Origin of the sequence: Aeromonas sp. INTO2, assembly GCF_049860605.1 — a bacterium.
GTDB classification, from domain to species: domain Bacteria; phylum Pseudomonadota; class Gammaproteobacteria; order Enterobacterales; family Aeromonadaceae; genus Aeromonas; species Aeromonas caviae.
The window spans coordinates 4300001-4345000 of record NZ_CP187588.1 but is presented as its reverse complement, the minus strand read 5'-3'; the positions used below and the strand labels follow the sequence as shown (position 1 = coordinate 4345000).

Below are 45000 nucleotides of genomic sequence, written 5' to 3'. Positions count from 1 at the left end.
TGTCCTTGCCCTCGGCGAAGGCGGTCAGCAACCCCTTGTCACCGGAGAGGTGGGCCATGATGCGCAGCTCGATCTGGGAGTAGTCCGCCGCCACCAGCTTGTAACCGGCGCACGGGATGAAGGCCTGCCGGATGCGGCGCCCCTGTTCGTTGCGTACCGGAATGTTCTGCAGGTTGGGATCGGTGGACGAGAGCCGACCGGTCGCCGCCACCGCCTGGTGATAGGAGGTATGCACCCGCCCGGTCTGCGGCTTGATCATCAACGGCAGCTTGTCGGTGTAGGTGGACTTGAGCTTGGCCAGGCCACGGTGCTCCATCAGCAGTTGCGGCAGCTCATAGGTCTCCGCCAGCTCGGCCAGCACCTCTTCCGCAGTGGATGGCGCGCCCTTGGGGGTCTTTTTGATGATCGGCAGCCCCAGCTTGGTGAAGAGGATTTCACCCAGCTGCTTGGGCGAGGAGAGATTGAACTCCTGCCCGGCCAGCTCGTGGGCCTGCTTCTCCAGCTCTGCCAGACGCACTTCGATCTCCTGGCTCTGCTGATGCAGCAGCTTGGGCTCGATGGTGGTACCGAGTCGCTCCATCCGCGCCAGCACCGGCAGCAGCGGCAATTCGATCTCGCTGAATACCTTGGCAAGGCCCGGCTCGGCAGAGAGCTTGCCCCACAGCGCCTGATGCAGACGCAGGGTGATGTCGGCATCTTCCGCCGCGTAAGGAGCAGCCTGCTCCAGTTCGATCTGGTTGAAGGTGAGCTGCTTGACCCCCTTGCCAGCAATGTCCTCGAACGAGATGGTCTCGACGTTCAGATATCTGCGAGCCAGGGAATCCATGTCGTGGCGGCTGGCGGTAGAGTTGAGCACATAGGACTCGAGCATGGTGTCGTAGGCGATACCCTGCAGCTCGATGCCGTGATTGAGCAGCACGTTGCGATCGTACTTGAGGTTCTGCCCTACCTTGAGACGGGTCGGATCTTCCAGCAGCGGTTTGAGCTTGCCGAGTACCACGGCCTCGGTCAGCTGCACCGGCGCCCCCAGATAGTCGTGGCCGAAGGGCACATAAGCCGCCTTGCCCGGTTCGATGGCAAAGGAGACGCCAACGACCCGCGCCTCCATATAGTCGAGACTGGTGGTCTCGGTGTCGAAGGCAAACAGCGGCGCCGCCTGCAACCGTGCCAACCACTCATCGAATTCGGCCTCATCCAGGATGCAGCGATAGTCGGTTTCGATGGCGGCTGCCGGGGCGGCGCCTTCCTCATCACCTGCGGCTTCGCTCTCCTCGCCACCAGACTCCAGTTCTTTGATCAGGTTGCGCAGCTCATACTCGCGATAGACCGCCAGCAGGGCCTCTTTGTCGATGGGGCCAAGCTGCAGCTCTTCCAGACTCTGCTCCAGCGCCACGTCGGTCTTGATGGTGGCCAGCACATAGGAAAGGCGCACCTGCTCTTCCTGCTCGCGGAACTTGTCGGCAAACGCCTTGGAGCCGCGGAAGCCGAGCGCCGCCACCTTGTCGAGGTTGGCGGCAATCTCGTCGATGCTGCCTATCCCCTGCAACAGGGCCAGTGCGGTCTTCTCGCCGACACCGGTCATGCCGGGAATGTTGTCCACCTTGTCCCCCATCAGCGCCAGGTAATCGATGATGAGCTCGGGCGGTACGCCGAACTTCTCGATCACCCCTTCCCGATCGGTCTTCACATCCTTCATGGTGTCGATCAGGGTGACATGGTCGGAGACCAGCTGCGCCATGTCCTTGTCGCCGGTGCTGATGAGCACAGGCAGCTGTTTCTCGGTCGCCTGACGGGCCAGGGTGCCGATCACGTCGTCGGCCTCCACCCCTTCGACCATCAGGAAGGGAAAGCCCATCGCCTTGATCATCTGGTGGATAGGGGCGACCTGGCTGCGCAGATCGTCCGGCATGCTGGCGCGTGTTGCCTTGTATTCGGGATAGATGTCGTCACGGAAGGTCTTGCCCTTGGCGTCGAACACCACGGCCACGTGGCAATCGGGGTACTGCTTGCGAAGGCTGCGCATCATGTTGGCCATGACACGGACGGCGCCGCTAGGCAAGCCGGTCGAGGTGCGCAGATCGGCCTGCTGCGAGGCAAAGAAGGCGCGGTAAAGATATGAAGAGCCGTCGACCAGAATAAGAGGATTGCTAGAGGCCATGAAAATCGTCCTGCCAAGAATAAACAGCCGCTAGGATGCCACAGGGCCCGCACCACACCAAGGGGACTCCCACCATCACCCCGGCGCACCGGTGGGGCACATTGCTGTGGATAACTCTGTGCTCAAAAATAGCACCATTGCATCACGGCCGTGACAAAGCTGTGAATTAAAACAAAAAATATCTTTTAAAACATTAAGTTGAGATCATGAAAACTCAATATGACGCACGCATCATGATCTCGATCAATGTGGAAAAAAATTCAAGGGGGGTACTGAGGCAGGATCCAAAACGAAACAATCCTAGCACAGGGAGATGACTTGACCAGCGGAGGTCGAACGATAACCATACAAAAGTACAACAATCTACCCTGGCTCACATTTTCAACAACGAGGAGTCTGTCATGAAAAAAGTGGCCGTGATCTTGAGTGGTTGTGGCGTGTTTGACGGCGCCGAAATCCACGAGGCCGTCATCAGCCTGCTGGCGCTGGCTCGTCAGGGAGCATCCGTTCAATGCTTCGCCCCCAATGTCCCTCAGCTTCATGTCATCAATCACCTGACCGGCGAGGTCAGCGAGGGAGAGAGCCGCAACGTGCTAGTCGAGGCGGCCCGCATCTGCCGCGGCCAGATCAGGGATGTGGCTGAACTGGATGCAGCCGACTTCGACGCCCTGCTGGTGCCGGGCGGCTTCGGCGCCGCCAAGAACCTGTGTGACTTCGCCATCAAGGGCGCAGAGTGCCGCATCCAGCCGGATGTGCTGAAGGCCTGCCAGAGCTTTGCCAGAGCAGGCAAATCGGCCGCCTACATCTGCATCGCACCGGCCATGATCCCGCTCATCTATGGCGCCGGTACCCTGGCCACCATTGGCAACGACGAGGGCGCCGCCAACGCCATCGAAGCCATGGGTGGCAGTCATCTCGACTGCCCGGTGCGCGAATTCGTGGTGGATCAGGAGCGCAAGGTCATCTCCACTCCTGCCTACATGCTGGCCAACAATATTGTGGAGGCGGCGGACGGCATCGAGAAGACCGTCAAACAGCTGCTGGCACTCTGATTGCCCGGCAGACCAAAACAAGCGGGCCGCTCAAGGAGCGGCCCGCTTTCATTCCGGTCAGTCTAGACGGGATCAGATGGCATCGCCCATCTGGTCCATCTTGCCCAGCAGGGCACGCAGGCGCTCTTGCCAGGCAACGTGCTCGTTGCGCAGTTGGTGGTTTTCGTCTTGCAGCTTGCTGTTCTGCTCTTTCAGCTCGTCCAGCTCCATCTTCAGCAAGGAGATGTTGTCGACGGCGGATTGTACTTTGGATTCGAGTTGCTCAAGGACTTCTAGTGACATATGCATACCTGTATGTTCAATTGCGATGCCCCACAGAGGGCGATTCAAGCGCGTGGAGCCAGCATACCCTGATGCGCTCGGCACAAACAAGCCAGCACGTTGCAAAATGCGCCCTGCGGCCTGGTATTGCTTAAATATGCGTCGGTTTTTCTCGCAGGCAGCAGGAACCTCGATCCCGGGCGTCCGCCGTGGCATAACCCGCCCTCCTGCCGATGCCGTCATCAGCCATGCAAGGCGATGAAGCCCCCCATCATCAGACAGGCCACGGCGTACATCAGCAGGCCGTAGAGCAGGTTCCAGCGCAGCAGCAGCCCGGCACTCAGGTTGTAGCGGGACGCCAGCGCCAGATTGGAGCCGGAGAGCGGGCTCGTCCCGGTCGCCAGCCCCCACCCCATGAGGAAGCACATGCCAAGCAGGCTGGGATCCGGTGCCAGCGGCCAGAGCAGCGGCGCCACCCCCGAGATGCTGATGAGAGGATGCACGCCCACTATGGCCACCAAGAAGATCAGCAGCAGGGTCAGGCAGGCTTCCAGCCAGCCGAAGTGGTTGAACAGCGGCAGGCCGTGGCCACTGCCAAAGTCCAGTACTGACAGCGCGCTGTTGATGCCAGCCGCCAGCAGGCCGGCCCCCAGAAACAGCACAAGCTGGCCACCGATGGCCGGGAAGCGCTCCACCACCTGGCGCTTGAGAGCAGCCCCTCGCCCCGCTTGCGGCATGAACAGCAAGGCCAGCAAGGGCGCCACCAGGGCGATCACCGCCAGAATGCTGAGTCCGGGCCAGAAACGGTGGATCACCAGCACCAGCAGTGCCAGGGTCACCGGTAGCCCCAGGGTCTGGAGCCGCAGCGGATAACCTTCAAAGGTCTCCACGCCGAGCCGCTCTACCTGCCAGGCTGTCAGCCCCATGGCCAGCAAGGCCGCCAGTATGCCAAAAGGCAGTATGCTGCCCAGTTGCAGACCCGGTGCATAGGTGAGGGCCACCGCCATGGCGACGAAGAAGGGGGACCAAAACGCAGCCGCACAGAAGATCCGGCTCAGCACCATGACCTGACGCCGCTCCAGCGTCCCGTTGCGCTCCAGCCGATCGCCGATGATGAAGAGCACCGAAAGATTGATGACGGCCCCCAGCAGATTGAGGCTGGCCATGGTGCTCCACAGCCCCTTGCGACCGGACCAGGAGGCGGTGCCGGTCAAGAGGCCGGAGGTAGCCAGATTGAGGGTGCTCACTGCGGCAAACATGGTCAGCATGTTGATGTTCGGCAAGAGCCAGTCACCTGTGCTGAGGCTGGCCCCCCGCCACCAGGAAAAGAGCAGCAGCAGGAGCGCCGCGCCGTAGAGGGCCAGCGCCTGGCGCCGTGCGGCACCCACCAGCCAGGGCCAGGTGAGCAGGGAGGCGGCCCAGGCCGCGATGGCGGCGGGCCAGGGGGAGAAGTCCAGATAAAGGTGCAGCAGGTTGAGCAGCCACATCCCCAGGATCAGAAAGCCTGACCAGCGCTTGACCATACAACGGCCTCGGTCAGGGGATCAGAGGCACTGATCCATGTCCAGGGAAGGTTTGTCGCACTCGGGGCGGCCCACAATCCTGGCGGGCACGCCAGCGACCGTGGTGTGAGGCGGCACCGGGTTGATCACCACGCTGCCGGCACCGATCTTGGCACCGACGCCCACCTCGATGTTGCCGAGCACCTTGGCCCCCGCCCCTATCATCACCCCTTCCCGGATTTTGGGGTGACGATCGCCACTCTCCTTGCCGGTCCCCCCCAGAGTCACACTCTGAAGGATGGAGACGTCGTTCTCGATGACGGCGGTTTCCCCGACCACGATACCGGTGGCATGGTCAAACATGATGCCCTTGCCGATGCGGGCGGCCGGGTGTACATCCACGCCGAACACCACGGAGATCTGGTTTTGCAGATAGAGCGCCAGGGCACGGCGTCCCTGACGCCACAGCCAGTTGGCCACCCGATACCCCTGAAGAGCATGGAATCCCTTGAGGTAGAGCAGCGGGGTGGAGAAGAGGTCGACCGCCGGGTCGCGATCCTGCACCGCGCAGATGTCGGCGGCCACTGCGGCCAGCAGCTCGGGCTCGCTGCGCAGGGCCAGCTCGATCACTTCCCGCAAGGCGATGGCAGGCATGGTGGTGCTGTCGAGCTTGTTGGCGAGCTGGAAGCTCAGCGCCGAGCGCAAATCCCGGTGATTGAGAATGGTGGAATGAAAGAAGCTGGCCAGCATGGGCTCCTGGGCCGCCATGCTCTGCGCTTCCTGCTGAATTTTTTGCCAGGTTCTGGCAACCAGATCATCCATGTTGCAGCCTACTGTTGTTCAGGGTGAGTGCTTTGTCGTTCTTTTGTCAGCACCGAGATGGGGTCCATGTGAATGATCACATCCATCCGCTCGAAGGCCTGGCGGACGGCCAGTTCAGCCTCGTCGGCTATCTGATGGGCCCTGACCAGAGGCAGTTGATCATCGAGTTCCAGATGCAACTGCACGAAACGGGTCGGCCCGGATTGGCGGGTACGCAGGTCATGTACGCCATGCACCCCCTCTACGGCGCAGCAGAGGGCCATTATTCTCGCTTGTTCCTCCTCTGGCAACTGACGATCGAGCAGGGCCTGCACCGATTCGTAGCCGATATGGACAGCCCCCCACACCAGGAACAGACCGATCAGAATGGCAAACAGGCCGTCGGCCCAGTACCACCCCTGCCCCGCCAGCACCAGTGCCACCAGCACGCCGCCATTGAGCAGCAGGTCGGAACGGTAGTGCAACATGTCGGCCTTGATGGCCACACTGTTGGTCTTGCGGATGACAAAGCCCTGGAAGCTCACCAGCAGCAGGGTCAGCACGATGGAGCCGACGCTGACCCAGATCCCCGCCTCCAGGCGCACCACGGGCACCTGATTCAGCATCGACGAGATGCCGTGCATCACCAGCAGCAGGGCGGACCCCGAGATGAAGGCCGACTGCACCAGACCCGCCAGGGACTCCGCCTTGCCGTGGCCGAAGCGATGCTCTTCGTCGGCAGGGGCCAGTGCATAACGGATGGCCAGCAGATTGATGAGAGAGGCACTGATGTCCATGAAGGAATCGGTCAGGGATGCCAGCAGGCTGGATGAATCCGTCATCAGCCAGGCGATCAGTTTGCCCAGGATGAGCAGGGTGGCGGTGGTCACTGCGGCCATGCTGGCCAGGGTAACCCAGCGGGAATAGTGTTGGTGGCTCAAAACCGGCTTTCCTCCGACGCGTAAAAACTTATTATACCCTGACCCGGACGTCAGTTTGGCGTGCAAAATCAACAGAGTGACTCCCAGATGAACAAAATACTCCTGGTCGACGACGATCTCGAACTGACCCAGCTGCTCACCGAAATCCTGACCCTGGAGGGGTTTGAGGTCACCGTCGCCGAGGATGGGGAAGAGGGATTGCAGCGACTGGCAGAACAGGCATTCGACCTGGTGCTGCTGGACGTCATGATGCCCAGACTCAACGGCTTCGCCATGCTGACCCGGCTGCGCAAGACCCACGACACCCCGGTGTTGATGCTGACCGCCCGTGGCGACAGCCAGGATCGGGTCAACGGGCTGGAGGCCGGTGCCGACGACTATCTCGCCAAGCCGTTCGACGACAGGGAGCTGCTGGCCCGGGTGCGCGCCATCCTGCGTCGAACCCAGAGCCAGGCTCCCCAGCGCGGAGCCCCGGACGAGCTGAGATTCATGGATCTGGTGCTGCAACCCGGCCTGCAACAGGCTCGCTGCGACGATCAGTTGCTGGAGCTCACCGCCACCGAGTTCGGCCTGCTGGAGTGCCTGCTGCGCAATCCGGGCCAGATCGTCAGCAAAGGCCTGCTCTCCGAGCAGGTGCTGGGCAAGAAGCTCGAACCCTTCGATCGGGCCATCGACATGCACCTGAGCAACCTGCGCAAGAAGCTGCCGGAGCGGGCTGACGGCCAGCCCCGCTTCAAGACGGTGCGGGGACGAGGCTACCTGTGGCTGGAGCAGGCATGAAATCGGCCCGCACCTTCAACGGCCTTTCCACCCAGATCTTCCTCTGGTTCTGGTTCATCCTGCTACTGGTCGTGGCCGCGGTGGTGATCCTCCCCACCCTGGACCCCCGCAACATCATCCCGCTGCCGGCCCACGAGATCACCCGTCTCAACAACAACCTGGCGGCGCTGCAACGGGGCGCGGATCCCGAGCAGGATTTCGATCTGGCCAAGGCCATCGATGCCGCGGGCCTCTTGCCGGTGGACAACATCTATCTACGCGATGCCAAGGGGCAGATGCAGTCCAGCACCCGGCTGAGCAAGTTCGTGATCCGTTTCATGCTCGACTCGGACAACCCGGCCAAGCCCATGCTGGGCAGCGAACACCAGCGCGCCATCGCCGGCCCCTTCCAGATGGTCCATCACGGCCAGACCTATCACGTCTATTTCGGTCTGAACGTCGAAAACTCCTACCTGTTCCTCTTCATCCAGATCCTGGATCACCCCATCCAGATCCTGGGCATCGCCATGCTGGTCAGCACCCCGCTCTGTCTGTTGCTCGCCTGGCGCCTGACCCGCCCCATACTGCAGTTGCAGCAGTCGGTCTCCCAACTCGCCCAGGGCAACCTGGAAATACAGATCCCCAACCTGGGGCGGCGCGACGAGATAGGCCAGCTGGCCGAACATGTCAGTCGCATGGTCGATACCCTCAAGGACATGATCCAGAAGCAGAAGCAGCTGCTCTCCGACATCTCCCACGAGCTGCGCAGCCCCCTGACCCGCATCCAGCTCGCACAGGCGCTGATCCGCCGCAAGCAGGGGGACAGCGCCGAGCTGGCGCGCATCGAAGGGGAGATAGCCCGGCTCGACAAGCTGATAGGGGATCTGCTGGATCTGTCGCGGGTGCAGCAACATGTGGAGGCGCCAGTGACGCTGCCCCTGGCGGAGCTGCTGGAGCCCATCCTGGACGATGCCATGTTCGAGGCAAACCAGAACGGCAAACAGCTCAGGCTCCCTTCCCTGCCCGCCGAATCCCTCACCATGTGGCCGGAACTGTTGGCCCGCGCCCTGGAAAACCCGCTGCGCAACGCCCTCAAGTATGCCCGCGAGTTCATCAAGGTGGACTGGTACCGGGAGGGACGGGAATGGGTGATGACCATACGGGATGACGGCCCTGGCGTGCCGGTGGAGCAGCAGCCCCGGTTGTTCCTGCCCTTCTTTCGGGTGGACGATGCCCGCAACGCCAAGACCGGGGGCACTGGTCTCGGCCTTGCCATCGCCGCCGAGGCGATCCAACGTCATGGGGGGACCATCCGGGCCAGCAGCAATCAGCCGACCGGACTGGTCATCACCATCCGCCTGCCCATGCCCTGACCTCCCCCTTTTCATCGGCACGGGTGCTGGGTATGCTGGCGCCCGTTTCGCACCAGCCCAGGATCCTTCCATGCTCGATATCGTGCTTTACCAACCGGAAATCCCCCCCAACACCGGCAACATCATTCGCCTCTGCGCCAATACCGGCTACCGGTTGCACCTGATAGAGCCCCTGGGGTTCGAGTGGGATGACAAACGGGTCAAGCGGGCCGGGCTCGACTATCACGAGTTTGCCGACATCAAGCGCTGGCCTGACTATGAGGCGTTTCTGGCGGCCGTCGCCCCCCAACGGGTCTTTGCCTGCACCACCAAGGGACGCACCGCCCACTCGGCGGCCCGGTTTGCCCCCGGTGACGCCCTGCTGTTCGGGCCCGAGAGCCGAGGCCTGCCCATGGAGATCATCGAGAGCCTGCCATTCGAGCAGCGGCTGCGCATCCCCATGCTGCCCCAGAGCCGCAGCATGAATCTGGCCAACGCTGTCGCGGTGTTCGTCTACGAGAGCTGGCGACAGTTCGACTATTCAGGCTCGCTCTGACCGCTGACGATATTGGCAAGGTGGCCAGGATTCAGACTGACTGCGCCGTCCCCTGCCCCGCCAGCAGCCGTCCATCACGCTCCAGTCGCCAGCAGAGCCAGCCCAGCGTCAGGCCACGACCGGCCATCAGGGCACTCATGGCGGCCCACAGGGCCGCCACACCCCATCCCTGGCAGAACCACCAGATGGGAAAGAAGCCGGCAAACACCGCCACCAGCATGCTGTTGCGCATCTCCCGGGCCCGGGTGGCGCCGATAAAGACCCCGTCCAGCAGGAAGCACCAGACCGCCAGCAGCGGCATGGCCACCAGCCAGGGGAGCTGACGTTGCGCCTCGGCGATCACCGCCGGTATGTCGGTAATGTGACGGATGAGCCAGTGGCCCCCCAGGGCAAACGAGAGGGTGAATGCCAGGGCGATCAGCAGCGCCCAGCCCAGATTGAGGACGATGGCCTCCCGCAGCAGCGGCCGATCGCGCCGCCCGATGGCGCGCCCTACCATGGCTTCCACCGCATAGGCAAATCCATCCAGCCCGTAGGAAATCAGCATCAGGAAATTGAGCAGCACCGCATTGGCGGCCACCGCCACATCCCCCAGCCTGGCCCCCTGCAGAGTCATGAACACGAAGCAGAGTTGCAGGCACAGGGAGCGGATGAAAATATCCCGGTTCAGGGCGAGCAGCCGTAGCAGGGCCGGCCACTGGCGCCAACGCAGCCAGGCGTTGTGCCACACCCCGGGATCAAGTCGGCGCAGATGCCGGCTCACCAGCCAGAGCCCCACCCCGAGCGTGCTGTAATCCGCCAGCAGGGACGCTGCGGCCACCCCTTTCACCTGCCAGCCCAATCCCAGCACGAACCAGGCATCCAGCACCATGTTGACGAGATTGCCCAGGATCAGCAGCAGCATGGGACTGCGTGCATCCTGCATGCCCAGCAACCACCCCATGATGACCAGATTGCACAAGGCCGCCGGGGCACTCCAGACCCGCACCGACACATATTGACCGGCATAGGTCTGTACCTCGGAAGAGCCGCCACCGAGGGCGATGATGGCCGGCAGGAACGGCAACAACAGGAGCAACAGCGCCATGCCCAGTCCGATCGCCAAGCCCAGGGCCCGCGCCAGGGTGTCGAGCTGCCCTTCGGCATGGGCTGCACCCTGAGCCTGGGCGGTCAGCCCTGTGGTGGACATGCGCAGGAAGCCAAGCAACCAGAACAGCAGATTGATGAAGGTCGCACCGACCGAGACGCCGCCGAGAAACCAGGCCTGGCCAAGATGACCGATCACCCAGGTGTCCACCAGCCCCAGCAAGGGCGTGGTGACGTTGGAGAACACCATGGGCAGGGCCAGGGCGAAGACGGCTCTGTGGCGGCGAGGATCCTTCAGCCAGGCGGGAATCAGCATGGTGCGCGCCGGGCTCACTCGCCAGCCAGCCGCACGATGCGCGCGAAGTCGGCCACCATGGCCTGCATGTCCACGTGGGGCACCTCACCCGGCGCTACTTTGGGTCGGAAGGTGGCCACCAGCTTCCCCTCGGGGTTGATCAGCACGATGGAGGCGGAGTGGTCGATCAGGTAGTCCTTGCGATCCCCTTCCACGATGGAATAGACCAGCCCCAGATTGCGGACCAGAGGAAAGAGGGCACTGTGAGGTGCGGTCGCCGCCTTGAACTCGGGCTCGAAGAAGGCGGTATAGCTCTTCAGGCGGGCGCTGTCATCCCGCTGGGGATCCGCCGAGATGAATACCACCTGGCTAGTGGGGGCTATCTTCTTCAACGCCGGATAGACGCTGCGCAGATCCGCCAGCGTGGTCGGACAGACATCCGGGCAGTAGGTGTAGCCGATGAACAGAAAGCTCCAGTGTCCCGTCAGGTTGGCTGGGGTAAAGGGCTGTGCATCCGCATCCGTGAGGGCAAACGGGTTGATGTCTCGCCCCGCCGGGTAGTAATCGGCCTGTTCCGGCACCGCGGGCTGACTCCAGTAATAAGTCGCCGCAATGGCGCCGATGAACAGCAACAGCAGCAGGTAAAAGCGTGGTTTAACCATATAAAACAAAGCCTTGCTTATGTTAGAAGCCCAGGGGGGCAAAACCGGTAGGGGTCATTGTAACCCGCCTGCCCCCGCCGATGGCTAGTCTTGCATCCCGGCGGGAAAGCGTCTGTGCCATGGATCAGCCGCATCGGCGCCCAAACAAGAGCCCCGCTCTGGCGGGGCTCTTGTTTGTACAGGAAGAGGGATCAGGGCCGCAGCCTGTGCTGCGGCTGGGCACGTCTCAGGGGGACGCGCAGCGGGATGACGGGGGCAGTCCAGGGCTCATCCGGCAATCCGATGTCGTGATGACGGCGAAACAGACGAACCAGGCGGACAATCTTGTCTTTGGGGCACCCAAGCCAGATGGTCCAACCATCTCCCTTGTGATAGACCCAGAGCGCATAGAACCATGTCATCCGACTGCCCTTGATGAATCGGGTGATGGAAGATGCGGGCGCTGCGGCCGGCACCGGATCCCACGGCGAGCTTGAAGCCATACCTGTCCTCCTTGCTCAACAGGTCACGCTGACGGGTCTCTTTGTCCCCAACGACGAACCAACCACGGCAGCGTACTGACTGTACGAGTCCCCAGTCTGAGGCGACTCTCCCTTCTGCGCACCGACCCGGCGATCATGCATCCCTGCCATGGCGTACTGCCCGGTGCGACTCCCCCTTCCCTGATCACCGACCATGACAGGGGCCTTATCAAAGGATATATCCGAAATGCATGTCGTGCGGCGAGACTATGTGCACAGGAAGGAGAAGCGAAAAGGTGGGGAGGGAGATGCCATCGGCAGATGAAAATGAAGAGGCCTCCCGCAGGAGGCCTCTTCATCGCATCGGATGCTTACATCCAGTCGGCGTTGCGGATCACGCCGACCGCCAGGCCCTCTATGGTGAGGTGCTGACTGGCGAGATCCACCTCGATGGGGGAGAGCTCTTCGTTTTCCGGCAGCAGCCACACCTGGCTGCCCTTGCGCTGGAAGCGCTTGACGGTGACGTCCTCGTCGAGCCGTGCCACAACGACCTGGCCGTTGCGTACCTCCTGGGTCTTGTGTACCGCCAGCAGGTCCCCGTCCATGATGCCGATGTTCTTCATGCTCATGCCCTGCACCCGCAGCAGGAAGTCTGCCCGCGGGTGGAACAGGGCGGGATCCACCTGGTAGTGGCTCTCGATGTGTTCCTGAGCCAGGATGGGTTCCCCGGCCGCCACCTTGCCAATCAGTGGCAGGCCGTTTTCTTCAGGCTGCACGTCCTCTTCTTCGAGCAGCAGACGAATGCCGCGGGACGTGCCCGGCATGATCTCGATGACCCCTTTTTTGGCCAGGGCCTTCAGATGTTCTTCGGCCGCGTTGGCCGACTTGAAGCCAAGCTTCTGGGCAATCTCGGCGCGAGTCGGCGGCATGCCGGTCTCGTTCATGTTCGCCTTGATGAGCTCGAGTACTTCAGCCTGGCGAGGGGTAAGGGGTTTCATAGCATGGGCACCTGTCTTTTTATACAGCACACTGGCAGTATATACAGTGCTGGGGCCAAGGCAAGGCGCAACTGGCATTTGTCGCGACCCGACGCACATTTGCCCCTCCCCCCGCTCTGAAGTACCGACTCATCGTACCTCTCGGCGACAAGCAGTCGGTGATTTGCTATGCTCACGCCGCATTTTTTTGGAGAGCAGACGCACATGTCCCTTGGACAGAAGATTTCCAGAGCCATCCTGCAATGGCCGGTCAGCGGCTTGGTCAATCACAAGAGCCTGCCGGAAAACCCCATCACCGAGCTCAAGCTGGATCCGGCCAGACCCATCGTCTATGCCCTGAAGACCAGCTCGATCACCGACCTGATGACCCTGCAACAGTGCTGCGAGGATCTCGGCCTGCCCGGCCCCTTCACGCCGCTGGAGCTGAACGGTCAACTGCTGCCACGCTACGTCTGTCTGGATCGTCCGCCTCCCCTGTTCGGCACGCGCAACAAGCCACTCCCCTTCCTGCAGGAGTTCCACCAGTTGCTGGACCTGCACAAGCAGGATCCGGCGCTGGACATCCAGGTAGTACCCGTCACCCTGTTCTGGGGCCGCGCACCGGGCCGGGAAGGCGAGGAGGCCTCCGGCTGGAACATCATCAGCAGCCTGGCGCCAAACCGCCTGAAGAAGGCGCTGATCGTGATCCTGAAAGGGCGCGAGAACCTGGTGCGCTTCTCCCCGCCCCTCTCCCTGCGCTACATGGCGGACAAGCACGGCACCGACGAGGCCATCGCCCACAAGCTGGCGCGGGTGGCCCGCACCCACTTCAGCCGCCAGCAGCTGGCCGCCACCGGGCCCAAGCTGCCGAACCGCAACCTGCTGTTCAAGCAACTGCTGGATTCGAGCGTGATCCAGCAGGCCATCGAGGAGGAGGCCAGACGGGAAGGGATCAGCCTGGAGAAGGCGCAAAAGCGTGCCCACGGCTACATGGACGAGATCGCCTCCAATTTTTCCTATCGGTTGATCCGCCTCGGCGAAAGCTTCCTCGGCTGGCTGTGGAACAAGCTCTATCGCGGCCTCTCGGTCAACGGAGCAGAGCAGGTGCGTCAGCTGGCCCAGGAAGGGCATGAGATCGTCTACGTCCCCTGCCATCGCAGCCACATGGATTACCTGCTGCTCTCCTACGTCATCTACCACCAGGGCATGGTGCCACCCCACATCGCGGCGGGCATCAACCTCAACTTCTGGCCGGCGGGCCCCATCTTCCGCCACGGCGGCGCCTTCTTCATCCGCCGCACCTTCAAGGGCAATCCGCTCTACAGCACGGTATTCCGGGAGTACCTCAACCTGCTGTTTGCCAAGGGCTACTCGGTGGAGTTCTTCACCGAGGGCGGGCGTTCGCGTACCGGTCGCCTGCTGCCCCCCAAGACCGGCATGCTGGCCATGACCCTGCAGGCCATGATGCGCGGGCTGGACAGGCCGGTGACCCTGGTCCCCGTCTACCTCGGCTACGAGCACGTGATGGAGGTGAATACCTACCACAACGAACTCAAGGGGAGCCGCAAGGAGAAGGAGAGCTTCCTGCAGGTGCTCGGCATCCTGCGCAAGCTGCGCAACTATGGCCGTGGCTTCGTCAATTTCGGCGAACCGCTGACCCTCAACAGCTACCTCGGCGAACATGTACCCACCTGGAAGGAGAGCATCGGCCGGGAGGAGCGCCCCGAGTGGATGGCCTCCACCGTCAATCAGCTGGCCGAGCTGCTGATGACCCGCATCAACGATGCCGCCGCCGTCAACGGCTTGACCCTGAGTGCCCTGGCCCTGCTGGCCGCCGAGCGCCACGCCCTGACCCGGGACGAACTCCAGGCCCAGCTCAACACCTATCTGGACCTGCTCAAGCAGGTGCCCTACAGCCCGCACAGCACCATGCCGGACGAGGACGCCAGGACCCTGCTGGAGCAGGCGATGGAGCTCAACAAGTTCGAGGTGAGCGAGGACAAGCTGGGCCAGATCATCAGCCTGGACCGCTATCAGGCGATCCTGCTCACCTACTACCGCAACAACATACTGCACCTGTTCGCCATGCCCTCCCTGGTGGCGGCCCTGATCGAGCGGTGCGAGGGGCTCTCCCGCAGCGAGATCGTCGCCCGCTGTGTCGACATCTACCCCCTGCTCAAGACCGAACTCTTCCTGCGCTATGAAGAGGACGAGCTGCCTGAACTGATCGATGCCCTGCTGGCCGAGCTGTTGCGCCAGCAACTGGTCGAGGCACGCGACGGCGGCTACTGGGTCAACCCCGGCAACCAGATGCGCCTGCTGCTCTTGGCCGAAAGCATCCAGGAGACCCTGCAACGCTACGCCATCGTGCTGACCCGCATGCTGGCCCAGCCCCACATCGAGGCGGAGCAGCTGGAGGCGGACGGCCTGATGATGGCGGAACGCCTCGGCACCCTGCACGGCATCAACGCCCCCGAGTTCTTCGACCAGAAGCTGTTCAGCACCCTGATCCACACCCTGCGCAGCGAAGGCTATCTGGATCCGGGCTGCAAACCGGATCTCGGCCGCTTCCAGGCATTGGCCGACAACATAGTGCCGCTGCTCAGCAACAAGATCCGCCGCACTATCCAGGCGGGCAACCAGCTCTGAGGCGTCGACACCCAACAAAAAGGCCGCATCATGCGGCCTTTTTTCATCAAGGAAGGGGGGCGGGTTAGAGGTAGTGAACCATCACCCCGAGCAGCACCAGCGCCCCCACGTAGTTGTTGTTGAGGAAGGCCTGGAAGCAGGCTTCCCGCTGCCGCTCCCGGATCAGTCGCTGCTGGTAGACGAACAGCGCCGCCGCCCCCAGCAGTCCCCAGTAATAACCGGATCCCAGCCCCATCAGCTGCCCGATCCCCAGCAGGATCAGCAGGGTCGCCAGTTGCAGCGCGCCGATGATCCGCTTGTCGTGACGGCCGAACAGGATGGCGCTCGATTTCAGGCCGAGCTTGAGGTCGTCATCCCTGTCCACCATGGCGTACTCGGTGTCATAGGCGATGGTCCACAGCAGGTTCGCAAGAAACAACAGCCAGGCTTCCGGCGGCAGGGCATTGGCCTGGGCTGCGTAGGCCATGGGAATGGACCAGGAGAAGGCCATGCCGAGCACCAGCTGGGGGATGGGGATGAAGCGCTTCATGAAGGGGTAGCAGACCGCCAACAGCAGACCGGCAAAGGACAGGCTGATGGTGAGCGGGTTCAACGTCAGCACCAGGGCGAACGAGAGAAGCGCCAGCACGGCAAACAGCACCAGCACTTCCCGCTCGGCGACCCGTCCCATGGGCAGCGGTCGCCCGGCGGTGCGTTTCACATGACCGTCGAAGTTGCGATCCGCATAGTCATTGATGACACAGCCGGCGGAGCGCATCAGGAAGACGCCCACCACGAACACGGTCAGGATCCAGGGGTCAGGCAGGCCACCAGCCGCCAGACAGAGCGCCCACAGGGTCGGCCACAGCAGCAGCAGGGTACCGATGGGCTTGTCGATGCGGGCCAACTGCGCATAGGCCAGTCCCCGCTCCTTGGTTAACAGCTTCACTCCAGCTCCTTATCCGATGGCAACGAATGAGACGATAGCGAGGGCAGGAAAAGTTCATGGACCAGCAGTGGCCACTGCCCCAGAAACAGGCGAGAACGACGCCCCCAGACGGTAGCGGTCGGACACCAGGGATTGCTCGCTATCTCGAAACAGGCCAGTTGCAGGTGATCCCGCCGCGCCGGTGCCTCACCGAAAATGCGCTCTCCCAGCGGCTGCTCTCCCAGATCCTGCAAACCGCCCCCCTGCAAGGCCGCTTCGGCAAACAGGGTCCAACCCAGGATGGCAGGCCCGCCATCACCGTGCAGGATCACCTCGCGGCACATGCCCACGGGGGCCGACACCGCCACCAGCGCCTGCTCGTCCACCGTCAGCGATACGGCGCGATTGCCGAGCAGTTGCACCGAGAGGTGATGATTGTAACGACGCAGGCGCCGGGTCATGGAATCGGCCTCCAGCAACCAGGGACGCAGCGCCTCGGGCGGTTCGCACTCTGCAGGCGCCCGCCACGGGACGAGCTGGGCGAGGGGAACAGTCAACTCGGACTTCACAGCTTCACCATCCGGAGATTTCCGTTGTCAGGTTAAAAACCGGTTTATTATCCGTAAATCAATGGCGAATTGTAAGAACATCCGTGCTTGACGGCCCCGATGGCAGCATCAAAAATGGGGCATCCGTCGCTGCCGAGCCATCCAGATGAAGATCTTCAGAATTCTGCTGCTGTCCCTGGGGTGTACCCTCTTGAATATACAGGCCTTCGCCAATGAGGAAGAGGCCACCGATCCCGCCTCCTCCGCCGTCCAGCCGGGATTCGCCTATCACGCTCTGGATCCGGACATCATCACCAACTACCTTGGCGACGGCAAAACCCTCGGCTATGTACGGGTGACGGTAGAGCTGATGGCCACGGACGCTGCCGACCTCAAGTTGCTGGAGCAGCACGACCCCCTGATCCGCGACGCCATCATCCGGCTGATTGGCAGCAAGACGGGCGCACAGATCAAGTCCCTGGTGAACCGGGAAGAGCTGCGCAAGGAGTGTGAGGCCAAGGTCAACGAACTGCTGGTCAAGGAGACGGGCAAGAAGGCGGTCCGCGAGCTCATCTTCACCAAATACCTGTACCAGTAACCACACCGGGAGGGGTCCTGCCCCTCTCACCCGTTGCATTCACTGTCGAGGACGTCATGGGTCACAAGACGCTGTGTGAGTGGCGCCGTCACGAGATCCCCGCCGATCTCAAGACGCTGCGCAAGATTGTGCGCAAACCCAAATTCGTGTGTGGCAAGTGTGCCCGCAGCGCCAATGACAAGGATTACCTGTGCCAGCCGCTGCGGCTGAAGCATAAAGAAGGGTAGGTCCCTCTTCTCACGAAGAGGTTCACGCAATATTTCAGAAGAGAGAGGAAGACTGATTTATTGATCAGTCCAGCCATGGCGACCCTGTTCAAACAGGCGACGGGCCTGCACGTCGTTGGGACAGACGCCGCGATACTCCTCTCCCGACCGTCCTGCCAGATAGAGATGCTCGGGTCGGCAATACCAGGCCAGCCCCTTCTGGCGACCCAGCTCCCAAAGGGCAAGGTCCACTTTTTCCCCGCACTGGGTCTGGTGAAAAGCCACCCGATCGCCAGCAAAACCGAGCTTGCCGTCCGCCTCTCCCACGTCGCTCCACACCTTCTCGCAAGGGTCGTCGGAGTTGGAAACACAGCCCCCGAGCAGGGCGGCACAAAACATGATGACGAGTGAGCGCATATTCATCCTTGGCGTCGTTGGAATCGTTGTTGAGCCGCTGCCTGCCTCGTACAGCGTCATTTGAGCAGTTCATTCTAACCAGCCCGCCCCGTTCTCACCAAGGGCTGCCCCCCTCGCCACACAAAAAATCGGGCGGGCACCAGGCCCGCCCTCAGGCGTTACAGGGAGTCACTGATCGTCGAGAGGGTCATAGTCCTGCCAGCTCTCGTCATCCAGCTCCTCCAGCTCCTCTTCCCAGGATTCCGGCTCCCAGTCATCATCGAGATCGAAATCAGGCGTCTGCGTACCCATGCTCATTCTCCTTGGATAGTGCACCGGCCTACAAAGTCTATCCAGAATAATGGGGCTCGCCAGTGGTTCCGATCAGAGCTTGACCTGGGTGCAGCCAGCCACCTGGAGTCATGGCTACAGTGGCATCCACGCTCTGCGTCAACCCGGTGACAGACCGGGCGAACACGTCGGCTGGCAGTGCCCGCGCAGGGCGACGGTGCACCGACCTGGTCTTCGGTCACAACGCCTTGAACATGCTTGCCTCGACCTGTCGTGGCATCGCTCGTCAGGTGCTCTGGCGCTTTTGCAATTGAAAATCCAGGGCGAGGCTCATGCCGGCCACCTCCTCTCCCGCCAGTTGGCGCAGGATCAGCTCCGCCGCCTCCCTGCCCATCTGGTGATAGGGGATCCTGACCGAAGTCAGCGCAGGATGACAGGCGCGCGCCACGTCCAGATCGTCGAAACCGGCGATGGCGAGCTTGCCCGGCACGTTCAGATGGCGACGCTGGCATTCGAACAGTACCCCGGCCGCCAGCTCGTCGTTGACGCAGACCAGCGCATCCAGCTCGGGCCAGCGCAGCAGGAACTCCCCCAGCATGGCCGCCCCGGTGCTGAAGCTGGGTCGCTCCGAGGTGTTGATGATGGCGTCGGGGGAGAGGTAGTTGTCCAGTAGTGCCTTCTGCCAGCCCTGCATGCGCTGCTGCAGCATCCACTGCTCCTGGCGGGCGCAGAGAAAGCCGATGTTGCGGTAGCCGCGCTCGATGAGGTGGCGGGTCAGCTGATAGCCGGCATCGAAGTTGGAGACCCCGACGTTCATGTCGATGGGGCTGCGGGCCATGGCCCCCACCTCCACCACCGGCAGGCGGGCCGCCTTCAGCCGCATGCGGATGGTCTCGCCGGGATCGCTGCCAAACAGCACCACGGCCGCCGGATTGTGCTGCAGAAAGCTGGTCAGCAGGCTCTCTTCCTGCCGTTTCAGGTGCTGGGCATCCCCCAGCATGATCTGGTAACCCTCCCGGCGCAGGCTCTGCTGCAGTCCGGCAATTACCTCGCCGCAGCCGCAGTCGGTCAGGCTGGGCACGATCACCACTATGGTCTGGGAGGTGGCGGACGCCAGCGCCCCCGCCGCCCGGTTGGGGATATAGCCGAGTTCATCCACCGCCGCCTCGATGCGCTCGCGCATCTTGTCGGATACCAGCTCGGGGGTGCGCAGGGCGCGCGACACCGTCATGGCCCCCACGCCGGCCAGCTGGGCCACATCGTTGAGGGTCACCCGACCCGTGCTACGGCGTTTCTTCGCTTCTGACATCCTTTCCCTTCCTCGGCATACGGGTGCTCACTTTAAGGCAAAAGCGGGGCACTGACTATTTGCTCAAACCGGATTTTACCCCCTTTGAGGCCGACAAGGGGCAGGATGAATCCCTTCTGTGAGAGAAATGATAGCGCTATCACAGATCGGTGTTAGCGCTATCTGGTAGCGCTAACTTTCGCGATCAGGCTCACAGTTATCAGCCGGCAAGATCGCTAGATTGGCGCCATCTTATCCAGCCCGGACATTGCCATGCTGACCCAATTGCTGACCGAAGAGGTCATTTCCATCGAAGCGGGCGCCCGCGACTGGCGCCACGCCATCGAGCTGGCCACCGCCCCCCTGCTGGCCAACGGCACCATAGAACCCTCCTATGTGGCGGCGCTCTATCGCTCCCACGAAGAGCTCGGCCCCTACTACGTGCTGGGCCCGGGCCTGGCCATGCCCCACGCCCGCCCGGAAGACGGCGTCAACCGGCTGGGACTGGCGCTGACCGTGCTGAAGGAGGGGGTCAACTTCGGCTCCGAGGGCAACGACCCGGTCCGGCTGCTGGTCACCCTGGCCGCCAGCGACAGCAACTCCCACCTGGAGACCATCGCCCAGCTGGCCGAGCTGTTCATGAATGAAGAAGACGTGGCGGCCATCATGGCGGCCACCAGCAAAGACGACATCTTGCGCATCCTGGCGCGTTATTGAGTGGCGCCCTGCGCCCGACAGAGGAAGAGAACATGAAGATTCTGGTTGTATGCGGACACGGCCTGGGCACCAGCCTGATGATGGAGATGAGCATCAAGAGCATTCTCAAGGAGCTGGCCGTGACGGCCGAGGTGGATCACCGGGATCTCGCCTCCGCCGGCAGCGAGAGCGCCGAGATCTTTGTCGCCACCCGCGACATCGCCGAACAGCTGGTCAGCATGGGGGTCGACGGCCGGCTGGTATCCCTGGACAACATGGTCGACAAGGCCGCCATGAAAGAAAAACTCGCCATCGCCCTGCGCGAGCTGGGCGCACTCTAACCCCGTTGCAACTGTCTGGGCGGCCCATGAGCCGCCGCTTCCATCTGCTTGGAGCTGACCATGGAATTTTTCAATTTTCTGATGTTTGACGTGCTGTCGGAGCCGGCCGTGCTGGTTGGCCTGATCGCCCTCATCGGCCTGATCGCCCAGAAGAAACCGGTGACCGAGTGCATCAAGGGCACGGTCAAGACCATCATGGGCTTCGTCATCCTGGGGGCCGGCGCCACCCTGGTGGTGAACTCGCTGGGCGACTTCGCCACCATCTTCCAGCATGCTTTCGGCATCAAGGGGGTGGTACCCAACAACGAGGCCATCGTCTCCATCGCCCAGCAGTCGTTCGGCAAGGAGATGGCGATGATCATGTTCTTCGCCATGCTGGTGAACATCCTGATCGCCCGGCTCACCCCGTGGAAATTCATCTTCCTGACCGGTCACCACACCCTGTTCATGTCGATGATGGTGGCAGCCATCCTCTCCGCCGGCGGCATGAGCGGCATCCCGCTCATCGCGGTAGGCAGCCTGGTGGTCGGCGTGACCATGGTGCTGTTCCCGGCCCTCGCCCACCCCTACATGAAGCAGATCACCGGCTCCGATGACGTGGCGCTCGGCCACTTCTCCACCTGCTCCTATGTGCTGGCCGGCTGGATCGGCGCCAAGTTCGGTAACAAGGCCCACAGCAGCGAAGAGGTGCAGGTGCCCAAGAGCCTGCTGTTCCTGCGCGATACCCCGGTGGCCATCTCCTTCACCATGGGCATCATCTTCCTTATCACCTCTCTGTTTGCCGGTGCGGATTACGTCTCGGAAGTCGCCAAGGGCAAGCACTGGTTCATGTTCTCCCTGATGCAGTCCATCACCTTCGCCGCCGGGGTCTACGTGATCCTGCAGGGGGTACGGATGGTCATCGCCGAAATCGTGCCGGCCTTCAAGGGGATCTCCGACAAGCTGGTGCCCAACGCCAAGCCGGCGCTGGACTGCCCCATCGTCTTCCCCTATGCCCCCAATGCGGTACTGATCGGCTTCCTGTCGAGCTTTGCCGCCGGGCTGGTGGGCATGGTGCTGCTCTATCTGCTGGGGCTCACCGTCATCATTCCGGGCGTCGTGCCGCACTTCTTCGTCGGCGCGGCGGCCGGGGTGTTCGGCAATGCCACCGGCGGCCGTCGCGGTGCCATGCTCGGGGCCTTCGCCAATGGCCTGCTGATCACCTTCCTGCCGGTGTTCCTGCTGCCGGTGCTGGGGGATCTCGGCTTTGCCAACACCACCTTCAGCGATGCCGACTTCGGCGTGGTGGGGATTCTGCTCGGCCTCATCGTACGCTGATCACTCTTGCCCATCGGGGGCATGGCCGACGGTGCCATGCCCCCGCTCATCTTCCCGCACTGCCAGCCGGGCCCCACCAGCCCGAACAACGTCGAAAATATGTGCAAACACAGTGCGTTGGATCGGATTTTCACCCCATAGCGGCAGCATCTGACAGGGGAGTGCGATATGCTGATGCGCTGACGTTCAACCCGACCTCGCTCGAGGCCCTTTCCATGAAATACCTGGTAGTACAAACCAAACAGATAGGAGATGTGCTGATCTCCACCGCACTGTGCAACAACCTCAAGCAGCACGACCCTGCCGGGAAAGTTCACTATCTGGTCATGGATTACTGCGCGGGCATGGCAGAGGGAAACCCCAACATCGATCGGTTGATCGTCATCGAGAAGGCGCGCCGCAACGAGTGGCGCTATATGAAGGATTTGCTGCTGGGCATTCGCCGCGAACGCTACGATGTGGTGATCAACAGCCAAGGCCAGATGATAGGCCTGCTCACCTGTCTCTTCTCCGGCGCCCGCCTGCGGATCGGCTTCGACTCCTTCCCATGGCGCCTGGGCCACAACCGCATCGTGCGCTTTCGCCATGACACCGAGCATCAGGGCAACAGCACCCTGGTGGACGACCGGTTTTCACTGCTCAAGCCCCTCGGCCTCGCCAGGGAGGATCGCAACTACTACCTCTGGCTCAGCGACGCGGAGAGACAACGGGGGCGCGAGACCCTGCTGGCCGCTGGCGTCGACACGACCCGGCCACTCATCGCCATGGGAGTGAACTCCCTCGGCCATTACAAGCGCTGGCCCATCGACTGCTTCGCCAAGGTCGCCCAGTGGCTCATCGAGGAGCACAATGCCCAGATCCTGGTCTATTGCGGACCGGGGGAAGAGGAGTACAACCGGGGGCTGAAGCCGCTGCTGCCAGAAGCGCTGCAGGCCAGCGTGTTTGACCATGTGCAGACCCGCTCGGTACGGGAGCTGGTGGGGCTCTTCGCCCATTGCCAGCTTTTCGTCGGCAATGACACCGGACCGCGCCATATGGCGCAGGCCATCGATCTGCCGCTGCTGACCATAGTGGCGCCTGGTGGCGACAAGATCATCGCCAACCCGGTGAACCACCCCCGCTATCAAGCCATCGATATCTTCGATGCCAAGGGAGAGGATTTCCAGCTGCCAACCCAGGAGAAGGACTTCTTCGATGAGGCCCTGTTCCGCGCAATTACGCCGGAGCTGGTGAAGACTCGTCTACTCACCCTGCCCGGATGGCAGACACCCACCCCCTGAACGCTTCTGCGAACTCATCGAGATCGAGAGAATTGATCTCCTGCTGCAGCACGTTTTTGGAAAAAATCACGACCGCATCAGCCTGGTTTGGATGCCATTCGGTGAAATTTTCACTACCACCACCAATATCGGGGTTATAAAGCCCCAAGACTGGCAATTGAAGCCCCGTCGCTATGTGGATGGTGGCTGTGTCCACCGAAACCAGCCCTTGGCAATGACGCATCTGAGTAAACAGGCCTCCCAGAGAAGGGACCTCTGGCGAGATCAGGATTCGCTCAGGTGCCGACACGCGGGCTTTCAGAGCTGAGACCTCCTGCTCCATTCCAGCAGGAAAGAGCAGACACAAGTGATGGGGGCAAGCCGCCAACATGCTCTCCAGCATGGGGACTATCTGCTCAGGCTGCAATCGACGCGAGCGCCCGCTACCATAAGGATTGAAAGCGATAACCCTCTGATTCACTGGCCACCACTCTGCGTAACGGTTCACCCAGACCAGTTGACAGGTAAAAAATGAGACGATCGTCCGGTGATCCACTATTGCCTCTTGCGTGATCCTGTCAGCTTGGCACCATCAGGGGCATGAGCACATCCATGACCCCACCGGCCGCTTCGCCGCTGACCCTTGAGCAGGCTAATGAACTTATTCAGAAGCTGATGGCGCGCATCGCCGAGCTAGAAGACCGACTCAACCAGCACAGCGGCAATTCCTCCAAGCCTCCTTCCAGTGATGGGCCAGGCTCACCACCACCTGCTCGGCCGCGCCTTGCCTCAGGTAAAAAACGCGGCGCCCAACCGGGCCACAAAGGCGCTCGGCGTGAGCGTCATCCAGCGGATGAACGGCTGACGGTAATACCCCATTACCCTGCCAGACAGTGCGCCTGCTGTGGGGGCAATGTGGTATTTCATGACAAACCCTACCGCGTCCATCAGGTCTTTGACCTGCCCGAGGTCAGCTACAGGGTGACCGAACATCAGCTCTTTAGCGGCACCTGTTGTCATTGCATCGAGACCAGCCCGGCTCCGTTGCCCGAGACGGTGAGCAGCAGCCAGATGGGGACCAACCTGCTGAGCTACATCGCCCTGCAAAGTGGTCTGTTTCACCAGAGCATTAGCCAGATACAACAACAGCTTAAACAGCACTTCGGCCTGAGCTTCAGTCGCGGCGCCATCAGCGAGGCGCAAGGGCGAGTCAGTGCCATGTTGACCCCGACGCACCAGGCCATCAAACAACAAGTGCAATCAGCCTCCTGTATCCATGCCGATGAAACACGGCATCAGCGTGGTGGTGAGCGGCGCTGGATGTGGCTGGCACTGAGCAAGGTGGCCGTCTGTTTCATGACGGCGTTTGGCCGGGGTCAGGATGCGGCCAAACGGCTGCTGGGCTCAGAATTGGATGGCGTGTTGGTGACAGACCAGTACGCAGGATACCGTTTCATCGACAGCAGCCAGCGTCAGCTGTGCTGGGCCCATGTACTGCGCAATGTGGCAGCGATTGCCGACAGCGGCGAAAAGGTCAATCAGCCCATTGGGGCCCGACTGGTGCTTCTCGCAAATAGCGTATTCAGGGTTCGACATGGCTATGAACAAGGCGTGTTGAGCCAGAAACAATATCAGCGAAGGCTTGAGCGATGTCGGCAAAGCTGGCGAAAAGAGCTGGGGCGAGGCAGTTTGCTGTGCAGCAAGCGCTACCGAGGTCGCTGTCGGCTACTGCTCAAGGATGATGAAATGCTGTGGCGTTTTCTGGAAAACGACGAGATAGCCTTGACCAATAATGAGGCGGAACGGGCGCTACGCGGGTATGTGCTGTGGCGCAAGGGGAGCTATGGCGTTTGGTCACATCGGGGAGAGCTGTTTCGGCAGCGCATCTTGTCTTTGATAGAGACAGCCAAGCGGTTAGGTCGCTGTCCGCAGGAATGGCTGAGGGCCGTGGTCAGTGCCTGCATAGAGAAAACAGACTACCCGCTCCCGGAAGAGTTGTTGTCAACATCCTCCCGGTGAACGGTTACCACTCTGCAAGCTTTGTCTCCCATGCTGTGTCCATTGGCACTATATAGCGGGTATCGGGATTGGTAATGCCCATCCTGGATAACAGAAGAGAAAACTTGTCGGCGAAGTGCAAGCCTGCTGAAGCCTTCCCTAGTTTGATATCAACGCAAGCCAGACTATCGTCCATTCCCACAATATGAGAGGCATCGACTCGGGTCAGGAAGTAGATGTCCTTCATCTTGAGCTGCTTACCGAGATGAACCAGATAACCCACAGTTCCCAAGCGATGGGCCAGCCGTTTCAATTCACCATAACTGGGGCGCTTGGGCACCTCTATGACCTTGTCAGCCTTGAAGTGTTCGCGAAAGAGTGGCGCGACGTCAGGAGTGGTCACAATCCAGACTTCACGTTCCGGTTGAGCACATCGAATCTCTCTGGGAACCCAAGAGGAGATAATGCTATCGCCCAATTTGGCATCCCAGCGGATTATCACTACAGGTCCGTTATCAGGTTTAGAGTTTATGTTGATGCGGTCAAATAGTTTGATGCCTAGGTATCGACGAATGCGATCTCTTGCATGTTGTAAAAAGCCTAATATCTGCATGAGCAACCCATTTCCATAAATCTACATTTTGTTTTTTATTTTTATATAAAAGACATAGTTATATATGTCATTAAAAAATCGCTCCTTGGCCCTGTAATACTCTTTTCGAATTCGACCGATTATATTTCTTGAGGCTGGCTTCACTCTAGCCCCGATATCTGAGTCCTCTCCGCTTTGCCATGCCAATGGTGGCTCGACACCATAATTATTGACCTTGTGTAAATACTCTTTATCCATGAAGTCATCGACCGGCCAAAACCATGTTTCCGATGCGGATAAAAATTTTGAGGCGGCAACTGGAGAGATAATATAAGCATGAGCACAACTGGGGCCCGTCATATATTTCACAACTGAATGACTCTCATCTATCTTTAACATATCTATCCACGGACCGATCCCCGGCAAAGAGCTACAAGTCCCGCGCCCTAACCGAATATACTCAAACTCTCTGGATAGACCCTTCAGTTCACTCAAGACAGATTTAATATCAGCAGAGAACTCAATATCGTCCTCCATAATGAGCAACGGTTCCCCCAAACGTAAGCACTCATTCCAAAGTGATCTATGGCTTGAAAAACACCCCTGCTCTCCCTTTGTCAGTTCATGTCCTTTTTCCCACATTCGTTGAGCATTATCATACTCTTTTATCTCCGTTGTGAGTCCGTTCACAGCATCGAAAAATGTAAAGTCCAGTCCAAACGAAGATAGTTCACGAGATATTTTTTCTCGTCGGACAATCGATGTCGCCAAACTAATGACGCGAATCTTCATTTTGACTCCCAAAGACGATGGATGCTGTCATAACCAACGACGCGACAAAGAAACTGATACCGGAATTGTGGCCAAAGAACGCCTGACTGAGGCAATAGTCAATAGATGAGAACGTGGTAACAATAAGCAAGGTGGCCCCACAATGCACATCGATATTATGAGGCTGGCGCAATTTCCTCCTCACTATAAGCACAGGAGCAATCAACATGAACAACAAGGAACCCAGCCCCAAAATGCCACGTTTAGCCATTTCATCGAGAAATTGATTATGGGCATGAGAATTGAAGTTGAAAATAAACTGAGTTATCTTCCCCTGTTCCAATTGTGCCTTCTGTGATTCTCTTATCCCATGGTTACCCCAGCCAAACAGTGGCTTCTCTGTGAAACTTTGCCAAGCACTTTTCCATAGCTGCAGCCTGATACCGAGAGAAGTGTTGAGATTTGTCTTGTCCATATACTGGCTGATATCGCGCTGCGCCAGCTCAATTCTTTTTTCCACGCCACTCTCTGGCTGAACAACGAAGAAAACACCACAAAGAAGAACACTTATCACCATAATCAGGGTTCCCTTACGATAAAGGCACTCCTTAAACAACATTGCGATAGTGATCAAGATGACGGGGAGCATCACCCAGCCACCACGGGAACCCGAGAGAAAGCTGGCGCCCATGCCGGCACAGGTTCCCACCAGCATGAAAAGTGCGAAAGCCAGCTTCCCCTTCTTCTGCGCCCACAACAAACCACAGAGGCAAAACAATCCCAGTGACATGGCAATATTGCCGCTCTGAATTGGCATCACATCGCCAAATGCTCGCTCATAAGCCAAAAAGAACTTGTCATGGATAGCGATGGCAAACGCAAGAATGGCACCAATACCGCAACCCGACAGCAATATATTGAGGCGTACCGGCATGCAGGCCACTAAAGGCAATATGGCAGCCGCCATCAGCGCCTTGCTTGCCCTATCAATCTCACTGAACTTACCTCCATCCAGCCACACAGAAAGAGACATAACCAGAAAATAGAGCAACAAACCGAGTCCAATTAGCTTGAGTTCCCGAGGCATTGCCCAGGACTCACGCCTCTTCGTACACATAAAGTAAAGGCTGGCTAACAATAATACGGCGGGCCCATAAGAGTACCCACTTGAAACAGACAACGACAATGCCCCAAACAAGAAGGCTGACAGTTGCACCACCCAAGGCAAGACTTGGTCACAAGACAACTTAAACAAACCCTGGCGGGCCGACGAATCTGTACTTGAGGACATGCTCTTCTCTGTAACGGTCTTATTTTCTGAAGACATAGTTGCCACGGATCTTGCGCCACAGACCGAACATGTCGGTGCGGGGGAAGATGGCGATCCGGCGGATCTGGAACGGATCCCGGTGCATGGCTCTGGGGCCGCTGTTGGTGGCCACAGCATAGCGATAACCGGCGGCAACGGCCTGGGATTTTGCACTGTCGTTCAGATCCCCGTAAGGATAGGCAAACGAGATCAGGGGATGGCCGAGCAACTGCTCCAGCCAGGCCTTGTTGGCCTGGATCTGGTGGGCCTGCTCCTCTGGGGGGAGCGTACTCAGGCGGGGGTGAGTCAGGGTATGGCCCCCGATCTCCACATGACCGGAGGCCACCAGCGCCTTGATCTCCTCCGGGGTCATCAGGGTCACCGGGGTATCGGGGTGGGTCGGGTGCTCCACATCCCAGCGATTGTGATCCTCACCGGTCACCACATAGACCACCGCCTTGTAGCCATACTTTTCCAGCAGCGGCAGCATGCGGGTGAGGTTGTCCCGATAGCCGTCGTCCACGGTGATCATCAGGTACTTCTTGCCGTATTGCAGCCGGTGGATGAACCCGTTCTCCGCCAGGTCGGCAAATGTCAGCGTCTCGTAGCCCAGCCACTTCATCAGCTTGAGGTGCTTCTCGAACATGGCGACCGGGAGCCAGGTGCCATGCACTCCCTTTTCGCTCTCGTGCTCGATGAAGCGGTGATACATGATGACCGGCATCTCCCGGCGCAGGGTCTCGACCACGGCATCCTGATAGACGGATTCCAGCCCGGTCACGACGCCTTGCAAGTCATACTCTTGCAGGATCCGCTGGCGCACTGGGTCTGGCACCACCTTGGAGGCCAGCGCCGAAGGGATCTGCGCCTTCAGCCCGGCAAAGTCGATGGCCAGATCCCTGGGGCCGATGTCGCCGAAGTTGCTGGCGAGGGCCTCGTCCAGATTCTGCTCCGTCACCAGACCGATGGCCCTGGCTTCGCCGATGGCAAACGCCGGACGACCGCACAGCAGCGCCTCCATCGCCACCCGACCGGCACCGATCACCAGATCGCAGCCCGCCATCAGGGCGGGCACATCGTCCACATAACCGACGAAGTCGACCTTGTCCTGAAAACGGGCAAAACGCGCCGGCACCTGGGTGCCGCTGACGATGCGCACCCGGCAGGCTTCCAGATCCAGCACCTCGTCCAGCAACCGGTAGCAGAGCTCCCCCTTGGGACCGCTCAACCGGCCAATGATGGCGATCACCGGTTTGTCGTTGTCCGGTATCGGCACGGGCTGGAACTTGTCGGTCTCGATGCCGTTGCGCAGCACCTGCACCATGGCCGGGTCCACCCCCAGGTTGTCGATGATCTGGCTGGCGATATCCTCGCACACCGCCACCGCCCGGTAGCCCAGCGCATGGAATGCCTTGCGGGAGGCGTGTACCGGCTGGCGCCCGTGCACCGTGGTGATCATGGGGGTGCCGGTCAGCTTGCAGGCGACGTAGCTGCTCCAGCCCGAGGCGCGCGAATGGGCATGTACAAGCTGGATCCTGTGCTTGCGGATCAGATAGATGAGATAGAAGACGTGCCAGAAGCGGCGCAGGATGCTGCGCTTGTTGAAGCGCAACCGAAAGACCGGTCCCAGAGTCGGTTTGGTCAGGGTGTCAGAGACGTAGAAAACCTGGTGGCCACGGCGGGTCAGCTCGTTGCCGACCGTGGTGGCATAGACCTCCGCGCCCGTCACTTCGAGCTGGGAGAGAGCCATCAATATGTTCATGCAAGCGCATCCGATCGACGGGTGGCCAGAGCCACCCGCCAGAGAGGGATCAAGCCCGGTTCAACCAGGCCATGTAATCGGCCACGCCTTCGGCCACAGTCTTGAACTCGCCGTCATAGCCGACGCCGCGCAACTTGGTGAGATCCGCCTGGGTGAAGCTCTGGTAGCGACCCTTGAGGTGATCCGGGAAGGGAATGTATTCGATGGCGCCTTTCTGGTGATGCCTGATCACGGCTTCCGCCACGTTCTGGAACGGCTCGGCACGGCCGGTGCCGCAGTTGAAGATGCCGGAGTGCTGCGGATTCTGCCAGAACCAGAGGTTCACCTTGCAGACGTCGTCCACGTAGATGAAGTCGCGCATCTGGCCGCCATCCGGGAAGCCGTCACAGCCCTCGAACAGCTTGGGATTGTCACCCTGCTTCACCTGGGTATTGAGGTGGAAGGCCACGGACGCCATGGAGCCCTTGTGCTGCTCGCGGGGACCATAGACGTTGAAGTACTTGAGACCCACCACCTGGGAGTTGATCTCCGGCATCCAGCGACGCACGTACTGATCGAACAACTGCTTGGAGTAGCCGTAGACGTTGAGGGGCTGCTCGAACCGGGGATCTTCGATGAAGTTGTCGTTGCGCCCGCCATAGGTCGCGGCGGAAGAAGCGTAGATGAAGGGGATTTCCCGCTCGATGCAGTAGTGGAACAGATCCTTGGAGTACTCGTAGTTGACCTCCATGATGAACTTGCCGTTCCACTCGGTGGTCGCGGAGCAGGCGCCTTCGTGGAAGATCACCTCGATGCCGTCATCCCACTCCTCGAATTCGTCACCGGAGACGATCCGCGCCTGGAACTCGTCCTTGTCCATGTAATCGGCGATGGTGAGGTCGACCAGGTTGACGAACTTGGTGCCGTCGGTCAGGTCATCGATGACCACGATATCGGTCCGTCCTTGAGCGTTCAGCTGCTTGACCAGATTGCTGCCGATAAAGCCAGCACCGCCAGTTACTACGATCATGGAGTTTGCCTCGCGTACGTTGTGGCCCCGTGTGACTGCCTGTTAAAGCTGTGTATAGTGGGCCAATTTGAAATTGCCGAAAAGTTTATCACGGGCCGCAAGGGGATTCGACCTCGATGACTTTTCCCCTTCGGGCCCGGCAGAGGGACCAGCGATGAAGACCAGAGACAGGATCATCCACAGCGCCACCGAGCTGTTCAACGATCAGGGCGAGCGCAACATCACCACCAACCACATTGCCGCACACCTTGGCATCAGCCCGGGCAACCTTTACTACCACTTCAGAAACAAAGAAGACATCATCCACTCCATCTTCGATCAGTACGCCCGCCACCTGAGCGACAGCTTCACTCCGATCCGCAGCAGCGAGATCCGGCTGGAGGATCTGATGGGCTACCTGGATGCCATCTTCTATTTGATGTGGCAGTTCCGCTTCTTCTACGCGAATCTGCCGGACATCCTGAGTCGCGACGAGCTGCTGCAGCAGAAATACCTCAAGGCACAGGAGCAGCTCCGTGCCACCGTGGAGACGCTGCTCAGAAGCCTGCGCGAAGGCGGCATCATCGCCGTCAGCGATGAAGACCTGCCGGATCTCGGCCAGACCATCAAGATGGTCGTCACCTGCTGGATCCCGTTCCAGATTGCCCAGGCCCCGGCCACCCGCATCACCAAACCCCTGCTCTACCAGGGGGTCTTGCGGGTGCTGTTTTTGCTGCGCCCCTACGTGCAGCCACAGGTGGCCCCCCAGATACATCAACTGGAGCAACATTATCACCAACTGGCCCAACCAGCCGGGTGAGATCTGTTTCACAATTGTTGATTATCAGCATAAAAATTTGAATTTATACGCAGGGATTACAGTAAAATGTTGCCCATTCTAGGGTCTGTCGGCGTTTCGTCGCGACCGTGACGACGCCGAACTGTGCGGGTTGCACGGCCCGGGATCCTGATAACACAGTCGATACAGCAATGAGGACCGAGGATGTCTAACGGATTCTATCGTCACCTGACCGAACAGCTCGAACAGGTCAAGGCGGAAGGGCTATACAAGCAGGAGCGCATCATCACCTCGGCCCAGCAGGCCCAGATTGCGGTGGGCGGCGAGCAGGTACTGAACTTCTGTGCCAACAACTACCTGGGGCTGGCCAACCACCCCGACCTGATTGCCGCCGCCCATCAGGGGCTCGAGAGCCACGGCTTCGGCATGGCCTCCGTGCGCTTCATCTGCGGTACCCAGGACCAGCACAAGGCGCTGGAGCAGAAGCTGTCCGCCTTCCTCGGCACCGAAGACAGCATCCTCTACTCCTCCTGCTTCGACGCCAACGGCGGTCTGTTCGAGACCCTTTTCGGTGCCGAAGACGCCATCATCTCCGACGCCCTCAACCATGCCTCCATCATCGATGGGGTGCGGTTGTGCAAGGCCAGGCGCTATCGCTACGCCAACAACGACATGGCCGAACTGGAAGCCCAGCTCAAGCAGGCCGATGCCGACGGCGCCCGCTTCAAGCTGATCGCCACCGACGGCGTCTTCTCCATGGATGGCGTCATCGCCGACCTCAAATCCATCTGCGATCTGGCCGACAAGTACGATGCGCTGGTGATGGTGGATGACTCCCACGCCGTCGGCTTCATCGGCGAGAACGGCCGCGGCACCCACGAATACTGCGAGGTGATGGAACGGGTCGACATCATCACCGGTACTCTGGGCAAGGCGCTGGGTGGCGCGTCCGGTGGCTACACATCCGGCAAGAAAGAGGTGATCGACTGGTTGCGTCAGCGCTCCCGTCCCTACCTCTTCTCCAACTCCCTGGCACCCTCCATCGTCTCGGCCACCATCAAGGTGATCGACATGCTGGCCGAGGGTCACGACCTGCGTGCCCGCCTCAAGGAGAACAGTGCCTACTTCCGCGAGCGCATGAGCGCCGCCGGCTTTATCCTGGCCGGTGCCGATCACGCCATCATTCCGGTCATGCTGGGGGATGCCAAACTGGCCGCCGAGATGGCGAGCCGCATGCTGGACGCCGGTATCTACGTGGTGGGCTTCTCCTTCCCCGTGGTACCCAAGGGTCAGGCGCGCATCCGGACCCAGATGTCCGCCGCCCATACCCGGGAGCAACTGGACAAGGCGATCGATGCCTTCATTCGCATCGGTCGCGAGCTCGGTGTGATTTGATCACATGGCTGGCTGATTAAAACGGGGGCCAAGGTTGGGCCCCATTTTATTACCCTCTGTACCCGGCATGGCGCCGTGAGGAATCTGTCATGAAAGCACTCTCCAAACTCAAATCCGAAGTCGGCATCTGGATGACTGATGTCCCGGCTCCCGAGCTCGGCCACAACGATCTGCTCATCAAGATCCGCAAGACCGCCATCTGCGGCACCGACATGCACATCTACAACTGGGACGAGTGGGCCCAGAAGACCATTCCCGTCCCCATGGTGGTGGGGCACGAGTATGTGGGAGAGGTGGTCGCCGTCGGCCAGGAAGTGCGCGGCTTCGCCATCGGCGATCGCGTCTCCGGCGAAGGCCACATCACCTGCGGCCACTGCCGCAACTGCCGTGCCGGTCGCACCCACCTGTGCCGCAACACCATTGGTGTGGGTGTGAACCGCCCGGGTTCCTTCGCCGAATACCTGGTGATCCCGGCCTTCAACGCCTTCAAGCTGCCGGACAACATCCCCGATGAGCTGGCCGCCATCTTCGATCCGTTCGGCAACGCCGTGCACACCGCCCTCTCCTTCGATCTGGTGGGTGAAGACGTGCTCATCACCGGCGCAGGCCCCATCGGCATCATGGCCGCTGCCGTCTGCCGTCACGTTGGCGCCCGTCACGTGGTGATCACCGACGTCAACGAATACCGGCTGGAACTGGCCCGCAAGATGGGCGCCACCCGTGCCGTCAACGTGGCCAAAGAGAAGCTCTCCGATGTCATGGAAGATCTCGGCATGACCGAAGGGTTCGATGTGGGGCTGGAGATGTCCGGGGTACCCAGCGCCTTCCAGGACATGATCGACAAGATGAACCACGGCGGCAAAATCGCCATGCTCGGCATTCCTCCCTCCACCATGGCCATCGACTGGGGCAAGGTGATCTTCAAGGGACTCTTCATCAAGGGGATCTACGGCCGCGAAATGTTCGAAACCTGGTACAAGATGGCAAGCCTCATCCAGTCTGGCCTGGATCTCAGCCCCATCATCACCCACCATTTCCATATCGATGACTTCCAGCAGGGCTTCGAAGCCATGGGCTCGGGCAAGTCCGGCAAGGTGATCCTGAACTGGGATTGAGGACACGCGAGGGGCGCCTGGGCAATCAGCGCGCCCTATTTTGTTCAGCCTCACGAAACCCGGCGCATGCCGGTTTTTTTTATGTGGCATCACCCCTTCCCGCTCTGCCACTTTGTTTGCAGATTGCTTAACACTTCACACACAAGCGTTTAAATGGCTGTAACTATTCGGTTATAATCCCGTCGTTTTCTGGGGATAATAAGAGCCTGCTGGGAGTACATGAGCGTGTTGAAAAAACTGAGCTATTTGCTGGCTGCCGGGATGGCGGCCGCCACTCTGTCCGGCGCCGTCCTTGCCGCCGATGACATGTCGACAGAGGCCATCGCCGAGCGTATTGCCCCGGTTGGCCAGGTTTATACCGCCAAGGATCTGGAAGGCATTGCGACCGCGGCGGCCGCGCCTGCGGCAGCCTCCTCCGGCCCACGTGACGGCGAGACCGTGTTCAAGGGTGCCTGCTTCGCCTGCCATGATACCGGTGCCGCTGGCGCCCCCAAGCGAGGTGACAAGGCCGCCTGGGAGCCACGCATCGCCCAGGGATTCGACACCTTGCGCAAACACGCCATCGAAGGCTTCACCGGCAAGGCTGGCATGATGCCACCGCGGGGGACCTGCGCCACCTGCAGTGACGAAGAGATCGAGAACGCCATTCACTACATGATCGACAAGCTCTAAGTAATTGAAAGGGCTCCTCTTGCAGCCCTTTCAATCCCATCACTTCCGACTACGCTTGAAGGTAAGTTTTTTCGGGAGTGTTGCATGTCAGTTCAGCCCACCACACCGCCAGACTCGCACTCCTTGCTGGCGGTCGTCTCCTCCATCATGGATTTTCCCGCCCCCGGCATTGCCTCCCCCGAGGATTACGCCCGACTGGTCGGTATGCTGGACACACTCTGCCCTCTGCAACATTTCGCCATGCTGGGGCTGGCCGACGGGGGGCTGAACTGGCGCTACACCTATCAGCTTCCCGACGTGTTCAAGCAACAATTGGGACGGGAAGAACCTCGCCTCACCGAACAGCTCACCCGGCTCGATGAAGGTCAGGGCTGGTGCGTGCAGCCTGTGGAGCATATCGACGTGCAGTGGTTGCTGGCACGCAGCACCCCGGATCAGGCACCCACCCTGAGGCTGCTGCTGGAGTGCCTGGCCAAACGCCTGCACGAAACCCAGACCGGTACCCAGCTGGCGGGGCAGGCTTCCCCTCTCATGCAGCGGGATCCCCAGTGGCAGGAGAAAATCGAGAAGATCGGCCGAGTGATGCGCCTGGCTCACAACCTGCCTCAGCATGCCCTGTTTGCCCAGTTGGAAGCTGTGTTGCGCCAGATGCTCTCGGTCAGCGACATGTTGCTGATCCGGCTGGAAAACCAGCGACTGGAGCGACTCTATCCACCACACCTGACATACGACGATGACATCATTCGGGCCATGTGCCACAGCACCAACAGCGTAGAGCGCCATGAAGAGGGACTTTACTGGTACAGCCTGCCCCTGCGCCAGCAGCAGCAATACTTTGCCCACCTCATCCTCAACATGACCCGGCCTCTGGAAACCGATGACAGGCTGTTCCTCGATTTCCTGCGCCATCAGCTGACCCTGTTGCTGGAGCTCAAAAGGGTGCGACAGCAACTCGATGAGCTCAACTCGGAGGAGTCCATCAACCAGCGACTCCAACAGCTGCGCCAAACCAACTTGAGGTTGCAGAAACGGCTCAAGCATCATCAGGAGCTGGAGCGGCGGCTCCAGTTCAATGCCCTGCACGACCCGCTGACCCAGTTGCCAAACCGGGCGCTGCTGATGAATCACCTGCATCATGCCATGACCCGCTACCGCCGTTACCAGACAGCCGGCTTCACCCTGATTTTCGTCGATGTGGATCACTTCAAGCAGGTCAATGACGCCCTGGGCCACAGTGCCGGCGATCAGTTGCTGCAGGAGCTGGGCAGCAGGCTGCAAGGCTGCATCCGGCAAAATGACATGGTGGCGAGGCTCGGAGGGGACGAATTCGTCATCTATCTTGACAACAGCCAGCGGGAAGAGGACATCAGCCCCGTGCTCAATCGCCTGATTGGCCGTATCGGCCATCCGTTCCGGCTCCAGGGCAACGAACTGACCATCACCGTCAGTCTGGGGGTCGCCAACGTGACGGAGCAAACGGCCGATGTCAGTGAACTGCTGCACCAGGCAGACCTCGCCATGTACCAGGCCAAGCGTAACGGCCGCAGCCGCATCGTCATGTATTCGGAGGCCTGTACCGAACAGGCGGGGTCACCGGAAGAGCGGCTCTTCAGAGCCTTGCGGGAAGGGCGGATTGTGCCCTACTTCCAGCCGGTGATCAGGCTGTGTGACAGCCGCCTGGTCGGACTGGAGGTGATGGCGCGCTGGATAACGGAGGAAGGGGAGCTCAAGGATGCATTCGACTTCATTCCTCTGGCGGAACAGTGCGGCCTCATTCAGGATCTGGACCGCCAGATCCTCAAGCGCACCTGCCAGCAACTGAAGCTTTGGCAACCCGCCTCCGGGGTCGGTCGTTTCAGGATAGCCATCAACCTCTCCGGCAAGCACCTGGCCAGCCACGAGCAGATCATGCAACTGCTCACCATCATGGAGGAGGAGGGTGTCATCCCCGCATGTTTCATCTTTGAGTTCAACGAACGCGAGCTCTCCCGGCAGAGTGCCGACTCCCTCACTGCCCTGCATGAACTGAGGGCGAAAGGGATCCAGGTCAGCCTGGATGACTTCGGCACCGGCTTCTCTTCCCTCAACGCCCTGTTTCACTTCCCAGTGGATTACATCAAGGTGGACGACAGCTTCACCCATCGCATGTTGAACTCCCCCAAGGATCTGGCGCTTATCCGCGCCATGCGGGACATCTGCCAGGACCTCGACTTCACCCTGGTGGTCGAGGGGATCGAAAATCAGCAGCAGTTGCAAAAGCTCATCGAGCTTGGCTGCGCCCTCGGGCAAGGTCGCCATATCTCGCCCCCGCTGCCGGGAGCCGATATTCCCCCTCTGCTGGGTCAGGCTTCTCGAGAGACCAAGCCTTCCGACCTCAATCCTTCTTGAACAGGGCCCGCAGGTTGGCGACACCAACCTGCCCCTTCTGCTGGCGCTCCTCGGCCGTCACCTTCTTCTGGTTTTCCCACTCCAGGTCATCCTGGGGCAGCTCCAGCAGGAAGCGGCTCGGCTCCGGCCGCACCGACTCGCCAAACTGGCGGCGCTCCTTGCAGAGAGTAAAGGTCAGCTCGGTCTGGGCCCGGGTGATCCCCACGTAGGCGAGGCGCCGCTCCTCCTCCACATTATCCTCGTCGATGCTGGTCTGGTGGGGCAGCAGCCCCTCCTCCATGCCCACCATGTAGACATAGGGAAATTCCAGCCCCTTGGAGGCGTGTAGGGTCATCAGCTGCACCTGATCCGCCTCATCCTCCCCTTCGTTGCGCTCCATCATGTCCCGCAGGGTGAGCCGGGTAACCACCTGTGCAAGCGTCATCGACTCTTCCAGCTCGTCCCCCTCCAGCATCTCGCTGATCCAGCGATAAAGGGTGGAGACGTTTTGCATCCGCATCTCCGCCGCCTTCGGACTGGGGGAGGTCTCATAGAGCCACTCCTCGTAGTGGATCTCCTTGATCATGTCCCGTACCGCCTCCACCGGATTGCCGCGCAGCACCTGATCGCCAAGCCTCACCAGCCAGTTGGTGAAGGCCTGCAGGGCGGATAGACCGCGCCCGGAGAGGTGTTGCTCCAGCCCCAGCTCGAAGCTGGCGGCAAACAGGCTCTTGCCGCGCTGGTTGGCGTACTGGCCCAGTTTTTCGAGGGTAGTGGGGCCTATCTCGCGGCGCGGCAGGTTGACTACCCGCAGGAAGGCGGTGTCCTCATCCGGGTTAACTAGCAGCTTGAGGTAGGCCATGATGTCCTTGATCTCGGTGCGGGAGAAAAATGAGGTACCGCCCGAGATACGGTAGGGAATGCGGTTGGTCATCAGCGCCTTCTCGAAGATGCGCGACTGATGGTTGCCCCGATAGAGGATCGCGTAATCCTTGAACCGGGTGCGGTTCATGAACTTGTGGCCCATCAGCTCGGCGGCGATACGCTCCGCCTCGTGCTCCTCATTCTTGGCAAACAGCACCTTGAGCTTCACCCCCTCGTCCAGCTCGGAGAAGAGCGCCTTGTCGTAGACATGGGGATTATTGGCGATCAGGATGTTGGCGCACTTGAGAATACGCCGCTTGGAGCGGTAGTTCTGCTCCAGCTTGATGAGCCGCAGATTGGGGAAATCTTCGTTCAGCAGCACCAGGTTCTGCGGCTTGGCACCGCGCCAGGAGTAGATGGACTGGTCGTCGTCCCCCACCACGGTGAAGCGGGCCCGCTCGCCGACGATCTGCTTCACCAGCTCGTACTGGCTGGTGTTGGTGTCCTGGTATTCGTCGACCAGCAGATAGCGGATCTTGTTCTGCCAGCGCTCGCGCACCTCCTGATTGCTCTTGAGCAGCAGGGTCGGCATCACGATGAGGTCGTCAAAATCCAGCGCGTTGTAGGCCACCATCTGGCGGTGATAACGCTCGTAGAGCTGGGCCATCAGCACCTCTTCCGGGCCGCGGGCGATGCGCATGGCGCGAGCCGGCAGGATGAGGTCGTTCTTCCAGTTGGAGATCTGGCTGATGAGGGCCGAGAGCTTGTCCTTGTCGTTGTCGAGCTCCGCCTCGGTAAGCTCCTTGAGCAGCGCCAGCTGATCGGTGTCGTCGAACAGGGAGAAGTTGGCCTTGAGATTCAGGCTCTTGTGCTCGCGGCGGATTATCTCGAGCCCCAGAGTGTGGAAGGTGGAGACCATCAGCCCCCGCGCCTCCTTGCGACCGAGGGTCTGACCGACCCGCTCCTTCATCTCCCGCGCCGCCTTGTTGGTAAAGGTGACCGCCGCTATGTTGCGTGCGTTGTAGCCGCACTGCTGTACCAGATAGGCAATCTTGTTGGTGATGACGCGGGTCTTGCCCGATCCGGCACCCGCCAGCACCAGGCAAGGGCCGGAGACATACTTGACCGCTTCGTTCTGATTGGGGTTGAGCTTCATGGGCCGGATCTCTTGGCTTATGATGAGGGGCGGCATTGTAGCAGAGATCCCGCAGGCAGCCGAAACCGGGCACGGGATCCCGCCACTTCATCTTGTGTTTGCCGGCCATTTTCCGGATCATGACCGACTTTTCCAGACGAGATGAGGGGAGCATGAATCAGCAACAGCACGACCGGCTGCGCGGCCAGTTTCCAGCCTTGGCGCAGGAGGTGAACGGCCACCCTCTGGTCTATCTGGACAACGCCGCCACCACCCAGAAACCGCAAGCCGTGCTGGATGCGATCAATCACTACTATCGGGCCGACAATGCCAACGTGCACCGCGCCGCCCATGCCCTGAGCGGCCGGGCCACACGCGCCTTCGAAGATGCCCGCGGGACGGTTGCCCGCTTTATCAATGCCCCTCGCAGCCACGAAGTGATATGGACCCGTGGCACCACGGAGGCGATCAATCTGGTGGCCCAGAGCTGGGGGATGAGCGAGCTGAGGGCGGGGGATGAAATCGTGCTCAGCACCCTGGAGCATCACGCCAATATCGTCCCCTGGCAGCTGGTCGCCCAGCGTACCGGCGCCGTCATCCGGGTCATTCCCCTCGATGAGCGGGGCGATCTCGACATGGCTGCCTATCTGGCCCTGCTGGGACCACGTACCCGACTGGTGAGCGTGGCTCACGTCTCCAATGCCCTTGGCACCGTCAATCCAGTCAAAGAGATGGTGGCAGCGGCCAAGGCGGTCGGGGCCCTGAGCCTCATCGACGGCGCCCAGGCGGTGGCCCATCTCGAGGTGGATGTGCAGGCTATCGGCTGCGACTTCTACGCCTTCTCCGGCCACAAGCTCTATGGCCCGACCGGCATCGGCGTGCTCTGGGGTCACACTGCACTGCAGGAACGGATGCCCCCCTGGCAGGCCGGCGGCGAGATGATCGACAGGGTCAGCTTCAGCGGCACCACCTTCAACACCCTGCCCTTCAAGTTCGAGGCGGGCACCCCCCATATTGCCGGCGCCATCGGCCTGGCTGCAGCCATCGGCTTTGTGATGGAGCAGGACAAGGATTCATTGGCCAGCCATGAAGCGGCGCTGACCGACTATCTGGTTGCCGGACTGCAACAGGTGCCAGGGCTGCGTCTGGTCGGCGAACCCGGTCAGCGCGCCGGCGCGGTCTCTTTCCTGCTGGACGACATCCACCCGCAAGATGCCGCCACCCTGCTCGACATGCAGGGCATAGCCCTGCGGGTCGGCCACCACTGCGCCATGCCGCTGATGGAATCGCTCGGGATCGGTGGCACCATGCGCGTGTCCCTGGCCTGCTACAACAATCGGGATGACGTGGATGCCCTGCTGGCGGCCCTGTACAAGTTAAGTGACTTCTTCTAAGGCAGACAACCGAATGAGTGACCTCGCAAGCTATACCCAGATTGGCCTTGAGCCCAATGCTGACAGCATCCGCCAACAGTTTGCCGCCGCTCACGGCTGGGAGAACCAGTACCGGCTCATCATCCAGCTCGGCAAGCTGTTACCCACGCTACCCGGCGAATGGCAGCAGGAGGCATTTTGCCTCAAGGGGTGTGAGAGCCAGGCCTGGCTGAAGGGGGAGAAAGGTGAGGATGGTAACTGGCACTTTGCCTGTGATTCCGATGCCCGCATCGTGCGGGGCCTTATCGTCATCGTGCTGGCCGCACTCAACCACCAACCTGCAGCGGCGATCCACTCCTTCGACATGGAGGGCTATTTCAGCGAACTGGGGCTTGAGAAACATTTGAGCCCGTCGCGGGGCAACGGGCTCAGAGCTATCGTGTTGGCAATCCGGGAGCAGGCAGTCTAACCCGCCTGGTTCAGTGGTCGATCAGGCTTCACCAATCGACCCTACTTCTTCCTTTCCAGCCTCTTTCTCGGCACGGGCCCCGCGCTCGGCAATCTTCTTCAATACCCGGGACGCGGCAACCAAGCCAAAGGTGGCCGTCACCGGCGTCACGGCACCAAAGCCGGAGGCGCAATCCATCTTCATATTGCCGTCGCTGGCCGCCTTGGCCTGGCAGGTGCCGCCATTGCCATCCGGATAACTCAGCTGCTCGGTTGAGAAGACACACTCCACCCCGAATTTGCGCGCCGGGTTCTTGCTGAAGTTGTGTAGCCGGCGCAGGTCGGAGCGCACCTTGGCGGCCAGCGGATCCTGAATGGTCTTGGCCAGGTCGGCCACGGTGATCTGGGTCGGGTCCATCTGCCCGCCGGCACCGCCCGCCACGATCACCGGGATCTTGTTGCGCTTGCAGAAGGCAATCAGCGCCACCTTGGCCTTGACCGAGTCGATGGCATCCACCACATAGTCAAACTCCCGCTTGATATGCTCGCCCAGGTTGTCGGCGGTGACGAAGTCATCCACCTCGATCACCTCGCAATCCGGGTTGATGGCACGGATGCGCTCGGCCATCACCTCCGTCTTGAGACGGCCGACCGTGCCCTGCATGGCATGGATCTGGCGATTGGTGTTGGTGATGCAGATATCATCCATGTCGATCAGAGTGATCTGGTTGATGCCGGCCCGAGCCAGCGCCTCGGCCGCCCAGGAGCCGACGCCACCGATCCCGACCACGCAGATTTTCGCCTGGCTGAAGGAGCCAAGGGCACGCTGGCCATAAAGACGGGCTATGCCCCCGAATCGCTGTAGATACTCTGCTTTCATACCATCACCTTGCTTGAGGGCGGCCATTATAGCGGCAACCGCCGTCAGGGGCGATGATCAGATGATGGCGATGTTGATGTAAGGGGAAATGAGTGCTGTCTCGGGAACGAAAAGAAGCCCAGTCGTTAGACTGGGCTTCTTGAGTAGTGGCGGAGCGGACGGGACTCGAACCCGCGACCCCCGGCGTGACAGGCCGGTATTCTAACCGACTGAACTACCGCTCCGCATTCGGTTAGCTTTCGCTAAATCTTTTGCCGCTTATTCTGAGGTGTCATCCTCGCAGCCAGTCATGTGATTCTTCACATCACCGTTTAATTGGGTGCCTGGCAGTGTCCTACTCTCGCATGGCGAATGCCACACTACCATCGGCGCTACAGCGTTTCACTTCTGAGTTCGGCATGGGGTCAGGTGGTTCCACTGCGCTATTGCCGCCAGGCAAAAATCTTCAATCTGAAAAAGCTGATTTAGTTATTCGTTCTCGGTATCTGCTACAAGTCTCTGAACACTTCTTGGGTGTTGTATGGTTAAGCCTCACGGGTAATTAGTATGGGTTAGCTCAACGTATCGCTACGCTTACACACCCCACCTATCAACGTTGTGGTCTCCAACGGCCCTTTAGGACCCTCAAGGGGTCAGGGATGACTCATCTCAGGGCTCGCTTCCCGCTTAGATGCTTTCAGCGGTTATCGATTCCGAACTTAGCTACCGGGCAGTGCCACTGGCGTGACAACCCGAACACCAGAGGTTCGTTCACTCCGGTCCTCTCGTACTAGGAGCAACTCCCTTCAATCATCCAACGCCCACGGCAGATAGGGACCGAACTGTCTCACGACGTTCTGAACCCAGCTCGCGTACCACTTTAAATGGCGAACAGCCATACCCTTGGGACCGACTTCAGCCCCAGGATGTGATGAGCCGACATCGAGGTGCCAAACACCGCCGTCGATATGAACTCTTGGGCGGTATCAGCCTGTTATCCCCGGAGTACCTTTTATCCGTTGAGCGATGGCCCTTCCATTCAGAACCACCGGATCACTATGACCTACTTTCGTACCTGCTCGACCTGTCCGTCTCGCAGTTAAGCTGGCTTATGCCATTGCACTAACCTCCTGATGTCCGACCAGGATTAGCCAACCTTCGTGCTCCTCCGTTACTCTTTGGGAGGAGACCGCCCCAGTCAAACTACCCACCAGGCACTGTCCGCGGCCCAGATTCATGGGCCTGCGTTAGAACATCAAACATACAAGGGTGGTATTTCAAGGACGGCTCCAGCGCAACTGGCGTCACGCCTTCAAAGCCTCCCACCTATCCTACACATGTAGGTTCAATGTTCAGTGCCAAGCTGTAGTAAAGGTTCACGGGGTCTTTCCGTCTAGCCGCGGGTACACCGCATCTTCACGGCGAATTCGATTTCACTGAGTCTCGGGTGGAGACAGCATGGCCATGGTTACACCATTCGTGCAGGTCGGAACTTACCCGACAAGGAATTTCGCTACCTTAGGACCGTTATAGTTACGGCCGCCGTTTACCGGGGCTTCGATCAAGAGCTTCGCTTGCGCTAACCCCATCAATTAACCTTCCGGCACCGGGCAGGTGTCACACCCTATACGTCCACTTTCGTGTTTGCAGAGTGCTGTGTTTTTGATAAACAGTCCCAGCCATCTGGTCACTGCGACTCCCGACAGCTCCATCCGCAAGGGACTTCACCATCAAGAGCGAACCTTCTCCCGAAGTTACGGTTCTATTTTGCCTAGTTCCTTCACCCGAGTTCTCTCAAGCGCCTTGGTATTCTCTACCCGACCACCTGTGTCGGTTTGGGGTACGATGACTTGTAATCTGAAGCTTAGAGGCTTTTCCTGGAAGCAGGGCATCAATGGCTTCCGCACCGTGGTGCGTTCGTCTCGTGTCTCAGTGTTGTGTCTCCGGATTTGCCTAGAAACACCACCTACGCACTTTCACCAGGACAACCGTCGCCTGGCCCACCTAGCCTTCTCCGTCCCCCCATCGCAATTACAAGTCGTGCAGGAATATTAACCTGCTTCCCATCGATTACGCCTTTCGGCCTCACCTTAGGGGTCGACTCACCCTGCCCCGATTAACGTTGGACAGGAACCCTTGGTCTTCCGGCGAGGAGGCTTTTCACCCCCTTTATCGTTACTTACGTCAGCATTCGCACTTCTGATATCTCCAGCATGCCTCTCGACACACCTTCGCAGACTTACAGAACGCTCCCCTACCACTCACGCTTAGCGTGAATCCGCGGCTTCGGTGCCTGGTTTGAGCCCCGTTACATCTTCCGCGCAGGCCGACTCGACTAGTGAGCTATTACGCTTTCTTTAAATGATGGCTGCTTCTAAGCCAACATCCTAGCTGTCTGAGCCTTCCCACATCGTTTCCCACTTAACCAGAACTTTGGGACCTTAGCCGGCGGTCTGGGTTGTTTCCCTCTTCACGACGGACGTTAGCACCCGCCGTGTGTCTCCCGGATAGTACTTACTGGTATTCGGAGTTTGCATGGGGTTGGTAAGTCGGGATGACCCCCTAGCCCAAACAGTGCTCTACCCCCAGTAGTATTCGTCCGAGGCGCTACCTAAATAGCTTTCGGGGAGAACCAGCTATCTCCGAGTTTGATTGGCCTTTCACCCCCAGCCACAGGTCATCCCCTAACTTTGCAACGTTAGTGGGTTCGGTCCTCCAGTTGATGTTACTCAACCTTCAACCTGCCCATGGCTAGATCACCCGGTTTCGGGTCTACACCTTGCAACTAGACGCCCAGTTAAGACTCGGTTTCCCTACGGCTCCCCTATACGGTTAACCTCGCTACAAAATGTAAGTCGCTGACCCATTATACAAAAGGTACGCAGTCACCCCGAAGGGCTCCCACTGCTTGTACGTACACGGTTTCAGGTTCTATTTCACTCCCCTCACAGGGGTTCTTTTCGCCTTTCCCTCACGGTACTGGTTCACTATCGGTCAGTCAGGAGTATTTAGCCTTGGAGGATGGTCCCCCCATATTCAGACAGGATGTCACGTGTCCCGCCCTACTCGATTTCACATCAAGGTTGTTTTCGTGTACGGGGCTATCACCCTGTATCGCCGGCCTTTCCAGGACCGTTCCACTAACTTCCAAGATGCTTAAGGGCTAATCCCCGTTCGCTCGCCGCTACTGAGGGA

The 45000-nt window shown here is 60.2% G+C and carries 41 protein-coding genes, 1 tRNA gene and 2 rRNA genes (2 of these 44 only partly in view); 19 read left to right on the top strand and 25 right to left on the bottom strand.

Annotated elements, in window-relative coordinates:
* Window positions 1-2158, bottom strand: the 5' portion of a protein-coding gene (gene polA, locus ACPW74_RS20570) for a DNA polymerase I (RefSeq protein WP_279980931.1). The gene continues 593 nt to the left of window position 1, outside the view; 2158 of the gene's 2751 nt are visible here — the first part of the coding sequence; the start codon lies at window positions 2156-2158; its stop codon lies beyond the left edge, outside the window.
* Between the two features lie 401 nt (window positions 2159-2559).
* Here polA and elbB point away from each other — a divergent pair, with 401 nt between their 5' ends.
* Complete coding sequence (elbB, locus tag ACPW74_RS20565) at window positions 2560-3210, top strand: isoprenoid biosynthesis glyoxalase ElbB (RefSeq protein ID WP_279980930.1); 651 nt, start codon at window positions 2560-2562, stop codon at window positions 3208-3210.
* 72 nt (window positions 3211-3282) lie between these two features.
* Here elbB and ACPW74_RS20560 read toward each other — a convergent pair whose 3' ends face one another.
* The 4 genes from ACPW74_RS20560 to ACPW74_RS20545 form a co-directional block, all read right to left on the bottom strand.
* Entirely contained in the window at window positions 3283-3492 is a 210-nt protein-coding gene (locus ACPW74_RS20560; protein WP_010672454.1) for a cell division protein ZapB, read from the bottom strand.
* A 221-nt stretch (window positions 3493-3713) separates the two neighbouring features.
* Window positions 3714-4994, bottom strand: coding sequence for a hypothetical protein (locus tag ACPW74_RS20555; protein WP_279980929.1), 1281 nt, complete (start codon window positions 4992-4994; stop codon window positions 3714-3716).
* A 21-nt stretch (window positions 4995-5015) separates the two neighbouring features.
* Window positions 5016-5795 (bottom strand): serine O-acetyltransferase, encoded by a 780-nt coding sequence (cysE, locus tag ACPW74_RS20550; RefSeq protein ID WP_010672452.1) that lies wholly within the window; start codon window positions 5793-5795, stop codon window positions 5016-5018.
* Between the two features lie 8 nt (window positions 5796-5803).
* Window positions 5804-6715, bottom strand: coding sequence for a cation diffusion facilitator family transporter (locus tag ACPW74_RS20545; protein WP_043155671.1), 912 nt, complete (start codon window positions 6713-6715; stop codon window positions 5804-5806).
* Between the two features lie 87 nt (window positions 6716-6802).
* Here ACPW74_RS20545 and ACPW74_RS20540 point away from each other — a divergent pair, with 87 nt between their 5' ends.
* The 3 genes from ACPW74_RS20540 to trmL all read left to right on the top strand — a co-directional run bounded on the left by ACPW74_RS20540 (window position 6803) and on the right by trmL (window position 9382).
* Entirely contained in the window at window positions 6803-7495 is a 693-nt protein-coding gene (locus ACPW74_RS20540) for a response regulator (protein ID WP_069651467.1), read from the top strand.
* Entirely contained in the window at window positions 7492-8847 is a 1356-nt protein-coding gene (locus ACPW74_RS20535; protein ID WP_039041147.1) for an ATP-binding protein, read from the top strand. The genes ACPW74_RS20540 and ACPW74_RS20535 overlap by 4 nt, the downstream gene beginning before the upstream one ends.
* A gap of 70 nt (window positions 8848-8917) precedes the next feature.
* The gene (gene trmL / locus ACPW74_RS20530) at window positions 8918-9382 is read left to right on the top strand and encodes a tRNA (uridine(34)/cytosine(34)/5-carboxymethylaminomethyluridine(34)-2'-O)-methyltransferase TrmL (protein WP_010672448.1); all 465 of its coding nucleotides are present in this window, start codon (window positions 8918-8920) and stop codon (window positions 9380-9382) included.
* A 31-nt stretch (window positions 9383-9413) separates the two neighbouring features.
* Here trmL and dinF read toward each other — a convergent pair whose 3' ends face one another.
* The 4 genes from dinF to lexA all read right to left on the bottom strand — a co-directional run bounded on the left by dinF (window position 9414) and on the right by lexA (window position 12884).
* Window positions 9414-10784, bottom strand: coding sequence for an MATE family efflux transporter DinF (gene dinF, locus ACPW74_RS20525; RefSeq protein WP_236758551.1), 1371 nt, complete (start codon window positions 10782-10784; stop codon window positions 9414-9416).
* Window positions 10785-10798: 14 nt separating this feature from the next.
* On the bottom strand, window positions 10799-11425 hold the full coding sequence (locus ACPW74_RS20520; protein WP_279980927.1) for an SCO family protein: 627 nt from the start codon (window positions 11423-11425) through the stop codon (window positions 10799-10801).
* A 191-nt stretch (window positions 11426-11616) separates the two neighbouring features.
* Complete coding sequence (locus tag ACPW74_RS20515; RefSeq protein ID WP_010672445.1) at window positions 11617-11907, bottom strand: hypothetical protein; 291 nt, start codon at window positions 11905-11907, stop codon at window positions 11617-11619.
* 350 nt (window positions 11908-12257) lie between these two features.
* On the bottom strand, window positions 12258-12884 hold the full coding sequence (lexA, locus tag ACPW74_RS20510) for a transcriptional repressor LexA (RefSeq protein ID WP_010672444.1): 627 nt from the start codon (window positions 12882-12884) through the stop codon (window positions 12258-12260).
* A 204-nt stretch (window positions 12885-13088) separates the two neighbouring features.
* Here lexA and plsB point away from each other — a divergent pair, with 204 nt between their 5' ends.
* Window positions 13089-15512 (top strand): glycerol-3-phosphate 1-O-acyltransferase PlsB, encoded by a 2424-nt coding sequence (plsB, locus tag ACPW74_RS20505; protein WP_254231772.1) that lies wholly within the window; start codon window positions 13089-13091, stop codon window positions 15510-15512.
* A 64-nt stretch (window positions 15513-15576) separates the two neighbouring features.
* On the opposite strand, the gene ubiA is transcribed toward plsB, so the two are convergent.
* Entirely contained in the window at window positions 15577-16440 is an 864-nt protein-coding gene (gene ubiA / locus ACPW74_RS20500; RefSeq protein ID WP_042864636.1) for a 4-hydroxybenzoate octaprenyltransferase, read from the bottom strand.
* Window positions 16437-16988, bottom strand: coding sequence for a chorismate--pyruvate lyase family protein (locus tag ACPW74_RS20495; protein WP_254231773.1), 552 nt, complete (start codon window positions 16986-16988; stop codon window positions 16437-16439). The genes ubiA and ACPW74_RS20495 overlap by 4 nt, the downstream gene beginning before the upstream one ends.
* A gap of 145 nt (window positions 16989-17133) precedes the next feature.
* On the opposite strand from ACPW74_RS20495, the gene ACPW74_RS20490 reads away from it, so the two are divergent.
* A complete protein-coding gene (locus ACPW74_RS20490; protein WP_045522520.1) occupies window positions 17134-17565 on the top strand; it encodes a flagellar basal body-associated FliL family protein in 432 nt (143 codons plus the stop codon).
* 56 nt (window positions 17566-17621) lie between these two features.
* Complete coding sequence (locus tag ACPW74_RS20485) at window positions 17622-17792, top strand: hypothetical protein (protein ID WP_010672439.1); 171 nt, start codon at window positions 17622-17624, stop codon at window positions 17790-17792.
* A gap of 57 nt (window positions 17793-17849) precedes the next feature.
* Here ACPW74_RS20485 and ACPW74_RS20480 read toward each other — a convergent pair whose 3' ends face one another.
* The 3 genes from ACPW74_RS20480 to ACPW74_RS20470 all read right to left on the bottom strand — a co-directional run bounded on the left by ACPW74_RS20480 (window position 17850) and on the right by ACPW74_RS20470 (window position 19767).
* A complete protein-coding gene (locus tag ACPW74_RS20480) occupies window positions 17850-18194 on the bottom strand; it encodes a DUF2799 domain-containing protein (RefSeq protein WP_080989975.1) in 345 nt (114 codons plus the stop codon).
* Window positions 18195-18356: 162 nt separating this feature from the next.
* The gene (locus ACPW74_RS20475) at window positions 18357-18479 is read right to left on the bottom strand and encodes a hypothetical protein (RefSeq protein WP_279980924.1); all 123 of its coding nucleotides are present in this window, start codon (window positions 18477-18479) and stop codon (window positions 18357-18359) included.
* Between the two features lie 265 nt (window positions 18480-18744).
* On the bottom strand, window positions 18745-19767 hold the full coding sequence (locus ACPW74_RS20470; protein WP_254231774.1) for a LacI family DNA-binding transcriptional regulator: 1023 nt from the start codon (window positions 19765-19767) through the stop codon (window positions 18745-18747).
* Window positions 19768-20019: 252 nt separating this feature from the next.
* On the opposite strand from ACPW74_RS20470, the gene ACPW74_RS20465 reads away from it, so the two are divergent.
* The 4 genes from ACPW74_RS20465 (at window position 20020) to ACPW74_RS20450 (ending at window position 23380) form a co-directional block, all read left to right on the top strand.
* Window positions 20020-20463 carry a PTS sugar transporter subunit IIA gene (locus tag ACPW74_RS20465; protein WP_254231775.1) on the top strand — a complete coding sequence of 148 codons (444 nt, stop codon included), beginning with the start codon at window positions 20020-20022 and terminating at the stop codon, window positions 20461-20463.
* Between the two features lie 32 nt (window positions 20464-20495).
* Entirely contained in the window at window positions 20496-20783 is a 288-nt protein-coding gene (locus ACPW74_RS20460) for a PTS sugar transporter subunit IIB (RefSeq protein ID WP_016349013.1), read from the top strand.
* A 60-nt stretch (window positions 20784-20843) separates the two neighbouring features.
* Window positions 20844-22100: a PTS ascorbate transporter subunit IIC gene (locus ACPW74_RS20455; protein ID WP_026459054.1), complete on the top strand. Its 1257-nt coding sequence runs from the start codon at window positions 20844-20846 to the stop codon at window positions 22098-22100.
* A 215-nt stretch (window positions 22101-22315) separates the two neighbouring features.
* Window positions 22316-23380, top strand: coding sequence for a glycosyltransferase family 9 protein (locus tag ACPW74_RS20450; protein WP_279980919.1), 1065 nt, complete (start codon window positions 22316-22318; stop codon window positions 23378-23380).
* On the opposite strand, the gene ACPW74_RS20445 is transcribed toward ACPW74_RS20450, so the two are convergent.
* The gene (locus ACPW74_RS20445; RefSeq protein WP_425858459.1) at window positions 23346-23762 is read right to left on the bottom strand and encodes a glycosyltransferase family 9 protein; all 417 of its coding nucleotides are present in this window, start codon (window positions 23760-23762) and stop codon (window positions 23346-23348) included. The two genes, ACPW74_RS20450 and ACPW74_RS20445, sit on opposite strands and share 35 nt — an antisense overlap.
* A gap of 197 nt (window positions 23763-23959) precedes the next feature.
* On the opposite strand from ACPW74_RS20445, the gene ACPW74_RS20440 reads away from it, so the two are divergent.
* Window positions 23960-25378, top strand: coding sequence for an IS66-like element ISUnCu16 family transposase (locus ACPW74_RS20440; RefSeq protein ID WP_005327996.1), 1419 nt, complete (start codon window positions 23960-23962; stop codon window positions 25376-25378).
* 4 nt (window positions 25379-25382) lie between these two features.
* Here the strand turns inward: ACPW74_RS20440 and ACPW74_RS20435 are convergent, their stop codons facing one another.
* The 5 genes from ACPW74_RS20435 to rfaD are packed head-to-tail and all read right to left on the bottom strand — an operon-like array spanning window position 25383 to window position 30800.
* On the bottom strand, window positions 25383-25970 hold the full coding sequence (locus ACPW74_RS20435; RefSeq protein WP_425858458.1) for a glycosyltransferase family 9 protein: 588 nt from the start codon (window positions 25968-25970) through the stop codon (window positions 25383-25385).
* Between the two features lie 21 nt (window positions 25971-25991).
* Window positions 25992-26741, bottom strand: coding sequence for a glycosyltransferase family 25 protein (locus ACPW74_RS20430; protein ID WP_182951417.1), 750 nt, complete (start codon window positions 26739-26741; stop codon window positions 25992-25994).
* Window positions 26722-28011 carry an O-antigen ligase family protein gene (locus ACPW74_RS20425; RefSeq protein WP_103260984.1) on the bottom strand — a complete coding sequence of 430 codons (1290 nt, stop codon included), beginning with the start codon at window positions 28009-28011 and terminating at the stop codon, window positions 26722-26724. The genes ACPW74_RS20430 and ACPW74_RS20425 overlap by 20 nt, the downstream gene beginning before the upstream one ends.
* Before the next feature lie 19 nt (window positions 28012-28030).
* Complete coding sequence (locus tag ACPW74_RS20420; RefSeq protein ID WP_182951418.1) at window positions 28031-29791, bottom strand: polysaccharide deacetylase family protein; 1761 nt, start codon at window positions 29789-29791, stop codon at window positions 28031-28033.
* A 49-nt stretch (window positions 29792-29840) separates the two neighbouring features.
* Window positions 29841-30800 carry an ADP-glyceromanno-heptose 6-epimerase gene (rfaD, locus tag ACPW74_RS20415; RefSeq protein WP_039041134.1) on the bottom strand — a complete coding sequence of 320 codons (960 nt, stop codon included), beginning with the start codon at window positions 30798-30800 and terminating at the stop codon, window positions 29841-29843.
* A 154-nt stretch (window positions 30801-30954) separates the two neighbouring features.
* Between rfaD and ACPW74_RS20410 the strand changes: the two genes are divergently transcribed.
* From ACPW74_RS20410 to ACPW74_RS20390, 5 genes are all read left to right on the top strand, one after another.
* Window positions 30955-31599 carry a TetR/AcrR family transcriptional regulator gene (locus ACPW74_RS20410; protein WP_010672429.1) on the top strand — a complete coding sequence of 215 codons (645 nt, stop codon included), beginning with the start codon at window positions 30955-30957 and terminating at the stop codon, window positions 31597-31599.
* Between the two features lie 183 nt (window positions 31600-31782).
* Window positions 31783-32973: a glycine C-acetyltransferase gene (locus ACPW74_RS20405; RefSeq protein ID WP_043155657.1), complete on the top strand. Its 1191-nt coding sequence runs from the start codon at window positions 31783-31785 to the stop codon at window positions 32971-32973.
* 89 nt (window positions 32974-33062) lie between these two features.
* Window positions 33063-34088 carry an L-threonine 3-dehydrogenase gene (gene tdh, locus ACPW74_RS20400; RefSeq protein WP_010672427.1) on the top strand — a complete coding sequence of 342 codons (1026 nt, stop codon included), beginning with the start codon at window positions 33063-33065 and terminating at the stop codon, window positions 34086-34088.
* A gap of 219 nt (window positions 34089-34307) precedes the next feature.
* Window positions 34308-34760: a c-type cytochrome gene (locus tag ACPW74_RS20395; RefSeq protein ID WP_039041132.1), complete on the top strand. Its 453-nt coding sequence runs from the start codon at window positions 34308-34310 to the stop codon at window positions 34758-34760.
* An 84-nt stretch (window positions 34761-34844) separates the two neighbouring features.
* Entirely contained in the window at window positions 34845-37148 is a 2304-nt protein-coding gene (locus ACPW74_RS20390) for a putative bifunctional diguanylate cyclase/phosphodiesterase (protein WP_200163706.1), read from the top strand.
* Here the strand turns inward: ACPW74_RS20390 and rep are convergent.
* Entirely contained in the window at window positions 37135-39147 is a 2013-nt protein-coding gene (gene rep, locus ACPW74_RS20385; RefSeq protein ID WP_257707592.1) for a DNA helicase Rep, read from the bottom strand. The genes ACPW74_RS20390 and rep overlap by 14 nt on opposite strands.
* Window positions 39148-39299: 152 nt before the next feature.
* Here rep and ACPW74_RS20380 point away from each other — a divergent pair, with 152 nt between their 5' ends.
* A complete protein-coding gene (locus tag ACPW74_RS20380; protein WP_425858457.1) occupies window positions 39300-40520 on the top strand; it encodes an aminotransferase class V-fold PLP-dependent enzyme in 1221 nt (406 codons plus the stop codon).
* 13 nt (window positions 40521-40533) lie between these two features.
* Window positions 40534-40968, top strand: coding sequence for a SufE family protein (locus ACPW74_RS20375; RefSeq protein WP_201922642.1), 435 nt, complete (start codon window positions 40534-40536; stop codon window positions 40966-40968).
* Window positions 40969-40989: 21 nt separating this feature from the next.
* Here the strand turns inward: ACPW74_RS20375 and tcdA are convergent, their stop codons facing one another.
* The 4 genes from tcdA to ACPW74_RS20355 form a co-directional block, all read right to left on the bottom strand.
* A complete protein-coding gene (gene tcdA / locus ACPW74_RS20370) occupies window positions 40990-41826 on the bottom strand; it encodes a tRNA cyclic N6-threonylcarbamoyladenosine(37) synthase TcdA (protein WP_425858456.1) in 837 nt (278 codons plus the stop codon).
* Window positions 41827-41973: 147 nt separating this feature from the next.
* Window positions 41974-42050: transfer RNA gene (locus ACPW74_RS20365), tRNA-Asp, on the bottom strand.
* A gap of 97 nt (window positions 42051-42147) precedes the next feature.
* Window positions 42148-42262, bottom strand: a 5S ribosomal RNA gene (gene rrf, locus ACPW74_RS20360).
* Between the two features lie 84 nt (window positions 42263-42346).
* Window positions 42347-45000 (bottom strand): 23S ribosomal RNA (locus tag ACPW74_RS20355) (it continues 235 nt past the right edge of the window).

Excerpts from the sequence above, each read along its gene's own strand:
- ACPW74_RS20405 (WP_043155657.1), top strand. The coding sequence starts at position 31,783 with ATGTCTAACGGATTCTATCGTCACCTGACCGAACAGCTCGAACAGGTC.
- tcdA (WP_425858456.1), bottom strand. The coding sequence starts at position 41,826 with ATGAAAGCAGAGTATCTACAGCGATTCGGGGGCATAGCCCGTCTTTAT.
- ACPW74_RS20535 (WP_039041147.1), top strand. The coding sequence starts at position 7,492 with ATGAAATCGGCCCGCACCTTCAACGGCCTTTCCACCCAGATCTTCCTC.
- ACPW74_RS20440 (WP_005327996.1), top strand. The coding sequence starts at position 23,960 with ATGAGCACATCCATGACCCCACCGGCCGCTTCGCCGCTGACCCTTGAG.
- cysE (WP_010672452.1), bottom strand. The coding sequence starts at position 5,795 with ATGGATGATCTGGTTGCCAGAACCTGGCAAAAAATTCAGCAGGAAGCG.
- ACPW74_RS20540 (WP_069651467.1), top strand. The coding sequence starts at position 6,803 with ATGAACAAAATACTCCTGGTCGACGACGATCTCGAACTGACCCAGCTG.
- ACPW74_RS20515 (WP_010672445.1), bottom strand. The coding sequence starts at position 11,907 with ATGGCTTCAAGCTCGCCGTGGGATCCGGTGCCGGCCGCAGCGCCCGCA.
- ACPW74_RS20395 (WP_039041132.1), top strand. The coding sequence starts at position 34,308 with ATGAGCGTGTTGAAAAAACTGAGCTATTTGCTGGCTGCCGGGATGGCG.
- ACPW74_RS20420 (WP_182951418.1), bottom strand. The coding sequence starts at position 29,791 with ATGAACATATTGATGGCTCTCTCCCAGCTCGAAGTGACGGGCGCGGAG.
- ACPW74_RS20430 (WP_182951417.1), bottom strand. The coding sequence starts at position 26,741 with ATGAAGATTCGCGTCATTAGTTTGGCGACATCGATTGTCCGACGAGAA.
- ACPW74_RS20445 (WP_425858459.1), bottom strand. The coding sequence starts at position 23,762 with ATGCTGGAGAGCATGTTGGCGGCTTGCCCCCATCACTTGTGTCTGCTC.
- ACPW74_RS20555 (WP_279980929.1), bottom strand. The coding sequence starts at position 4,994 with ATGGTCAAGCGCTGGTCAGGCTTTCTGATCCTGGGGATGTGGCTGCTC.
- tdh (WP_010672427.1), top strand. The coding sequence starts at position 33,063 with ATGAAAGCACTCTCCAAACTCAAATCCGAAGTCGGCATCTGGATGACT.
- rfaD (WP_039041134.1), bottom strand. The coding sequence starts at position 30,800 with ATGATCGTAGTAACTGGCGGTGCTGGCTTTATCGGCAGCAATCTGGTC.
- ACPW74_RS20450 (WP_279980919.1), top strand. The coding sequence starts at position 22,316 with ATGAAATACCTGGTAGTACAAACCAAACAGATAGGAGATGTGCTGATC.
- ACPW74_RS20480 (WP_080989975.1), bottom strand. The coding sequence starts at position 18,194 with ATGAATATGCGCTCACTCGTCATCATGTTTTGTGCCGCCCTGCTCGGG.
- ACPW74_RS20425 (WP_103260984.1), bottom strand. The coding sequence starts at position 28,011 with ATGTCCTCAAGTACAGATTCGTCGGCCCGCCAGGGTTTGTTTAAGTTG.
- dinF (WP_236758551.1), bottom strand. The coding sequence starts at position 10,784 with ATGCTGATTCCCGCCTGGCTGAAGGATCCTCGCCGCCACAGAGCCGTC.
- ACPW74_RS20375 (WP_201922642.1), top strand. The coding sequence starts at position 40,534 with ATGAGTGACCTCGCAAGCTATACCCAGATTGGCCTTGAGCCCAATGCT.
- trmL (WP_010672448.1), top strand. The coding sequence starts at position 8,918 with ATGCTCGATATCGTGCTTTACCAACCGGAAATCCCCCCCAACACCGGC.
- ACPW74_RS20560 (WP_010672454.1), bottom strand. The coding sequence starts at position 3,492 with ATGTCACTAGAAGTCCTTGAGCAACTCGAATCCAAAGTACAATCCGCC.
- ACPW74_RS20435 (WP_425858458.1), bottom strand. The coding sequence starts at position 25,970 with ATGCAGATATTAGGCTTTTTACAACATGCAAGAGATCGCATTCGTCGA.
- ACPW74_RS20390 (WP_200163706.1), top strand. The coding sequence starts at position 34,845 with ATGTCAGTTCAGCCCACCACACCGCCAGACTCGCACTCCTTGCTGGCG.
- ACPW74_RS20460 (WP_016349013.1), top strand. The coding sequence starts at position 20,496 with ATGAAGATTCTGGTTGTATGCGGACACGGCCTGGGCACCAGCCTGATG.
- ACPW74_RS20380 (WP_425858457.1), top strand. The coding sequence starts at position 39,300 with ATGAATCAGCAACAGCACGACCGGCTGCGCGGCCAGTTTCCAGCCTTG.
- lexA (WP_010672444.1), bottom strand. The coding sequence starts at position 12,884 with ATGAAACCCCTTACCCCTCGCCAGGCTGAAGTACTCGAGCTCATCAAG.
- ACPW74_RS20410 (WP_010672429.1), top strand. The coding sequence starts at position 30,955 with ATGAAGACCAGAGACAGGATCATCCACAGCGCCACCGAGCTGTTCAAC.
- ACPW74_RS20470 (WP_254231774.1), bottom strand. The coding sequence starts at position 19,767 with ATGTCAGAAGCGAAGAAACGCCGTAGCACGGGTCGGGTGACCCTCAAC.
- ACPW74_RS20465 (WP_254231775.1), top strand. The coding sequence starts at position 20,020 with ATGCTGACCCAATTGCTGACCGAAGAGGTCATTTCCATCGAAGCGGGC.
- elbB (WP_279980930.1), top strand. The coding sequence starts at position 2,560 with ATGAAAAAAGTGGCCGTGATCTTGAGTGGTTGTGGCGTGTTTGACGGC.
- ACPW74_RS20475 (WP_279980924.1), bottom strand. The coding sequence starts at position 18,479 with ATGGGTACGCAGACGCCTGATTTCGATCTCGATGATGACTGGGAGCCG.
- rep (WP_257707592.1), bottom strand. The coding sequence starts at position 39,147 with ATGAAGCTCAACCCCAATCAGAACGAAGCGGTCAAGTATGTCTCCGGC.
- ACPW74_RS20520 (WP_279980927.1), bottom strand. The coding sequence starts at position 11,425 with ATGGTTAAACCACGCTTTTACCTGCTGCTGTTGCTGTTCATCGGCGCC.
- ACPW74_RS20485 (WP_010672439.1), top strand. The coding sequence starts at position 17,622 with ATGGGTCACAAGACGCTGTGTGAGTGGCGCCGTCACGAGATCCCCGCC.
- ACPW74_RS20490 (WP_045522520.1), top strand. The coding sequence starts at position 17,134 with ATGAAGATCTTCAGAATTCTGCTGCTGTCCCTGGGGTGTACCCTCTTG.
- ACPW74_RS20455 (WP_026459054.1), top strand. The coding sequence starts at position 20,844 with ATGGAATTTTTCAATTTTCTGATGTTTGACGTGCTGTCGGAGCCGGCC.
- plsB (WP_254231772.1), top strand. The coding sequence starts at position 13,089 with ATGTCCCTTGGACAGAAGATTTCCAGAGCCATCCTGCAATGGCCGGTC.